Origin of the sequence: Stenotrophomonas sp. SMYL89 (assembly GCF_036319985.1) — a bacterium.
In the GTDB taxonomy this organism is placed as follows: Bacteria; Pseudomonadota; Gammaproteobacteria; order Xanthomonadales; family Xanthomonadaceae; genus Stenotrophomonas; species Stenotrophomonas maltophilia_Q.
Genome location: NZ_JAWIRW010000020.1, coordinates 1 through 57,671, shown reverse-complemented (window position 1 = coordinate 57,671; position 57,671 = coordinate 1). Strand labels below are relative to the sequence as shown.

Annotated in this window: 45 protein-coding genes (1 of these 45 running past the window's edge); 9 read left to right on the top strand and 36 right to left on the bottom strand. The window is 66.9% G+C overall.

Features of this window, described 5'->3' with window-relative positions; genetic code table 11:
• Positions 1-121: the 3' end of an O-acetyl-ADP-ribose deacetylase gene (locus V3B41_RS18140; RefSeq protein ID WP_329861758.1), read on the top strand. It extends 479 nt beyond the left edge of the window; the window shows 121 of its 600 coding nt (coding positions 480-600); its start codon lies beyond the left edge, outside the window; the stop codon is at positions 119-121.
• 92 nt (positions 122-213) lie between these two features.
• Here V3B41_RS18140 and V3B41_RS18135 read toward each other — a convergent pair whose 3' ends face one another.
• From V3B41_RS18135 to gap, 8 genes are all read right to left on the bottom strand, one after another.
• On the bottom strand, positions 214-1,359 hold the full coding sequence (locus V3B41_RS18135; protein ID WP_286074086.1) for an ABC transporter substrate-binding protein: 1,146 nt from the start codon (positions 1,357-1,359) through the stop codon (positions 214-216).
• A 129-nt stretch (positions 1,360-1,488) separates the two neighbouring features.
• Positions 1,489-2,493 (bottom strand): class I fructose-bisphosphate aldolase, encoded by a 1,005-nt coding sequence (locus V3B41_RS18130; RefSeq protein ID WP_049427418.1) that lies wholly within the window; start codon positions 2,491-2,493, stop codon positions 1,489-1,491.
• A 200-nt stretch (positions 2,494-2,693) separates the two neighbouring features.
• Entirely contained in the window at positions 2,694-4,160 is a 1,467-nt protein-coding gene (gene pyk / locus V3B41_RS18125; RefSeq protein WP_049427416.1) for a pyruvate kinase, read from the bottom strand.
• A 210-nt stretch (positions 4,161-4,370) separates the two neighbouring features.
• Positions 4,371-5,024: an HAD hydrolase-like protein gene (locus tag V3B41_RS18120; protein ID WP_049427413.1), complete on the bottom strand. Its 654-nt coding sequence runs from the start codon at positions 5,022-5,024 to the stop codon at positions 4,371-4,373.
• Positions 5,021-6,196 carry a phosphoglycerate kinase gene (locus tag V3B41_RS18115; protein ID WP_329861757.1) on the bottom strand — a complete coding sequence of 392 codons (1,176 nt, stop codon included), beginning with the start codon at positions 6,194-6,196 and terminating at the stop codon, positions 5,021-5,023. Before V3B41_RS18115 ends, V3B41_RS18120 begins: the two co-directional genes overlap by 4 nt.
• Positions 6,197-6,789: 593 nt before the next feature.
• The gene (locus V3B41_RS18110) at positions 6,790-8,166 is read right to left on the bottom strand and encodes a DUF3999 domain-containing protein (RefSeq protein ID WP_197620186.1); all 1,377 of its coding nucleotides are present in this window, start codon (positions 8,164-8,166) and stop codon (positions 6,790-6,792) included.
• Positions 8,163-10,826 (bottom strand): DUF2339 domain-containing protein, encoded by a 2,664-nt coding sequence (locus V3B41_RS18105; protein ID WP_329861756.1) that lies wholly within the window; start codon positions 10,824-10,826, stop codon positions 8,163-8,165. The genes V3B41_RS18110 and V3B41_RS18105 overlap by 4 nt, the downstream gene beginning before the upstream one ends.
• A 125-nt stretch (positions 10,827-10,951) precedes the next feature.
• The gene (gene gap / locus V3B41_RS18100; protein WP_019660012.1) at positions 10,952-11,956 is read right to left on the bottom strand and encodes a type I glyceraldehyde-3-phosphate dehydrogenase; all 1,005 of its coding nucleotides are present in this window, start codon (positions 11,954-11,956) and stop codon (positions 10,952-10,954) included.
• 192 nt (positions 11,957-12,148) lie between these two features.
• On the opposite strand from gap, the gene V3B41_RS18095 reads away from it, so the two are divergent.
• Entirely contained in the window at positions 12,149-12,778 is a 630-nt protein-coding gene (locus V3B41_RS18095) for an OmpW family outer membrane protein (RefSeq protein WP_049432699.1), read from the top strand.
• Positions 12,779-13,010: 232 nt separating this feature from the next.
• Here the strand turns inward: V3B41_RS18095 and V3B41_RS18090 are convergent, their stop codons facing one another.
• Positions 13,011-14,138 (bottom strand): GGDEF domain-containing protein, encoded by a 1,128-nt coding sequence (locus tag V3B41_RS18090; protein ID WP_197632863.1) that lies wholly within the window; start codon positions 14,136-14,138, stop codon positions 13,011-13,013.
• A 114-nt stretch (positions 14,139-14,252) separates the two neighbouring features.
• On the opposite strand from V3B41_RS18090, the gene V3B41_RS18085 reads away from it, so the two are divergent.
• A complete protein-coding gene (locus V3B41_RS18085; protein ID WP_197632865.1) occupies positions 14,253-15,071 on the top strand; it encodes a S1/P1 nuclease in 819 nt (272 codons plus the stop codon).
• 11 nt (positions 15,072-15,082) lie between these two features.
• Entirely contained in the window at positions 15,083-15,883 is an 801-nt protein-coding gene (locus V3B41_RS18080) for an MBL fold metallo-hydrolase (RefSeq protein ID WP_207048932.1), read from the top strand.
• A 31-nt stretch (positions 15,884-15,914) separates the two neighbouring features.
• Here the strand turns inward: V3B41_RS18080 and V3B41_RS18075 are convergent, their stop codons facing one another.
• The 4 genes from V3B41_RS18075 to V3B41_RS18060 form a co-directional block, all read right to left on the bottom strand.
• Positions 15,915-16,793, bottom strand: a complete 879-nt coding sequence (locus V3B41_RS18075; RefSeq protein WP_329861755.1) for a hypothetical protein — start codon at positions 16,791-16,793, stop codon at positions 15,915-15,917.
• Between the two features lie 80 nt (positions 16,794-16,873).
• Positions 16,874-17,437 carry a hypothetical protein gene (locus tag V3B41_RS18070; RefSeq protein WP_049432681.1) on the bottom strand — a complete coding sequence of 188 codons (564 nt, stop codon included), beginning with the start codon at positions 17,435-17,437 and terminating at the stop codon, positions 16,874-16,876.
• Positions 17,434-18,675, bottom strand: a complete 1,242-nt coding sequence (locus V3B41_RS18065) for a TonB family protein (RefSeq protein ID WP_197632868.1) — start codon at positions 18,673-18,675, stop codon at positions 17,434-17,436. Before V3B41_RS18065 ends, V3B41_RS18070 begins: the two co-directional genes overlap by 4 nt.
• Positions 18,668-19,033: a BlaI/MecI/CopY family transcriptional regulator gene (locus tag V3B41_RS18060; RefSeq protein ID WP_010484077.1), complete on the bottom strand. Its 366-nt coding sequence runs from the start codon at positions 19,031-19,033 to the stop codon at positions 18,668-18,670. Before V3B41_RS18060 ends, V3B41_RS18065 begins: the two co-directional genes overlap by 8 nt.
• Before the next feature lie 118 nt (positions 19,034-19,151).
• Between V3B41_RS18060 and V3B41_RS18055 the strand changes: the two genes are divergently transcribed.
• Genes V3B41_RS18055 through V3B41_RS18045 form a run of 3 tightly spaced genes read left to right on the top strand, consistent with a single transcriptional unit; the run spans position 19,152 to position 22,344 of the window.
• Positions 19,152-19,709, top strand: coding sequence for a flavin reductase family protein (locus tag V3B41_RS18055; RefSeq protein WP_049432676.1), 558 nt, complete (start codon positions 19,152-19,154; stop codon positions 19,707-19,709).
• Between the two features lie 34 nt (positions 19,710-19,743).
• Positions 19,744-21,696: an acetyl-CoA hydrolase/transferase C-terminal domain-containing protein gene (locus V3B41_RS18050; protein WP_329861754.1), complete on the top strand. Its 1,953-nt coding sequence runs from the start codon at positions 19,744-19,746 to the stop codon at positions 21,694-21,696.
• A 45-nt stretch (positions 21,697-21,741) separates the two neighbouring features.
• Complete coding sequence (locus V3B41_RS18045) at positions 21,742-22,344, top strand: NADAR family protein (protein ID WP_238380329.1); 603 nt, start codon at positions 21,742-21,744, stop codon at positions 22,342-22,344.
• 115 nt (positions 22,345-22,459) lie between these two features.
• Here V3B41_RS18045 and tkt read toward each other — a convergent pair whose 3' ends face one another.
• The 13 genes from tkt to V3B41_RS17980 all read right to left on the bottom strand — a co-directional run bounded on the left by tkt (position 22,460) and on the right by V3B41_RS17980 (position 38,272).
• Positions 22,460-24,457: a transketolase gene (gene tkt, locus V3B41_RS18040; protein ID WP_197632869.1), complete on the bottom strand. Its 1,998-nt coding sequence runs from the start codon at positions 24,455-24,457 to the stop codon at positions 22,460-22,462.
• A 161-nt stretch (positions 24,458-24,618) separates the two neighbouring features.
• Positions 24,619-25,938: a dicarboxylate/amino acid:cation symporter gene (locus V3B41_RS18035; RefSeq protein ID WP_049432668.1), complete on the bottom strand. Its 1,320-nt coding sequence runs from the start codon at positions 25,936-25,938 to the stop codon at positions 24,619-24,621.
• A gap of 57 nt (positions 25,939-25,995) precedes the next feature.
• On the bottom strand, positions 25,996-27,711 hold the full coding sequence (locus tag V3B41_RS18030; protein WP_329861753.1) for a BatD family protein: 1,716 nt from the start codon (positions 27,709-27,711) through the stop codon (positions 25,996-25,998).
• Entirely contained in the window at positions 27,708-29,552 is a 1,845-nt protein-coding gene (locus tag V3B41_RS18025) for a VWA domain-containing protein (protein WP_049432661.1), read from the bottom strand. The genes V3B41_RS18030 and V3B41_RS18025 overlap by 4 nt, the downstream gene beginning before the upstream one ends.
• Positions 29,549-30,553 (bottom strand): VWA domain-containing protein, encoded by a 1,005-nt coding sequence (locus V3B41_RS18020; RefSeq protein ID WP_049432658.1) that lies wholly within the window; start codon positions 30,551-30,553, stop codon positions 29,549-29,551. Before V3B41_RS18020 ends, V3B41_RS18025 begins: the two co-directional genes overlap by 4 nt.
• Complete coding sequence (locus V3B41_RS18015; RefSeq protein ID WP_049432655.1) at positions 30,550-30,999, bottom strand: DUF4381 family protein; 450 nt, start codon at positions 30,997-30,999, stop codon at positions 30,550-30,552. Before V3B41_RS18015 ends, V3B41_RS18020 begins: the two co-directional genes overlap by 4 nt.
• On the bottom strand, positions 30,996-31,925 hold the full coding sequence (locus tag V3B41_RS18010; protein ID WP_329861752.1) for a DUF58 domain-containing protein: 930 nt from the start codon (positions 31,923-31,925) through the stop codon (positions 30,996-30,998). The genes V3B41_RS18015 and V3B41_RS18010 overlap by 4 nt, the downstream gene beginning before the upstream one ends.
• Positions 31,926-31,933: 8 nt before the next feature.
• A complete protein-coding gene (locus V3B41_RS18005; RefSeq protein WP_197632876.1) occupies positions 31,934-32,959 on the bottom strand; it encodes an AAA family ATPase in 1,026 nt (341 codons plus the stop codon).
• Between the two features lie 198 nt (positions 32,960-33,157).
• Positions 33,158-35,125: a type IV pilus secretin PilQ family protein gene (locus V3B41_RS18000; protein ID WP_100443671.1), complete on the bottom strand. Its 1,968-nt coding sequence runs from the start codon at positions 35,123-35,125 to the stop codon at positions 33,158-33,160.
• Positions 35,126-35,146: 21 nt separating this feature from the next.
• Positions 35,147-35,680 (bottom strand): pilus assembly protein PilP, encoded by a 534-nt coding sequence (locus V3B41_RS17995; RefSeq protein WP_295549991.1) that lies wholly within the window; start codon positions 35,678-35,680, stop codon positions 35,147-35,149.
• Entirely contained in the window at positions 35,677-36,333 is a 657-nt protein-coding gene (gene pilO / locus V3B41_RS17990) for a type 4a pilus biogenesis protein PilO (RefSeq protein WP_005410857.1), read from the bottom strand. Before pilO ends, V3B41_RS17995 begins: the two co-directional genes overlap by 4 nt.
• Entirely contained in the window at positions 36,330-37,214 is an 885-nt protein-coding gene (locus V3B41_RS17985; protein WP_286074097.1) for a PilN domain-containing protein, read from the bottom strand. Before V3B41_RS17985 ends, pilO begins: the two co-directional genes overlap by 4 nt.
• Complete coding sequence (locus tag V3B41_RS17980; RefSeq protein ID WP_099552984.1) at positions 37,214-38,272, bottom strand: pilus assembly protein PilM; 1,059 nt, start codon at positions 38,270-38,272, stop codon at positions 37,214-37,216. Before V3B41_RS17980 ends, V3B41_RS17985 begins: the two co-directional genes overlap by 1 nt.
• 219 nt (positions 38,273-38,491) lie before the next feature.
• Between V3B41_RS17980 and V3B41_RS17975 the strand changes: the two genes are divergently transcribed.
• Both V3B41_RS17975 and V3B41_RS17970 read left to right on the top strand, forming a co-directional pair.
• Positions 38,492-40,915 (top strand): penicillin-binding protein 1A, encoded by a 2,424-nt coding sequence (locus tag V3B41_RS17975; RefSeq protein ID WP_049432636.1) that lies wholly within the window; start codon positions 38,492-38,494, stop codon positions 40,913-40,915.
• Positions 40,916-41,111: 196 nt separating this feature from the next.
• Positions 41,112-41,756 (top strand): hypothetical protein, encoded by a 645-nt coding sequence (locus V3B41_RS17970; protein ID WP_049432633.1) that lies wholly within the window; start codon positions 41,112-41,114, stop codon positions 41,754-41,756.
• Between the two features lie 123 nt (positions 41,757-41,879).
• On the opposite strand, the gene V3B41_RS17965 is transcribed toward V3B41_RS17970, so the two are convergent.
• The 10 genes from V3B41_RS17965 to V3B41_RS17920 all read right to left on the bottom strand — a co-directional run bounded on the left by V3B41_RS17965 (position 41,880) and on the right by V3B41_RS17920 (position 57,437).
• The gene (locus V3B41_RS17965) at positions 41,880-42,629 is read right to left on the bottom strand and encodes a hypothetical protein (RefSeq protein WP_049432630.1); all 750 of its coding nucleotides are present in this window, start codon (positions 42,627-42,629) and stop codon (positions 41,880-41,882) included.
• A gap of 69 nt (positions 42,630-42,698) precedes the next feature.
• Positions 42,699-47,621 carry an ESPR-type extended signal peptide-containing protein gene (locus V3B41_RS17960; RefSeq protein WP_295549982.1) on the bottom strand — a complete coding sequence of 1,641 codons (4,923 nt, stop codon included), beginning with the start codon at positions 47,619-47,621 and terminating at the stop codon, positions 42,699-42,701.
• Between the two features lie 67 nt (positions 47,622-47,688).
• A complete protein-coding gene (locus tag V3B41_RS17955; protein ID WP_295549979.1) occupies positions 47,689-48,387 on the bottom strand; it encodes a pilus assembly protein in 699 nt (232 codons plus the stop codon).
• A gap of 17 nt (positions 48,388-48,404) precedes the next feature.
• A complete protein-coding gene (locus V3B41_RS17950; protein WP_295549976.1) occupies positions 48,405-49,538 on the bottom strand; it encodes a CfaE/CblD family pilus tip adhesin in 1,134 nt (377 codons plus the stop codon).
• The gene (locus tag V3B41_RS17945) at positions 49,535-52,255 is read right to left on the bottom strand and encodes a TcfC E-set like domain-containing protein (protein WP_329861751.1); all 2,721 of its coding nucleotides are present in this window, start codon (positions 52,253-52,255) and stop codon (positions 49,535-49,537) included. Before V3B41_RS17945 ends, V3B41_RS17950 begins: the two co-directional genes overlap by 4 nt.
• Before the next feature lie 50 nt (positions 52,256-52,305).
• Positions 52,306-52,809, bottom strand: coding sequence for a CS1 type fimbrial major subunit (locus V3B41_RS17940; RefSeq protein ID WP_049432619.1), 504 nt, complete (start codon positions 52,807-52,809; stop codon positions 52,306-52,308).
• A 431-nt stretch (positions 52,810-53,240) separates the two neighbouring features.
• Positions 53,241-54,305 (bottom strand): hypothetical protein, encoded by a 1,065-nt coding sequence (locus tag V3B41_RS17935; RefSeq protein ID WP_329861750.1) that lies wholly within the window; start codon positions 54,303-54,305, stop codon positions 53,241-53,243.
• 288 nt (positions 54,306-54,593) lie between these two features.
• On the bottom strand, positions 54,594-55,871 hold the full coding sequence (locus V3B41_RS17930) for a citrate synthase (RefSeq protein ID WP_049404024.1): 1,278 nt from the start codon (positions 55,869-55,871) through the stop codon (positions 54,594-54,596).
• Positions 55,872-56,167: 296 nt separating this feature from the next.
• Complete coding sequence (locus tag V3B41_RS17925) at positions 56,168-56,410, bottom strand: type B 50S ribosomal protein L31 (protein WP_010484049.1); 243 nt, start codon at positions 56,408-56,410, stop codon at positions 56,168-56,170.
• Between the two features lie 88 nt (positions 56,411-56,498).
• A complete protein-coding gene (locus V3B41_RS17920; protein ID WP_295549962.1) occupies positions 56,499-57,437 on the bottom strand; it encodes a nucleoside hydrolase in 939 nt (312 codons plus the stop codon).
• Positions 57,438-57,671 lie beyond the last annotated feature (234 nt).

The following is a 57,671-nucleotide window of genomic DNA, read 5'->3' as shown; positions in this document are numbered from 1 at the left end:
CACGGCCACCGCCAAGGCCTACCAGCAGGCGCTGGCCGCCGCCGGCCAGAGCACGGAAAGCGAGCCACGCGGCGCGATGCTGCCGCCGCTCGGCGATGCGGGCCTTGCCGCCGCGCATTGAAACGCGGCACAGCATGGAAAAGAAAAGGCCGGGCATTGCCCGGCCTTTTCCATTGCACCGTTGATGTCATCCACGCATGGCGTGGATCACGCTCAACGGCTGGCAGCTTCCACCGCAGCAGCGTCATCGGCCACGGCGGCTGCAGCGTCGGCAGCAGCGCGGGCCGCGGAGGCGGCGGCACCGTCAGCGCTGGCCCCATCCACCTGCACGCGCACTTCCACCATGCCTGCGCCATTGTTCAGGCTGGACACGTCGACGGTGTAATGGCCGGCCGGCAGAGTCTCCTCCAGGCGCGAGTTGGTACCGTTGCCACCGTCGTCGTCGGTCAGCTCGACATCGCCACCGACCACGCGCAGCACGGTATCGACCTGGCTGGAGATCGCATCCAGGCGCACGTCGGCGGGACGATCCAGGGTCAGCAGGAAGCGGCGACGGCCTTCGTTGTCCAGCATGGTGTACACGCTGCCCGACTTCGGCAGGGCAGTGCCATCGCGCTCGACCAGATTGCCCGGCAGTTCGATGCGGGTGGCAGACAGGGTGAACATGCCATTGACACCGCTGCCGAGGCCGCGCGCGGTCAAGGTGTACTTGCCCGGCTTCAGCGACAGGGTCAGCCGCGAGTTGGTGCTGTCGTTGCCATCGTCGTTTTCGGCTTCAACGCCCTGGCCCGACAGTTTCAGCACCGGATCGAAGACGTCCGACACCAGGCGGATTTCGTACAGGCCGGCCTTGTCCACCTGCAGGGTGTAGTCCTGCGAGTCACTGGCCAGCATGTCCACGATTTCGCCACTGCCCGCCAACGGCTTGCCGTCGTAGGGTTTCAGCTTCTCGGCGCGCAGGCGATACGGACCAAAGGCGGTCGGGCCATCGGCATTGACCGCCACCTGGTAGGTGCCGCCGCCATTGGCACGGAACGCCAGCGAGACGTCGCCTTCGCGTTCGTAACCGGTGTTGCTGGTGGAAACAAGGCTGCCGTTGTTGAACACGGCGATCGAGCCGCTGAGGGCACCGGTGAGCTTCAGGCCGACCAGATCCTTGTCTTCCAGCTTGATCTGGTAGAGCTGGTGATGGCTGCCGTCGTTGAAGTTGATGCCGCTGCGCGAGGTGATCTCGCCGGACACCGGCTTGTCGAAATCGAGCGACGCGGCCTTGCCTGCGTCACCACTGCTGCCGATGCGGTTGCAACCGCCGGCGACCAGGACCGCGGCAACGGTCAGTGTGAGTACTGCCAAACGCATGTTGTTTCTCCTTGGCCTTCCATGTAGTTCCCGCGTGCCGGCCGGGCGCGCGGGGCCGGAAACGATACCCGCAAAAGCAAACGCCGGCGTGATGCCGGCGTTGCCCTGTTCATCCAGCGATGGGACGGATCAACCGTTCCACTTACCCAGCGCGGCCAGGCCGTTGTCCTTGGCGCGCTCGTACACGGTCTTCTGGGCAGCGGCGTAGTTGCCCTTCATGTCCTTGGCCCACAGCTTCAGCGCGGCCTGCTGCATGGCGCGGCCGTAGGAGAAGCTCAGCGGCCACGGCAGGTTGCCCAGCTGGTTCATCGCGTTCAGGTGCTCGGTCGACTGTTCGTCGCTCTGGCCACCGGACAGGAACACCACGCCCGGCAGGATCGCCGGCACGGTGCTCTTCAGGCACATCACCGTCGACTCAGCCACTTCCTCGACGTCGGCCTGCTCATCGCAGTTCTTGCCGGAGATGACCATCGACGCCTTCAGGATGGTGCCTTCCAGCAGCACGTTCTGCTGGTACAGCGCGTCGAACAGCGAACGCAGGGTGGCTTCGGTGACTTCGTAGCAGGTCTCGATGTCGTGGTCGCCGTCCATGATCACTTCCGGCTCGACCATCGGCACCAGGCCGCATTCCTGGCACAGGGCGGCGTAACGGGCCAGCGCGTGAGCGTTGGACTCGATGCAGGTGCCCGACGGAATGCTCTCGCCGATGTTGATGACCGCACGCCACTTGGCGAAGCGCGCGCCCAGCTTGTAGTACTCCTGCAGGCGCTCGCGCAGGCCGTCCAGGCCTTCGGTGACCAGCTCGCCCGGGCAGCCGGCCAGCGGGTGCGCACCCTTGTCCACCTTGATGCCCGGAATCATGCCGTGGTCGGCCATGTACTTGGCGAACGGCACGCCGTCCTTGGTCGACTGGCGGATGGTTTCGTCGTACAGGATGGCGCCGGAAATGTGCTCGTTGAGCTTCGGCGTGGTCAGCAGCAGCTCGCGGTAGGCACGACGGTTCTCCTCGGTGTTCTCGATACCGACGCCGGCGAAACGCTTGGCGATGGTAGCGGTGGATTCGTCGATCGCGATGATGCCCTTGCCCGGGGCGACCATGGCCTGGGCGGTTTCGGCCAGCTGTTCGATGCTCATGTATTTCCTGTGGCGGGTGCGGGAAAAACGTAAGTATAGCCCCGCTGCCCGTTGCCCCGGTGTCGAGGGCAAGATGGAAACGATTCCAATGTCCGCACAGGACAACGGATGTCCTGCACCATGGGGTCAGAGCCCCTGCGGGGATCCGACCCCGGGGTCAGATCCCCGCAGGGGCTCTGACCCTGACCCGGCGGTTCTGCTTACAGGTCGCCCAGGCCGATGGCGCGGCCGTCGTCGCCCACTTCCAGCAGGCGCAGGGTGTTGGTCGCGCCCAGGGTTTCCATGTGCTCACCGCTGGTGAACACGACGCGGTCGCCGGCCTGCAGCAGTTCGGCTTCGACCAGCAGGCGGATGCTGCCACGCGCGGCTTCGCGCGGGGTCAGGCCGCGGCTGTCGAAATTGATCGGATAGACATCACGCATCAGCGCCATCTGCCGGCGTGCGCCGTCATGGCGGGTGACCGCGAATACCGGCGCCTTGGCGCGGAAACGCGACAGGTAGCGCGCAGTGCCGCCGGATTCGGTCATCGCCACGATCGCGCGCACGCCCACGTGCTGGGACAGGAACATGGTGGCCATGGCAATGGCCTGGTCGGCACGTTCCAGGTTGCGCGGCGAAGCGTTGAAGTCGGTCTCGGTCTGGAACTGGCGCTCGGCCCCCAGGCAGATGCGCGCCATCGCTTCGACGGCCTTGACCGGCCAGGCACCGGCAGCGGTCTCGGCCGACAGCATCACCGCATCGGTGCCGTCGATGACCGAGTTGGCCACGTCCAGCACTTCGGCACGGGTCGGGATCGGGCTTTCCACCATCGACTGCAGCATCTGCGTGGCGGTGATCACCACCTTGTTCTGCGCCAGCGAGGCCTTGATGATCTTCTTCTGCAGGCCCGGCAGTTCGGCATCGCCGATTTCCACGCCAAGGTCGCCACGGGCCACCATCACCACGTCGCTGGCCTCGACGATTTCTTCCAGGTTCTCGATGGCCTCGGTGCGCTCGATCTTCGACACCAGCGCAGCATCACAGCCATGCGAGCGGGCGATGTCACGCGCATCGTTCATGTCCTGCGCGTTGCGGCAGAACGACACGGCGATGAAGTCGACGCCGATCTTGGCGACGATGCCGATCAGCTCCTTGTCACGCTCGGTCAGCGCGCCCAGCGACAGGCCGCCACCCTGCTTGTTCAGGCCCTTGCGGTCGGACAGCACGCCGTCGTTGAGCACGGTGTTGATGATGCGTTCGCCCTGCACCTCCACCACCTGCAGCTGCATCAGGCCGTCGTCGAGCAGCAGCACATCACCCGGGCCGACGTCCTGCGGCAGGCCGAGGTAGCTGACACCGACCTGGGTGGCATCACCCGGGCCGGCGTTGGTGCTGGCGATCAGGTCGAAGCGGTTGCCCGCCTTCAGTTGCACCTTGCCTTCGGCGAAGCGCTCGATGCGGATCTTCGGGCCCGGCAGGTCGGCCAGGATGCCCACTTCCACGCCCACGCGGGCGGCGGCGGCACGCACTTCGGCGGCCCGCTTGGCCTGGCCGGAGGGGTCACCATGGCTGAAGTTGAGGCGCACCACGTTGACGCCGGCGCGGAACAGATCCTCCAGCACGCCCGGCGGATCGGTGGCCGGGCCGAGGGTGGCAAGGATCTTGGTGCGACGCTGACGCTCGAACATGGTGAATGGGCCTCTCCCGATAAAGAACGGAAATTAGCACATCCTTCACGCCGCATGTATACGGTTACAGCCTTGTGCTGCCTGACTCCGCGGGTCATGCAACGGACATGGTCCGGACATACGCTGGCGCAGGGCATTCTGTAGAGCCGAGCCCATGCTCGGCTGGGTACACGCCGAAGCAGCCGAGCATCGGCTCGGCTCTACAGGAGCCTAGGCCAACAGCGTGGTCAGCTGTGCCGGCTCACGGGCCAGCTGGCCCGCACCGGCTTCGGTGAGTTCCGCTTCGCCACCAAAGCCCCACAGCACGCCCACGCTTCGCAGACCGTGGTGGCGCGCGCCCTCGATGTCCATGCGGCGGTCGCCGATCATCCAGCACTGCGCGGGCTGCACCTGCAGCCGACGCAGCGCTTCGCCGACCAGCTCCGGCTTGTGGCTGCGCGAGCCATCCAGGGTCGAACCGACGATCTCCTCGAACAATCCACCAAATGGCAGATGGGCGAGGATGCGCCGCGCGTGTGGCTCGTTCTTGGCAGTGACCACCGCCAAGCGGTGGCCACGACCATGCAGCGCGCGCAGCGTGTCTTCAATCTGCGGGTACACCGTGTGCTCGCGCCAGCCTTCGGCGTCGAAGCGCTCGCGGTAATAGCCCACCGCCTGCTCCACCCGCGCCGGTTCACCGAACAGCGGCGCGAAAGTGGTGCGCAGCGACGGACCGATCCAGCCCAGCAGCGTTTCCTGCGCCGGCACCGGATGGTCCATCTTCTGCAGCGCGTAGGCGATGCAGGCGGTGATGCCCACCTGCGAATCGATCAGCGTGCCGTCCAGGTCGAAGAACAGGACATCCTTGCCGTGGTCGGCACTCATGCGCCGCGCGCGTCGAGTGCCGCCACTGCCGGCAGGGTCTTGCCTTCCAGGAACTCCAGGAATGCGCCGCCACCGGTGGAGATGTAGCTGACGTCCTTGGCGATATCGAACTTGTCGACCGCCGCCAGGGTGTCGCCACCGCCCGCGATGGAGAAGGCCGGCGAGCTGGCGATGGCGCGGGCCAGTGCCTCGGTACCCTTGCTGAAGGCCTCGAACTCGAACACACCGACCGGACCGTTCCAGACCACGGTGCCGGCCTTATCGATCAGCTGCGCGTACTGCGCGGCGGTCTGCGGGCCGATGTCCAGGATCAGGTCGTCTTCGGCAACGGCGTCGACCGCCTTCACTTCCGCAGCGGCATCAGGCAGGAACTGCTTGGCGGTGACCACGTCCACCGGCAGCGGAATGTCGGCGCCACGCGCCTTGGCATCGGCCACGATCTTCTTCGCGGTATCCAGCAGGTCCGGTTCGTACAGCGACTTGCCGACGTTGTAGCCGGCGGCGGCGATGAAGGTGTTTGCGATGCCACCACCGACGATCAGCTGATCCACCTTGCCGACCAGGTTGGCCAGCAGTTCCAGCTTGGTGCTGACCTTGCTGCCGGCCACGATGGCCAGCAGCGGCTTGGCCGGTGCATCCAGCGCCTGCGCCAGCGCGTCCAGCTCGGCCATCAGCAGCGGGCCACCGGCAGCGACCGGTGCGAAGCGGATGACGCCGTGGGTGGATGCCTGGGCACGGTGCGCGGTGCCGAAGGCATCCATCACGAACACATCGCACAGCGCGGCGTACTTCTTCGACAGGGCGTCATCGTCCTTGCCCTCGCCGACGTTCATGCGGCAGTTCTCCAGCAGCACCAGCTGGCCCGGCTGCACGTCGACGCCGTCGATCCAATCGCGCACCAGCGGAACCTCGCGGCCCAGCAGCTCGGACAGGCGCGCCGCGACCGGTGCCAGCGAATCAGCTTCGCTCCACACGCCTTCCTTCGGGCGCCCCAGGTGCGAGGTGACCATCACCGCCGCGCCCTGCTCCAGTGCGCGCTTGAGCGTCGGCAGCGAAGCGGTGATGCGCTGTTCGGAAGTGATGCGGCCATTCTCGATCGGCACGTTCAGATCCTGGCGGATCAGCACGCGCTTGCCGGAGAGGTCGAGGTCGGTCATGCGGACGATGGACATGGGCAACTCTTTGGCTCAGGGACGGGATGCCGGGATGCGGCAGACGGCCATTGTATCGGGTGCGGGTGGAGGGAGGGTCGATGCCTGCGGCAGGCAGAGGCGCAGGGCAAATGCAACAGCAACGGCAACGGCCAAGGCGCTGGCGCTTCGTGGTGCTGTGAGTGGGCCGGGGTGGTGTGGGCTGGCAGGGGACGCCGTGAATCCATACCTGGAGGCTTGGCCGCGGCATCCATGCCGCGGACACCCCTGCCAGCCCACACCGCCCCGGCCTCGACAGGTTCATGAGGTAGAGCGGATGGCAAAAGGCAAGAGCGGTTTCTGATGTCGGACGGAGAAGGAATGTAGAGCCGAGCCCATGCTCGGCTGGAGATTTCGCGGAGAGCAGCCGAGCGCGGGCTCGGCTCTACAAAGAGCGCCCAGCCAGGCAGCTTTTGCTCTTCTTCTTTCTTTCCGTGGGTGGAAGCAACCGGAAACTGTCAAAGGACGTACTTGCGGCGTCCCCCGCGAACCCACCCCGCCCGGCCAAGCGCGGCTTTTGCTTTTGCTTTGCACGACCACCCCCACCCACGAGGGGCTGCGCCGTTCGCCGGAACCTACGCCGAAGGCGCAGGCTTCTGCCGAAGCAGGCTGACCGCCAGGCCGCCAACAACCAGCACACCCAGCCCCAGCAATGCCCACAGCAACCACGACTTCCAATCATGCTGGGCCTTCAGCGCCGCATCGCCGGCCAGCGGCTCCGGGCTGCCTTCCAGGCGCGCCAGCGTCGGCTGCCACGACGGGTCGTTGCGCTGTCGCAGTTCCTCGATCAGCACCCCGATCGGCGCCTCCATCCGGCGCGCGGTCGAGCTGCCCACCGCCAACGCGTAGGGCGCCGCGCCCTGGCTGAGGAACACCAGCACTTCCGGCTGGTAGCCCAGGCGCAGGGACGGCGCAGTCGCCAATTCGGCAGGATTCGCAACCAGCTTCCAGTAGCGGTCGCGATGCACGCCGCCCAGTGCCTGCGCGGCCGACTGCTGGCGCGGGCCCTGTGCGCCCTGCTGCAGCTGGTAGGCAATCCACGGCGCACTACGGCGCTGCCACTCCGCACTTTCGTCGTCGCGGCTGAACAACGTCCACTGCACCAGGCTGTTGTCGGTACTGGCCACGTCCGCACGGGCGACCGGGAAACGGCCATCCATCTCAAAGGTGTATTCCCCCTTGCCCGTCGAGGTCGGCTCCAGCGACAGCCACTCCCACGGCAGTGTGGCCGGCGCCGGCGGCAGCTCGGCCAGTACGCTGCGCAGCGCCGGCAGGCGTGCATCGCCCTGCGCCAGCACGCGCAGGTAGCGCGCCTCGCCGTCCACCTGCAGGCGGCGCTGCAGCAGGCGCTTGCCAGCACGCTGCAGGTCGACCAGCGGGATATCACGCCCGATCGGACGCCAGTGCTGCAGGTCGTCGCTGGCATCCAGCTGCACCTGTGCCTGCAGCGGCTCTCCGCTGTCGGCCCAATCCAGTACCAGCGCCGCCACCGGCTGCTGGCCGAGCACGCTGGCGTCGATCAGCCAGCCACCCTGCCCGCTCGCCGCCGCACCGCCACTCACGCGTGCTTCGACGCGACGCACACGGCCATCGGTATCACGCTCGGTCAGCAACTGCAGATCGTTGCGCTGCGCTTCGGCCAGCGGCGGCAGCGCGAACCAGGGCAGCTCACGCTGCACCGGCGGCTGCGCCAGCGGCTGATCGGGCGCCAGCAAGGCGGAGGGCAGCGACTGGCCTGCGGCATTGAACACCTGCAGATCGCTCAGGTCCGCGGTACCGGCGCGACGGTAGATCGCCGGTTCCAGCACGACGCGATAAGCACCGGACTGTGCACTGGACAACGTCAGTGGCCACTGTTCGGCGTACTGCGTGCGGTAATCGGCGGCCTGCACCGCGACGGCGGCCAGCAGGCCGAACATCGCCGGCAGCAGCACCCTGCTCCACGTTTTCATTGCTTTTCCTCCACGGTCGGCGCCGCGCTGGGCGGTGCCGGTGCCAGATAACCCACGACGGTGCACAGCAGGCCGTAGGCGATGAACGATGCGATGCCCAGCAGGTTGCCCAGGTGCTGGCGATCGACGATGACCAGCTTGGCCAGCACCACGCCCATCAGCACGGCACCGACCATCCACAACACGCGCTGGCCGCGACGCGAACCCCATACCCAGGCGATCACTCCGAGCACGCTCCACAGCACGGTCAGGCTGGTCTGCGCCAGGCTGAAGCGCATCATCGACGCGTTCCACGACAGGCCGCCCCACTGGTGCACGCCATGCAGCACCACGCTGGTCAGCGCAACGAACGTTGCCAGTGACAGCAGCGGCATGCGGATACCCAGCAGTGCCTTCGGCGCCTGGCCGCTGTACAGCCAGCGCGCGAGCAGCAACAGGCTGAGCCACTGTCCAAGCTCGGCCGGGTTCAGCACCGGCAGCCAGAGCAACGGAGAAGCATCGCCCGGCAACAGCTGCCCCAGCAGCCAGCCGATCGACAGCAGCCCGAACAGCACGCACTGCAGCGGCGTGCGCACGCGGTCGAACGCTTCACCCAATGGCCAGCGCAGCGTATTCCAGCGCCACAGCGACAGCGACGCCATCAGCAGCCACGGCAGCGTGACCAGCAGCGTCGTCCAACCCTGCGCCAGACCGGCCTCGCCCCCCCCCCACAGCGCCAGCAGCGAAAGCAGCGACGGCCACAGCAGCCACCACAGGAACTGCGCGATGCGCGCCACGCTGTCACCGCCCTGGCGCAGGCACAGCAGCGTGCGTACACCGAGCACGGCGAATACCGCCCAGGCCAACGCACCGTAGCCGGCGAACGGCTGATGGTGCGCGTCGCTCTGCATCAGCGCCAGCGGGAAGCCCAGCGCCAGCATCGCCAGCGCAGTCACGCCCAATGCACGCGCCGGCTGGCGGCGCTGCATTTCGGCGGCCAGCCATGCGGTGACCGCAGCCAGCACCAGCAGCGCATCCACTTCCATGCGGTACGGGAAGAAACGGGTGATCTCGTGTACCAGCCCGCCCAGCCACCACAGCAGGCCCCACAGGTAGTAGACCAGTGCGACCTCATGGCGCGGCCGGCGCTGGTAGCTCCAGGCGGAGGCGAAACCTGCCAGCGCCAGCAGCAGCGCGCCGATGGCGGTCGGATTGATCAGGAAGCGCAGGTCCTCGTGCCAGTGGTCGCCGCCGGCCACGAAGGCGAACGCGGCGCCCATCTGCAGCAACGCGCCAGCCACCTGCGGCAGCCAGCGCTTCTGGCGCAGGCCCAGCCAGGCCAGGCCAGCGCCTTCCAGCGCGAACACGGCACCCGTGGCGCGTGCCGACAGCGCCAGCGGCACTGCCAGCGTGGCAAAGCCCGCCGCCAGCACCGCGTGCGACTGCGCCAGCACGGTGTACGACGCACGCCGGATCAACGCCCACGCCAGCACCGCGTAGATCGCGGCCAGGCCGAGCGCGCAGAGCGCCAGCGTCATCGGCTGCTCATGCAGCATGCCGGCCTGCAGCGAGAACGCGACCAGCGGGGTGCCGAACACCAGGCTGCCATCGACCAGGTCGCGGCGGCCGGCGGGCTGCCGGCGTGCGTACAGCAGCGGGATCAGCAGGTAGAAGGCAAAGAACAGCAGCAGGAACGGTTCGGTACTGCCGAACTTGTCCGGCGCGTACTGCAGCACGCCCCAGAACGTACCGATGCCGAAGGTGAAGGCGAAACCCAGCAGGTTCAGCGCGCGCCACGGCCGGAACCAGGCAATGGCGAAGATGCCGGCGTTGAGCACCGCGTAGTAGCTGAACAACCCCACGTGGTTGCCACTGCCGGTGGACAGCCACAGCGGCGCCATGAAGCCGGCGAGGATGCCCAGCACCGCCAGGGTTCGCGAGTTCTGCATCACCGCCAGCACGCACAGGCCTGCCACCAGCGCAATCGAGCTGACGAAGGCGAAGCCTGGCGGAATCAGGTCGAATCGCTTGAAGGCGGCGAAGATGGTCAGCAGCAGCACGCCGATGGCACCGCCCTGCAGCGCAAGCGCGAACATGCGCCTGCGTTCGCGCTGGTGCCAGCCGAAGGCCAGCAGGCCCAGCGCGCCCACGGTGACGCCGGCCAGGCGCAGTTCGATCGGCAGCACCAGCCAGCCCTGTTCGCTGACGTATTTGAGCAGCGCGGCGACACCGGCGAGCAGCACCAGCATGCCGATCTTGACCGGCACGTTGCCTTCGGTGAACCAGCGCTTGACCGCACCGATGCCACGCTCGATGAAATTCGGCAGCGCCGGCTCGGCAGGCAGTGGTGGCGCCACCGGTACCGGCGGCGGCGTGACGGGACGGGGCGCAGGTGGCCCGGCAGGCAGGGCTTCAGGCGCCGGCGGCGGTTGTGGTGTCGCCGCCGCGACTGGCCGCAGGAACGGAGGATCGGCGCTGGCCGAAGGCGTCACCACCGACCGGGCAGGCGCCGCTTGGGTGGCGGTGGCCGCAGCGGCCGGCCGGGTGGCAGGCGCGGCGGCCAGCGCGCTTTCCAGCGCGGCGACGCGGCGGCGCAGGCCGGCGATCATCACCAGCGCCACCACCAGCAGCAGCGGGATGGCCAGCAGGACCAGTACGACCAGGGCGATCAGAGCTTCCATTGCGTGCTTCCATTGCGTTCCCGCGCCCCAGCGGCAGCGGTCGACCGGGCCATGCTACGACAGGGCCGGCCCCATAAACGACGAACCCCGGCCAGGCCGGGGTCCGCGTGCGATCTTCGCCGGCCTTACTTGGCGGCGACAACCTTGGCCATTTCCAGGCACTTGTTGGAATAGCCCCACTCGTTGTCGTACCACGACACGAGCTTGACGAAGGTGCCGTCCAGGGCGATGCCGGCGTCGGCGTCGAACACCGAGGTGTGGGTTTCACCGACGAAATCGGTGGCCACCACCTTGTCTTCGGTGTAGCCCAGGATGCCCTTCAGCGCGCCTTCGCTCTGTGCCTTCACTTCGGCGCAGATCTCGGCGTAGGTGGCTTCCTTTTCCAGCTCGACGGTCAGGTCGACCACCGACACGTCCGAGGTCGGGACGCGGAAGCTCATGCCGGTCAGCTTCTTGTTCAGTTCCGGAATGACCACGCCGACGGCCTTGGCCGCACCGGTGGACGACGGAATGATGTTTTCCAGGATGCCACGGCCGCCGCGCCAGTCCTTGTTGGACGGGCCATCGACGGTCTTCTGGGTGGCGGTGGCCGCATGCACGGTGGTCATCAGGCCACGCTTGATGCCCCACTTGTCGTTGATGACCTTGGCCAGCGGGGCCAGGCAGTTGGTGGTGCACGACGCGTTGGAAATGATGGCCTGGCCGGCGTAGGTCTTGTCGTTCACGCCGAACACGAACATCGGCGTGTCGTCCTTCGACGGGGCCGACATGATGACCTTCTTCGCGCCCGCATCGATGTGCTTCTGCGCGGTTTCCTTGGTCAGGAACAGGCCGGTGGCTTCCAGCACCACGTCGGCACCGACTTCATCCCACTTCAGGTTGGCCGGGTCGCGTTCCTGGGTCAGGCGGATCTTCTTGCCGTTCACCAGCAGGTCGTTGCCCTGCACGGCCACGTCGGCCTTGAAGCGGCCGTGCACGGAGTCGTACTTGAGCATGTACGCCAGGTAATCCGGCTCCAGCAGATCGTTGATGGCCACGATTTCGATGTCGTCGCCGAAGTTCAGCACCGCCGAGCGCAGGACGTTACGCCCGATGCGACCGAAACCGTTGATACCAACCTTGATTGCCATGTTCTCAAGCTCCTGCGGCCGCGACGGGTGCGGCGGGATGGATAGGGCCCACAAGTCTAGCAAACCGGGGCTGGCCACCGTGGGCCAGCGCCCGCGCCAGAGGGCTGGCGGACAGGATTTGATCCGGATCAAAGCGTTAGCGCGGCGTGAGGCCGAGACTGTCGCCATCCACCCAGCAACGAGATCACCCCCATGCGCAAGACCTCCCCCCTGATCCTGGCCGGCCTGGCCGCCGCCCTGTCCCTCGCCGCCGCCCCGGCCATGGCCCAGTCCAAGGGTGACTGGACCGTCTCGGCCGGCATCCACCAGGTGGCGCCGAAGTCGAACAACGGCTGGCTGGCCGGCCACACCCTGAAGGTCGACGTCGACAACGACGTCAAGCCGACCATCACCGGCGAATACTTCATCGCCGACAACCTGGGCATCGAAGTGCTGGCCGCACTGCCGTTCAAGCACGACATCAACATCAACGGCCTGGGCCGCGTGGGCAGCACCAAGCAGCTGCCGCCGGTGGTGACCCTGCAGTACCACTTCAACAGCAAGGGCAAGGTCTCGCCGTTCGTTGGCGCGGGCGTGAACTACACGACCTTCTTCAGTGAAGACACCACCGGCGCACTGGCCGGCAGCAAGCTGAAGCTGCAGGATTCGTGGGGCCTGGCCGCGCATGCCGGCATCGACTTCGCGATCGGCGAGAAGGGTGCCCTGCGCGTGGACATGCGCTGGATCGACATCGACAGCAAGGTGAAGTTGAACGGCGAGAAGATCGGCACGGTCAACATCGATCCGCTGGTCTACGGTGCGTCGTACGTCTTCAAGTTCTAAGCGGTGTGTTGAGCGCGGGGGCTTCGGCCCCCGCTCCCTGCCACACGCAAAACCCTCGCAGCATGTTGCCCCGGTCTTTGCCGGGGCTTTTTTTCGGGAAGCATGCGTAGGCGCGCCCTTCTGTAGAGCCGAGCCATGCCCGGCTATCTCGCGGAGCGCGCAGATACCCGAATAAGAGCAGCCGCGCATGGCTCGGCTCTACAGAAGCATGAACGGGCCGCCTTTCAGTCGATTATTGATCCGGCGCCACTTCCACCCGGTTGCGGCCGCTTTCCTTGGCGCGATACAGCGCTGCATCGGCGCGTGCCAATGCCTGCTCCAGCGTATCGCCACCATCGTCATGCCAGCGCGCCACGCCGATGCTCACGCTCACCACCGGGGCTGCATCCGAATCGGCATGTGCGATCGCCAGTGCCTGCACCTGTTGCCGAAGCTGCTCGAACGGCGCTGATTCCGGTTGGCCCGGCGCCCAGTGGCCCAGCGCCACGAACTCTTCGCCGCCGTAGCGCGCCACCACCGAGTCGCTACCGCGCAGCTGCGCGGCCAGGGTGGTTGCCACCGCATGCAGGACGGTGTCGCCGGCGGGATGGCCGTGGTGGTCGTTGTAGCGCTTGAAGTAGTCGATATCGATCATGGCGATGCGCAGCGCGCCGCGCGCATGCGGTGTACGCAGATAGCGCTGGAAGATCTGGTTGGCCTGGCGATCGAAGGCGCGCCGGTTCAGCAGGCCGGTCAGGCCGTCATGGTTGGCCAGTGCATCCAGGCGTTGTTCGGCCCGCCACGTTGCACGCGTCTGCCGTTCGGAAATGTAGCTGCCGAAAATGCCGGCGAGGTTGCTGGCCAGCACGAACATCACGCTCTGCAGCATCTGCGCCCAGTGCCGGCCCACCTGCAGCTCGGCCAGCACGAACGCCAGCGCGATCAGGGTTCCGGTCAGCGTCGCCACCCCGAAACGCAGCCCGCACAGGAAGTAGTTCAGCAACAGGAACAGGCTGATGCCTTCGTAGGGGTAGTTCACGCCGGCACGGTGCGCGGTCCAGATCATGGTCACCAGCGCCAGCCCGCTGACCAGCACGACGCTGCCGCCCAGCCACTGGAGGTGGCGCCGCAGCATCGGCACGAAGGTCAGCGCGACGCCCAGCAGCAGTGCCGGCAGCAGAACGCCCAGCCGCCAGCGCAGCACCGGCGCGTGCACCTCCGGCGGCAACCAGTAGGTATCGAGCACGGCAAAGCCCAGCGAGAACGCGCCTGCCACGGCGCAGGCCCAGCGCATGCGCCAGACCACCTGGGCATCGAACGCGGCGGCGAACCCGTCGTCATCGGGATGCCCGGCCATGATGCGCCTGTCCGTGATCGCCATCAGCCCCTCCCCCGCGTGTGCCCGGGTCACCCTAGCGGCTGGTGCATCAAGACCGTGTGGCGAACGCCACGCGTGATCAAGCCCGGGTCTGCCGAGGCCCGCTAGAATGTACGCATGAAAGCCCTGCACTCCCTGTTCCTCGCCGCCGCCCTGGCGCCGGCCCTGCTGTCCGCTTCGGCCCCGGCCCATGCCTGGGGCGCACAAGGCCACCGCCTTGTCGCCGAAGTCGCCGACGCCCGCCTCAACCCCACCGCCCGCGCCGAAGTGGACCGCCTGCTGGCCACCGAGCCAGACGCCACCCTGGCCAGCATCGCCCCCTGGGCCGATCAGCTGCGCGCCAAGGACCCCGGCCTGGGCCGTCGCTCGGCCGGTTGGCACTACGTCAACATCGCCGAAGACAACTGCCATTACGAAGCACCGAAGCACTGCAAGAGCGGCAACTGCATTGTCGAGGCACTGAAAGCACAGAGCACCATCCTCGGCGACCGCAGCCTGACCGACGGCGAGCGCCTGCAGGCGCTGAAGTTCGTCGTGCACCTGGTGGGTGACATCCACCAGCCGATGCACGCCGGCTATGCCCATGACAAGGGCGGCAACGATTTCCAGCTGCAGTTCGGCAACCGCGGTACCAACCTGCACTCGCTGTGGGACAGCGGCATGCTCAACACCCGCAAGCTGGACGATGCCGGCTACCTTCCGCTGCTGCAGAGCCAGCGCGCGCCGAAGCTGGCGCGCCAGTCCAACCCGCAACGCGACCCGCAGACCTGGGCCGAGGCCAGCTGCCGCATTTCCATGCAAGCTGGCGTTTATCCGGCCACGCGTAAAATCGGTGATGAATACACCGAGCGCTACCGGCCGCTGGCCGAAGCGCAGCTGCGACTGGCCGGCGAGAACCTGGCCCAGTTGCTGAACCGCGTGCTCGGCGCGCGCTGAGGAGCGTTCCAATGTCAGTCCAGGTGCAGTCGTTCTTCCACCGTGACAGCAATACCTTCAGCTACCTGGCCAGCGACCCGGCCAGCGGCGAGGCGGCGCTGATCGACCCGGTCCTGGACTACGACCCGGACACCGACGCCAGCAGCGAGTCGCCGCTGCGCGACGTGCTGCAGGCCATCGAACAGCAGGGCCTGCAGCTGCGCTGGCTGCTGGAAACCCACGCCCACGCCGACCATGTGTCGGCGGGGCGTCGGCTCAAGCAGCGCTTCCCGCAGGCCACGCTCGCCATCGGCGAAGGCATCCGTGCGGTGCAGGCGACGTTTGCACCACGCTATGGCCTGCAGCTTCCTGCTGCGGATGACATCTTCGACCACCTGTTCAGCGATGGCGAAACCTTCGCCCTTGGTGGACTGGACGGACGGGTGATCGCCGTGCCCGGGCATACCAGCGACAGCGTCGCCTACCTGATCGGCGATGCACTGTTCACCGGCGACTCGCTGTTCATGCCAGACGGCGGCACCGCCCGCTGCGACTTCCCGGGCGGCGATGCCGCGCAGCTGTACCGTTCGATCCAGCGCCTGCTGGCCCTGCCCGACGCCACCCGCGTATTCGTCTGCCACGACTACGGCCCGGGCGGCCGTGATTTCGCCAACGAAACCACCATCGGCGAACAGCGCGCGCACAACATCCACGTGCATGACGGCGTGGCCGAGGCGGAGTTCGTCAGCGTGCGTCAGGCCCGCGATGCCACGCTGGCCGAGCCGGCGCTGATGCAGCCGGCGGTGAAGGCCAACATCCAGGGCGGGGCCTGATGCTTACGCGTGCCCCCTTCATCGACGCGCCTCACTCGTAGATCACCTCGTGATAGACAGTTTCCTGCAGCAGGTCATCCTGCGCCGTGCCCACATACATCTGCCGTGACAGCACGTGCTGCGCATCGAAGCGGATACGCACGTTGTAACTCTCCGATGCGTCGCCGCCCAGCAGGTCCAGCACACCGCCGCCAGCATCTGCCTTCAGGGTTCCGCGATGCAGATCGAAGAGATCTCGGTACACCGAGTACGCCACGGGAACCGGCTGGCCGTCCACGCGCAGTTCCAGATGCGTGACCTCGCGGCATGGCGAGGTGGTCCCGCCGCACGCAACACCGCTTGCGGCCGGTGCATCGGCCGTGCGCATGGCAAGCGTGGCTTCCACCCGCCTGGTGGCAGACGCATCTGACAGGCGTACCTTCGACTTCTGCGTCAATACACGCGAGGAAGGGTCGTCCAGTTCCTGCAAGGCCTGCCGCAGGCGCTGCAGCTGTTCCGCGCATTGCGCCGGTGCCCCTGGGGAATCGGTACAGGCCGCCTGCAGCTGCAGCGCATCCACCTGTGCAGCGGTGATTTCGCCGCGATCGACCTTCATTGCCACCGCGCCGACCAGAAGCGAAAGATCACTGCGCTCTCCCCCATCGAGGATCGCATGCCGCGCAACCGGCAGCAAGGCCGGCGGCTGGGCGGCGAGCAGTTCGGCGATGCAGGGCGATCGCGGGCGGACCTGCAGCGCTCCCCGCAGATACGCCACGCGTGCGGGGTCGTCCAGCGCTGCCAGGTAGCCGCCGGCCGAGCAGGCCGGCGGACCATTTCGATACGCATCCAGGTCGTGCTTGTCCTGCCCATGCGGCGTGCAACCGGCCAGTACACAGGAAAGCCCGGCCAGCATGATTGTCCAGATACTCATCCCCAGCTTCCGTTGCCGTGTCGCCCGCACTGTACGCCTGTGCGGGCGACGGCGCCTGCCTGGTCGCGCATGGCCCGGCACTACCGGCCCTGTGTACGCACCACATGCTGGCCCTTCACGACCTCGAAGGTGAAGGCGTACTGCAGGGTAACGGCCACCGGCTCGACCCGCTCGGCACCGCGGCAGTCGCCGCGATCCGCAGGTACCTTGCCCGCTGCGAAGTGGCAGACCGCGGCGGACGAATACTTCCACATCGCAACCGCCTCCTGCGCGGCCTGCAGCAAGGGCGCATTCTCCGGCGCCCCACCCGCACTGCATTCGCTGCGGTCGGTCAACGGCATGCTGCGCTCAACGCTGCCCTGCGCATCCACCACCACCTGCAGGCAGACCGTGGTCGGCGGCAACGACGTGCGAGGATCGCGATCACCCACCACGGGATCAGGTGCCGTGTGCAGCTGCGGCATCCGGTAGCCTTCGCTGGCGGCCAGCGTGTAAGGCTGGATCTGGCCAGCCCCTCCCCCTGCATCGGGCCGCAGCCGCTGGTGACCGACATTCTCGCTGCGGGTATCAACCGTGGTCAGGCGATCCTGGGTTGCACACCCCACCAGCAGCGCCGCCATCATCAACAGCGGCGCGGACTTCACTTCGTATCCTCGGTGTCATCCATGGCGTAGGTGATCGGAATGCGTACGGCACCGGCCACCGGCTTGCCGTTCTTCCGCGCCGGTCGGTAGGTCCAGCTGCGCGCGGCGGCGATGGAGACGGCATCGAACACCCCCGGATTGGTCGCGCTGAGCACCTGTACATCGGTCGGATGGCCCTGTGCGTCCACCTCGATGCGCAGGTTGACCACGCCCACCTGGCGCTGCTCGAAGGCGGACTTCGGATAGGACGGTGGCGGCATCTTGTCGACCTGGATCGGACTGTCCAGCCCCGCCTTTGCCGCATCCTCTTCCGCATGTTCGAACGGCTCGACACCGATCCGGGTACCTACCGCCGCACCGCCCTGGCTGGCCCACGCCACCGCCGCCATTCCCACGCACAACCCGACCACCAGCACCTGCCCCGACACCCACGGCAATGCCTTCCGCTTGGACTGCTTCAACATGGCGATACGCTCCTTCAACACGGGTTGGCTGCGCCAATGGCAGACCGCGGGCGCAACCGGATGGACCAGCTGCGCCTTCAGCAGCGTGCTGGCATAGAGGCCGCGCAGCGCAGGCTGCGGGGCAATGGTGCGGGCATCACAGGCCAGCTCCTGGTCGAGCAGGAAACGGCGTGCAGCCCATGGCAGAAGCGGGTGGAACCAGAACACTGCGCGCACCAGCAGCAGCGCGCCGTTGGCCCAGTGGTCGCCATTGCGGCGATGGCTGCGCTCGTGCTGCAGGATCAGGTTCTGCTCCTGTGCGGTGAACTGCTGATCGAATTGCGGACCGACCACGATGCGCGGCCGCCACAGGCCGACCAGCGCCGGCAGCCCGGGATCGCCACTGGCCTGCCAGCTGCCATCGGCACGCGCACGCAGCTGGCCCATGCTGCGTTCGAAACGGCGCTGCGCACGCAGGTCGCGCAGCAGGCAGATGCCCGTGCCCAGCGCCCATGCCAGCAGCGACAGCAGGGCCCCAGGCACCGACCAACCTGCCCCACCGTCAGTGGCCCCCGGCACCACTTTCAACGGCAGCGTCGGTACATGCTGCAGCAGCGCGACCTGCGGCAACGGCAGCAGCAAGGTCACCAGCAGCAACGGCAGCAGCCACCAGCTGCGATAGGCCAGCCCGGCGCCGCCCAGGCCCACCAGCAGTGGTCGCAGCGCCGCCAGCAGCAGCACGCCCACCGCCAGCCACAGGCTGGCCCGCCACAGTCCGTCGAGCAGCTCAGTCATGGTCCAGCTCCTGGATCAGCTTCTTCAGTTCGGCAATGTCCTGCGCGCTCAGCTGCCCACGTTCGCTGAAGTGCGCCACCAGTGGCGCCACGCGGCCCTCGAAGACGCGTCCGATGAAGTCCTGGCTTTGCGCCTCCACCCAGGCCTGGCGCTGCAGCAGGGGCCGGTACAGATAGCGCCGGCCATCGCGCTCGGCGGCGATCGCGCCCTTGGTCAGCAGGCGGTTGAGCAGGGTCTTGATGGTCGGCTCGGCCCAGTCGCGATGGGCCAGCGCGGCCACCACGTCATCGGCACTACGTGGTGCCTGTTGCCACAGCACCTCCATCACAACGGCTTCGGCTTCGCTGATCGGGGTCATGGTTTACATCCGTAATCGACGATCTGATTACGCGCGTAATCGACTTGGCTGTCAAGTCCCTCGACTCCGGGTTCATCCCGGCTGCGCCAGCATCGGTTCCTCCCACCCCTGGCATCGGATGAAAGCGCTGCCCAAGAAGGACTTCCCGGTCGAGCAGGCACGTCGCTTCCTCGAACCCGGCCCGATCGTGCTGGTCAGTACCGCGTGGCAGGGCCAGCGCAACCTGATGACGATGGGCTGGCACATGGTGATGGGCTTCTCGCCTTCACTGGTCGCAACCTACCTGTGGAATGAAAACCACAGCCACGGCCTGGCCGTCGGCAGTGGCGAGTGCGTGATCAACGTACCCGGCGTGGAGCTGCTCGATACCGTGGTGGACATCGGCAACTGCAGTGGTCGCGAGGTCGACAAGTTCGCCCGGTTCGGGCTCGACGCGCTGCCCGCACGCGAGGTCGGCGCGCCGCTGGTCGGGCAATGCCACTCGAACTTCGAATGCCGCTTGTACGACGACAGCCAGGTGGCATCGAACAACCTGTTCATCTGGGAAATCGTGCGCGCACACGTAGCGCCACGGCCGAAGCTGCCGCGCACGGTGCACTACCGCGGCGATGGGCAGTTCATGGTGGCCGGCGCCGAAGTCTCGCGTCGACGGCGGTTCAAGCCCGACATGCTGTAATGCCAGCACTCCCCCACACGCAGGACCGCCCCGCATGACCGAACACCTCACCGACCTGGACGCCGCTGTCGACTGGTTGTTTGCGCGCGTGGACGGGCCGTTGCGGATCGGGGCACCGCTGGCGCTGGGCAAGCCGCACCGGCTGCTCAATGCCCTGTACGCGCGCGTCGAGCACGACCCGTCGCGGCCGCTGCAGCTGTATACCGCGCTGTCGCTGAACCCGCCGAAGGCGCGCGGCAACGGCATGGAAGCGCGCTTCATGGCACCGTTCACGCAGCGCCACTTCGGCGACGATTTCCCGCGCCTGGCCTATGCCGATGCGATCGCACGCGACGCGCTACCGGCACATGTGCAGGTGGAAGAGTTCTACATGCAGTCCGGCGCCCTGCTCGGTTCGCGCCAGGCGCAGTCCAGCTATACCAGCCTGAACTACACCCACGCCGCCGACGCGGTCGCCCAGCGCGCGCCGCAGGTGATCGTGCAGAAGGTGGCGATGCGGCCGGATGATCGCCGGCTGTCGCTGTCATGCAACAACGACATCACCCAGGACACCCTGGATGCCATGGCCGCACGTGGCCTGCCGCGGCCCCTGCTGATCGCCGAGATCGACCCGCAGCTGCCCTACCTGGGCGGCTCGGCCACCGTGGATGTGTCGTTCTTCGATCTGGTGATCACCCCGCCACCGCCGTATCCGGCACTGTTCGGCCTGCCGCGGCAGCCGGTCGGCGATGCCGACTACGCCATCGGCCTGTATGCCAGCACCCTGGTCCGCGACGGCGGCACCCTGCAGATCGGCATCGGCACGCTGGCCGACGCGCTCAGCCATGCGCTGGTGCTGCGCCACACCGACAACGCGCGCTACCGCCGCGTGCTGCACGCGCTGGACCCGCAGCTGGCCAGCCACCCGCTGGTGAAGGAGATTGGCGGGCTGGATCCGTTCGAGGTCGGCCTGTACGGCTGCAGCGAAATGCTCAATGAGGGCTTCCGCCGGCTGGTGCAGACCGGGGTGATCAAGCGCAAGGTGCATGACGACCTGGCGCTGATGCAGCGCATCGAGAACGGCAGCACGCTGTCCATCGACCACGCCACCCTGGCCGCCGAGGGCGAGTACCTGCACGGCGCGTTCTACCTGGGCTCGCCGGAGTTCTACGAATGGCTGCGCACGCTGCCGGATGACGAATGCCGTGCGATCGGCATGCGCAGGATCAGCGAGATCAACCAGCTGTACGGCGGCAACGAGACGCTGGAACGCCTGCAGCGCCGCCATGCGCGCTTCTTCAATTCCTGCATGATGGCCACCGCGCTGGGCGCAGCGGTGTCGGATGCGCTGGACGATGGCCGTGTGGTGTCCGGCGTGGGCGGCCAGTACAACTTCGTGGCGATGGCCCATGCCCTGCCCGAAGCGCGCAGCGTGCTGATGTTCCGCGCCGCGCGTGACGACAAGGGCCGGCGCGAATCCAACGTGCGCTGGAACTACGGGCACACTACCATCCCACGCCACCTGCGCGACATCTACCTCAACGAATACGGCATCGCCGATCTGCGCGGCTTGACCGACGAGGATTGCGTGCAGGCGATGACCGCAATCACCGAGGCGCCGTTCCAGGGCGACCTGCTGCAACAGGCGCAGGCTGCACGCAAGCTGTTGAAGAGCACCCAGCCGGATCCCGAGCGCCTGCAGCGAAACACGCCGCAGGCATTGGCCGCCGCACTGGCACCGTTCCGTGCCGATGGCAGCCTGCCGGACTATCCGCTGGGCAGCGATTTCAACGAGATTGAACAGGTGCTGGTGAAGGCGCTGGGATGGCTGAAGGCCAACACGCAGACCCGTGGCGACAAGCTGCGCACGGTCTGGGCGGCGCTGCGGCAACCGGCCGGCGACGGCGACGCGGTGTACCTGCAGCGCATGGGCCTGCAGGCGCCGAAGGATTTCGCCGAGCGCCTGGACGCGCGCCTGCTGCGCCTGGCGCTGGCGCGTACTGCGTAATCACGCGTACGGTAGCGCCGGGCCATCCCCGGCGAAAAAGCATCAGTGCCAACCAAGGTTGGCACCTACCAGGGCACGGCGGCACGCTATGCTGTGGCGATGAACGATGATTCCCGTTTCCTGCATGATCTGCAGCAGCGCGAGGCTTCAGGCGAAGACCTGCGTTACCTCTGCTTCTGGGGCCACCAGCCGCCGCGCAGCGGAGTTTCTGCGTCCTGTTTCAGCCAGTGGTATGACGCCGGCTTCGAGATCGATGGCGTGCACTACCGCACCGCCGAGCACTACATGATGGCCGGAAAGGCGCGTCTGTTCGGCGCCACCAAGCTGCTTGAGAAGATCGTCGCCAGCACCACGCCGGACAAGGCCAAGGCTTTCGGCCGCCAGATCGAAGGCTTCGATGAAGCGCGCTGGACGCAGGCCCGCTACGACCTGGTGGTGGAAGGCAACAGGGCCAAGTTCGCGCAGAACCCGGAACTTGGGGCGTTCCTGCGTGCGACCGCAGGCTGGGTGCTGGTCGAAGCCAGCCCGGTGGATTTCATCTGGGGCATCGGCCTGGCCAAGGATCACGCCGACGCGCACAACCCGGCGCAGTGGCGCGGATTGAACCTGCTGGGGTTTGCGCTGATGGACGTGCGGGACGCAATGTAACGCTCATCCACGCATGGCGTGGATCTACTGGCACGGCGGCCGATTCGTTTCGCCCCACAGAAAAAGAGAAAGGCCGGCTTGCGCCGGCCTTTCCTTCATCACGCTGCGATGCTGCTTACAGCGCCTTGGCAGCTTCCACCACATGGGCGGTGGTGATGCCGAAGTGCTTGTACAGCTGGTCGGCCGGGGCCGAGGCACCGAAGGTGTCGATGCCGATCACCGCGCCGTCCAGGCCGACGAACTGGCGCCAGAAACCGGTGACGCCGGCTTCCACGGCCACGCGCTTGCGCACGGCGTTCGGCAGCACCGATTCACGGTAGGCCGCATCCTGGCGCAGGAACACGTCGGTGGACGGCATCGAGACCACGCGGGTCTTGAGGCCGGCCGCGTCCAGCTGGGCCTTGGCTTCTGTGGCCAGCGAGACTTCCGAACCGGTGGCGATCAGGATCACGTCCGGGGTACCGGCAGCGTCGGCCAGCACGTAACCACCGCGCTCGATCTGGGCGATCTGCTCGGCGTTGCGCGGCTGGTGCGGCAGGTTCTGGCGGCTGAACACCAGGCAGCTCGGGCCGTCCTGGCGGGTGATCGCGGCCTTCCAGCTCACGGCCGACTCGACCGCATCGCACGGGCGCCACACATCGTTGTTCGGGATGTAGCGCAGCGAGGCCAGGTGCTCCACCGGCTGGTGGGTCGGGCCGTCTTCGCCCAGGCCGATCGAATCGTGGGTGTAGACGTGGATGGCGTGGGCCGGGATCAGCGCGCTCATGCGCACACCGTTGCGGGCGTAATCGCTGAACACCAGGAAGGTGGCGTCGAACGGAATGAAGCCACCGTGCAGGGCCAGGCCATTGGCGATAGCCGTCATGCCGAACTCGCGCACGCCGTAGTACACGTAGTTGGCGTTGGCGTCGTCGCTGGCGACCGACGTGCTGCCCTTCCACAGGGTCAGGTTCGAGTGCGCCAGGTCAGCCGAGCCACCGACGATTTCCGGCAGCAGCGGTGCGTAGGCTTCGATGGCCAGCTGCGAGGCCTTGCGCGAGGCGATCGTCGGGCCTTCAGCGGCGACCTGGGCGATGTAGGCATCGGCCTTGGCAACGAAGTCGGCCGGCAGTTCGCCGTGCGAGCGACGGGTCAGTTCGGCCGCTTCGCCCGGGTACTGGCTGGCGTACTTGTCGAACAGCTGTTCCCACTCGGCCTGGCGCAGGGTGCCGGCGCCATTGGCGCGCCAGCCGTCGTAGATCGCCTGCGGGATCTCGAACGGACCGTATTCCCAGCCCAGCTGCTTGCGGGTGGCTTCCAGTTCGTCCTTGCCCAGCGGGGCACCGTGGCTGGATTCCTTGCCCGCCTTGTTCGGCGAACCAAAACCAATGGTGGTGCGGCAGCAGATCAGGGTCGGCTTGTCGTTCTGCGACAGCGCGGCCTCGATGCCGGCCTTGATGCTTTCCGGGTCATGGCCGTCGACGTCGCGGACCACGTTCCAGCCATAGGCCTCGAAACGCTCCGGGGTGTTGTCGGTGAACCAGCCCTCGACGTTGCCGTCGATGGAGATGTGGTTGTTGTCCCAGAAGCAGACCAGCTTGTGCAGGCCCCAGGTACCGGCCAGCGACGCCGCTTCATGCGACACGCCTTCCATCAGGCAGCCATCGCCCATGAACACCCAGGTGCGGTGGTCGACCACTTCCAGCTCCGGGCGGTTGAAGCGCTGTGCCAGCAGCTTCTCGGCCAGGGCGAAGCCCACGGCATTGGCGAAACCCTGGCCCAGCGGGCCGGTGGTGGTTTCCACGCCCGGGGTCTCGTGGCGTTCCGGGTGACCGGCGGTGTGGCTGCCCAGCTGGCGGAACAGCTTCAGCTGTTCGATCGGCAGGTCGTAACCGCTCAGGTGCAGCAGTGCGTACTGCAGCATCGAACCGTGGCCGTTGGACAGCACGAAACGGTCGCGGTTGAACCAGTGCGGATTGCTCGGGTTATGGCGGAGGTAGTCGTTCCAGAGGACTTCGGCGATATCGGCCATGCCCATGGGCATGCCGGGGTGGCCGGACTTTGCGGTTTCAACCGCATCGGCGGCAAGGAAGCGGATGGCGTTGGCCAACTGGCGACGGGTAGGCTGCGTCATGGTTCTGTCGGAATCGGGAGGCGGCCGCGGACGTGCGGGCGGCCTATTGTCCCATAGTCGCCGGGCCGGGTCAGGTCGGACCGGAAAACGAAAGGGGTCGGATCCCATTCCATGCGGAATGGGATCCGACCCCGATCAGGTCGCCGGCTGTGGCGTTGGACCTAGTCCTGCTGCGGGCCCAGCGCCGGGCCGTCGTGGGACTCGCCCTTGGCCACCAAGGTGGTCAGGGCCAGGTCGCCGGTCACGTTCAGCGCGGTACGGCACATGTCCAGGAAGTGGTTCACGCCCAGGATCAGGCCGATGCCCAGCGGGTTAACGCCGACCATCGCACAGATCATCGCCACCACCGGCAGCGAGCCCGACGGCACGCCGGCGGTACCGATGCCACCAAGGATGCAGACCGCCATCACCATGATCTGCTGGCCGATGCTCAGGTCCACGCCGAAGAACTGGGCCAGGAAGATCACCGTCACGCCCTCGAACAGCGCGGTGCCGTTCTGGTTGGCGGTGGCGCCCACGGTCAGCACGAAGCGCGACACGCGCTGCGGCAGGCCCATCTGGTCGGCCACGCGCAGCGCGGTCGGCAGGGTGGCGTTGCTGGAGGCGGTGGAGAACGCCATCACCGTCGCTTCCTGGGTATCGCGGAAGAACGACAGCGGCGAACGGCCGGACAGCCACACCGCAGTGCCGTAGGTCACGACCATGTGCAGGCCCAGCGCCAGCACCACCACGCCCACGTAGGCACCGAGGCGGATGATCAGTTCGAAGCCGAACAGTGCGGCCAGGTTGAACATGAAGCAGGCCACCGCATACGGGGCCAGGCGGATGACCAGGTTGATCAGGGTCATCGAGATTTCAAACACGCCTTCGATGGCGCGGCGCAACGGGGCGACCTTCTCGTTGTCGGTCAGCACCATGCCGATGCCGAACATCAGCGCGAAGAACATCAGCGACAGGATCGCACCGTTGTCCGACGCCGCCTGCAGCACGTTGCTCGGCACGATCGACAGCAGCATGTCCATGCCCTTCGGCGTGCCATGGATGCCGGCAACGATTTCCTTGCTGCGCTCGGCGTTCTCCGAAAGCATCATGGCGGCGACCTGCGGATCGACGCCGGCGCCCGGCTTGAGCAGGTTGACCAGCACCAGGCCGATGCCCACGGCGATGCCGGACAGCAGCACGGTGTAGGCCAGGGTCTTCCAGCCGATGCGGCCGAGGGCGCGGATGTCGCCCATCTCCGACACGCCCATGATCAGCGCCGAGAAGATCAGCGGCACGATCAGCATGAAGATCAGGTTGAGGAACAGGCCCGACGCCGGGGTGGTGACGTAGTCCATTACCCACTTGGCACCGGCCTGCAGACCATCGACGCTGCCGCCCAGGGCGTGCACGATCAGTCCCAGGACCAGGCCGATCGCAAAGCCGATGCCCATCTTCCAATGCAGGGGCAACTTCTTCTTGTCGGCAGCAGCTGCTGTCATACGCGGGTTTCCTCGAAAAATGAATGCACTCTAACAAAGCGCGCAAGCGACGCCGGTTCAGGTTCGCCGCGGTGGATACAGCGGCGCCAGGCCAGTGTCGGCGGGGCCGGCAGCCGTCGACCAGTGCGGTCCGTCACGGAAGACCTCGCGCAGACGCGAACGCAGCGATGCCAGATCGCCCTGCCCGCCCCAGCGTGCCTGCTGCAGGTCCTGCAGCACCTGGCGCTGCGCCGGGTCATCCAACCGCGCAACGACCTGCTCGATGCGTTCGACGCCGGCCATCGCGCACAGCTGTGCCTCGACCTGCTCGAACCCTTCGCCATCCAGCGTGCGGCGCAGTTCGGCCAAGCCAGCACGTCCGCTCGCCACAATCGGCACAGAGGGCTTGCCGGCTACCGGCGCCGCCGCACGCGGTCGGCGGCCTCGCTGCCAGCCCCACAACAGGGTCAACAGCCACAGCAACGCCAGGCCGACGGCCGCGCCCATCCACGGCCACGGACGTTCGGCCAGGCCACCGGCACGCGGATCGGTCGCGGCGATGCGGCTGTCCTGGCCATCGCTGCCGGGCAGCGCGGCATCGGTATCGATTGGCGGCGGCGGTGCCGGCGAGGTGCTGCCAGCGCCATTGCCCGCCGCGACCGTCAGTGTCAGATCCGGCAGCTTCGCCTCCTGCGCCTTGCCTGCGCGCACATCCCACCACGGCAGGCGTGTACCGGGCACCACCAGCGAGCCGGGCTGGCGCGGCACGATCGAATAGCGGCGGGTGATCTTCAGCCGCGGCGTACTGCCATTGAAGGTCTCTTCGTACTGCGCCGGTTCGGCGAATACCTGCGCGGCGCTGCCGACATCCGGCACCGGCAGGTCGGTGAACTGCGCGCGGGTCGCCCCTTCGGCAATCGCTTCGACCACCACATTGGCCGCTTCGCCCGTACGGGCACTGGTCGGTGCACTGGTGTAGCGCAGCTGCAGGCTCTGCAGCGGCAGCCACGGTTGTGGCGCCTGCGCCGGTTGCGCCTGCACCTGCAACGTGCGGTCGGCGCCGGTGGCGTTCATGCGCCCGTCGCCACCGCCGAAGAAGTCGTCGAAGAAGCCACCGGCGCTGCGGCCGTTGAAGCGCGCACCTGCGAGGCGCAGGGTGCCGCTGCGCTCCGGGATCAGCAGGAAGCGACGCTCGACCATGTTGTAACGGCGGCCGTTGACCTGGCGCACATCGGTGCGGTCATCGCCCACGCGCTGCAGCGACGCACCGGCCGGTGTATCCAGCACCAGCTCGCCCGACGCCAGCTGTGATGCGAAATACAGGCGCACCACCACGCCCACGCTCTGCTGCACATAGGGCGTCTCATCATCGACAACGGTCTCGATGAAGGCCATCGCATTGCTGTCGGGGCCGGCGACGGCAGCGGCGTCCACCTGCAGGGTCAGCGGCGCGGTACGTGCACTGCCCACCTGCAGGCCCGGAATCACAAGCGCTCCGCTGCGCCGTGGCGTCAGTGCCACGCCATAAAGATTGCGCTGCTGCATGCTGCCATTGCTCCACTCCACCTGGCGGCTGCTGGTCTGCCCGCTCAGATCGAAGTCGTTGCGCAGCAGGGTGAAGTCCGGCGCGCCCTGGTCGCTCTCAACGTTGAGGGTGACCGTGTCGCCCATCGCGATGCGGTCACGGTCAAGCCAGGCCCGCGGTTGCGCCCAGGCCAGCAGCGGCAGCCACAACAGCAGCGCCGCCAGAACGTTCCGTGGCCAGCGCCCATGCATGTTGATCGCCCGCGTCATCGCCCTTCCCTCTTCCTGCGTTCGTTTTCCAGCTGGAACTTGGCCCGCAGCAACGCGCCCGGATCGTCCGGAACACGCCGCATCCACGCTTCCACCGCTTGCTGCTCCTCGCGCTGGCGCGCGGTGCGGCCGTCACCGGCCGGTACCGGCTTGCCGTCCTTGTCCGCCTCGCCTTCGCGCGCCTGCTGCATCGCCTGCTGCATGCGCTGGCGCTGCTGCTCGTCGGCCTGCGCCTGGGCCTTGGCATCCTCAACCTGCGGCGGCACCTGCTGGCCATCGCGGCTGCGCTCGCCGGACTGCGGCTTCGATTGCGTGCTGTCGTCACCCGGCCTGGGCTGGCCCTGCTGGCCCTGCTGTGACTGTGGCTGACCCTGTCCCGGATCCTTCTGGCCCTGCTGCGGCTGCTGGCCTTGCGGGTTCTGCTGGCCCTGGGACGGGTTCTGCTGCTTCTGCTGCCCGTTCTGCTGCGGCTTCTGCTGGTCCTGCCCCTGCCCCCCCGACTGCTTGCGCTTGCGCGCGGCATCGACCACCGCGCGGTTGGCCACCGCATCGGGCATGCCGGGATGCAACGCCAGCGCACGGTCGTAGGCGGCGATGGCTTCATCGTAGCTGCCCTGGCGCGCCAGCGTATTGGCCAGGTTGTACCAACCGGCATCGTTGTCGATGCCTTCGAACTGCTTGCGCGCGGTGGCGAAGTCGCCCTTGCGATAGGCCTGCACGCCGTCGGCCAGACGCTGGTGCTGCAGCTGGTCGGCCCGCTTCCACAGGGTGCCCTGCGGCGGCTGCGAAGCAGGCGCCGCAGGCGTCTGCGCGTGCACGTCACTCATCCATGGCAACAGACCCACCGCCAGCACCGCCGCCAGCACCGCTCGGCGTCGGAACGCCAGCAGCGCCAGCAGCATCAGCGGCGGCAACAGCCAGAAGCCCTCGTCACGCCATTGCTTGCCTTCGCCCGGCCGTTGCGTGGCGCTGCCTTCGCGTGCATCAAGCACGCCCAGCGCACGCAGGTCGCTGTCATCTGCAGCGATGCGCGCATAGCGGCCGCCACCTGCCGTGGCAACGGCACGCAGGCTGCCTTCATCCAGCGCGGCCTGGCGAATCTGCCCACTGCCATCACGGTAGGCCGCGCCGGCGGGCGTGCCCAGGCCCAGTACCGACACCTGCAGTCCAAGACCGCGCGCCTGCGCGGCTGCCAACGCAGCTTCGCCATCGGCTTGATCGGTGACCAGCAGGATCTGTCCCTGCGGTGCAGCGATCTGCCGCATCAGCCGCGTGGCCCAGTCGATGCCACGGTCGGCACGCTGACCATCACGCGGCATCACATCCGGCGACAAGGCATCCAGATACAACGCAACATTGCTGCCGTCATCGGTCAGCGGCGCCACGGTGTAGGCATCTTCGGCGTATACCACCAGGCCGACCTGCCCGCCCTTGCGTGCGCGCAGGAGCTCGCCGACCTTGGCCCGTGCCTGCAGCAGCCGCGACGGCGGCAGATCGGTGGCAGTGATGCGGCTGGACAGATCCAGCACGACCAGCAGCGGTGCGCTGGGCTGGAACATCGGCTGTGCCTGCTGCCGCCAGCTCGGTCCGGCCATGGCCAGTGATGCCAGCGTCCAGCCCAGCAGCACCGCCAATGGCAGCCGCATGCGACGGCGCGTACCCGCCGCCAGCAGATGCGGCAACAGGTGTGCATCCACCGCCTGCCGCCACGCATCGCTGCGCCGCTGCCGGTACAGCGATACGGCGAGAATCACCGGCAGCGCCAGCAATGCCCACAGCCATTCCGGGCGCAGGAAGTGCAGCGCGTTCCAGTCCGGAAGATGGGAGACGAACGCGATCATCGACGACGCTCCGGCCACGCCCAGGCCAACGCGCCCAGCAGCAACGCCAGGCCCAACGGCCATGCGTAGCGTTCCTCGCGCGGGCGCAGGCTCGGTCCCTTCGCCGCGATTGGCTCCAGACGGTCCAGTTCGGCGTAGATGCCGGCCAGCTGCGAGGTATCGCGTGCACGGAAGAACTGGCCACCGGTCAGGCTGGCAATTTTCTTCAACGTCGCCTCGTCCACCGGATCCTGGTCAGCGGAAATCGGAATGCCGAGGAAGCGCATGCTGCCATCGCCACCAAACGCAACGGTGTGGATGCGTACACCTTCGGCCTGCGCGACTTCGGCCGCACGCAGCGGTTCGAGCACGCCGGCATTGCTGACGCCGTCGGTCAACAGGATCAGTACACGCTGCCCTTCGGGCTGGCTGCGCAGGCGCTTCACCGCCAGGCCGATGGCATCACCGATGGCCGTCTCGCGGCCAGCCAGGCCGACCACGCTGTCGCGCAGCTGGTCGCGCACGCTGGCCAGGTCGGCAGTGAGCGGCGTGAGCGTATAAGCGCGGTCGCCGAAGATCAGCAGGCCGATGCGATCACCGGCGCGACGATCCAGGAAGTCGGCCAGCACGGCCTTGGCCGCGGTGAGGCGATCCACCGCCTGCCCCCCCAGTACCATGTCGCCCTCGCCCATGCTGCCGGATACGTCCATCGCCAGCATCATCTGCCGCCCCTGCTGCGGTGGCGTGATGGCCTCACCCAGCTGCTGCGGGCGCGCGAACGCGATGCACAGCGCGCACCAGCCCAGCCACAGCAGCAGCGTACGCAGCCACGACACATCGACGCGGCCACCACCGGACAGCGCTTCCAGTTCACTCGCCGCGTACGGTACGCGCAGTGCCGCACCCGGGTCGGCGCGGCGCTTCCACCCCTGCATAAGCAGTGGCAGCGGCAACGCCAGCAGGGCCAGCGGCCACGCCAGCTGCAGGTCCGGCCATGGCCAGTAACTCGCCAGCAGGTTCATCGGCGGCGCTCCAGCAGCATTGCCAGGTAGCGCTCGCGGGCCCAGCTGCGCACGGCCGCCACTTCGCTGGCGTCCACGCGGGGGCGATAGGCACCTTCGGCCAACAGGCTGCGACGCGCGTCGGGCAACGTGCCCTTCGGATCCACGCGCTGCCACCAGGCATCGTCGCGCAGGGATTCACTGCCCGGCTGCGCCTGCCGCGCGGCACGGCGCAGCAGGCCGGCGATCACCGCCAGTTCCGCGGTGGCATCAGTGGTGGTGGCCAGCTCCTGGTCGAACGCCTGCAACCAGCGTTGGCGACGGCGGCGGCGTTTCCACCACAGCAGGGCCAGCGCCAGGATCACCAGCAACACCGCGCCGCCGATCATCAGATAGCCGGGGGCCGGCGGCCACCACGACGGTGCCGGCGGCAGCTGTACATCGCGCAGCGGAAGGTTGGCGCTCATGCCGGTACCTCGGTCGCCGACGGCGCCAACCAGGCATCGCTGGGCGCATCGGTGGACAACACCTGCACGTCAACGCGGCGTGCGCCGAGCTGGCGGCGCAGCGCCTGCAGCGGTTCGACGAAGTGCGCCTGCCAGTGCGACTGCACTTCGCTGCGCCGCAGATCAAGGCCAATGCGCTGCTGCGCGGTCTGGAACTGCAGGGCCGCCGAAGGTGGTTGCAGCTCGAGGGGATCGACCAGCAGCACCAGGCTGAGGTCATGGTGCTGGGCCAGCGCGCTCCAGCGCACGACGGGAATCTTCGCGGCCTGCTGCGGATCGGCCAGCACCAGCATGCGCGCCCCGGGACGCAGCACGCGGGCGGCATGGTCCAGCGCGCGCTCCAGGCCGAGATCGTCGGCGGGCGGCTGCGCGTACCAGCGGGTGAGTGCGTCGAGCACGCGCAGTACGCCCCGCGGCCCACCCGCAGGTGCAATCGGCGCTTCGCGGTCGCTGCCGCGCAGGGCACCCACGCGATCACCGCGACGCTGTGCCGACCACGCAGCGACGGCGCCCGCGCGGGCCGCCTGCACCGACTTGAATCGCACGCGGGTGCCGAAATACAGCGCCGGTGAAGTATCGGCCACGATCAGGCTGACCCGCTCGCGTTCGGCCTGGAAAAGCTTGGTATGGGCACGCCCGGTCCGCGCGGTCACGCGCCAGTCGATATGCCGGGCATCATCACCGGCCACGTACTCGCGTGACTCGGCGTACTCCATGCCACGCCCACGCAGCGGCGACGGCGCCTGCCCGGCATTGCCGGCACGACCAAGGCGCGGCGGCGGCGGCCGCTGTGCCAGCCGGCGCAGGGCCACCAGTTCGGACAGGTGCGGGCGCAATCCGTCGCCATCACTGACGGTGGATGCGGCTTCCAGGGATCGATCGGTCATGCGCAGGCTCAGGGTGCCGGCACCCGGGCCAGCAGCTCCTGCACCAGGCGCTCGCCATCCCAGCCTTCGGCGGTGGCTTCGTAGCTGGGCAGCACGCGATGGCGCAGCACGTCGGCGGCGACCGCACGCACATCGTCGGGAGTGACGAAGTCGCGGCCGGCCAACCAGGCGCGTGCACGTGCGCAGCGTTCCAACGCAATGGAACCACGCGGGCTTGCGCCCCAGGCGATGCGGCGCCCAAGGCCGGCGTCATAGCGCGACGGATCACGCGAGGCCAGCACAAGTTCGACCAGATAGCGTTCCAGTGCCGGTGCCATATGCAGGTCCAGCACTTCGCGGCGGGCGTCGAACACATCCTGCATCGGCAGCTTCTCCGGTGCGGGTGCCACCTCGCCCAGCGCGCCACGGGCACGCTCGCGGGCGAGCCGCAGGATCTCTGATTCGGCCGCCTGGTCCGGGTAGCCGATGCGTACGTGCATCAGGAAACGGTCCAGCTGCGCTTCCGGCAGCGGGAAGGTACCTTCCTGCTCGATCGGGTTCTGCGTGGCCATCACCAGGAACAGCGGCGGCAATGCGTAGGTGTGACGGCCAACGGTGACCTGGCGCTCGCCCATCGCTTCCAGCAGCGCCGACTGCACCTTGGCCGGCGCACGGTTGATTTCATCGGCCAGCAGGATCGGATGGAAGATCGGGCCGGGTACGAATTCGAAGCGCCCTTCCTGCGGGCGCCAGATCTCGGTGCCGGTCAGGTCGGCCGGCAGCAGGTCGGGGGTGAACTGCACGCGGGCGAAATCCGCCTCCAGGCGCGAGGCCAGCGCGCGGATGGCCGTGGTCTTGGCCAGGCCCGGCGCGCCCTCCACCAGCAGGTGGCCGTCGGCCAGCAATGCGATCAACAGGCGTTCGACCAGGGCCGCCTGGCCGACGATTTCGGCCGACAGCGCGTCGCGCAGCTGGTTGAAGGCGCCATGCAGGCGGGAGGTGGCCGGCGCGGGCGGCGGCGAGACGGTTTCGGGCATCGGCGGTGGCAGGTTCATGGGGGCCTTTGACCGGCGCGGGACGGCACGGGTTCCCGACATCATCGCAGGGTGCCTTGCGATTGGCATCAAGAACGGCTGAACGGGCACCTCATCCACGCATGGCGTGGATCTACCGGATCGTCCGCGCATTACGTCCGGCATGAACGAAGAAGGGCCGCGCATGGCGGCCCTTCTTCGTGTCGCGGGTGCGTTGGCTCAGTTCTGCCTGGCCACGCGCAGCACCTTCGGGGTGACGAACACCAGCAGCTCGGCCTTGTCCTTGCTGCGGCCACGCTTCTTGAACAGGTTGCCCAGGAACGGCACATCGCCCAGGAACGGAACCTTGCTGATGCTGTTGCGGTCGGTGAACTCGTACACACCACCGATGACCACGGTCTGCCCGTCCTCGACCAGCACTGCGGTGTTCACTTCGCGGCGGTTGATCGACGGCACGGTGCCATAGCCTTCCAGCTGGATCAGCCGATCCACTTCGTCCTTCTTCACCTGCATGTTGAGGAACACGCGGTTGTCGTTGGTGATGGTCGGGGTGACCTTCAGTTCCAGCACCACTTCCTTGAACTGCACGTTCGGCGTAGCGACACCGCCGGCACCGGCACTGATGGTCACATAGCCGATTTCCTTACCCTGCTTGATCAGGGCCTCGCGCTGGTTGGTGGTGACCACGCGCGGGTTGGAGATCACTTCACCACGCGACTCCTCCTGCATGGCCGACAGCTCCACGTCCAGCAGGTAGCCGGCATTGAGGATCGATAGCGCCAGCGAGCCCGCGGGGTTGGTGGACGCCGCCGGCATGGCCCAGTTCAGGCCACGGGTGATCGTCGAACCGACCGGAATCGGCGCCGGGCCGGTGCTGCCGCCCGCCACCCAGTCACGGTACGCCTTCGCGTTGGTCGCATTGGCTTCGACCTGCGACTTGCGGGTTTCCGCATTGGCTTCGAGGTTGCCGCTGAAGTAGGCGTTGTCGCGGCTGCCGCTGATGCCGAACCGCGCACCCAGCTCACGCGCGAAAGTATCGGTAGCGATGACGATGCGGCTCTCGATCAGCACCTGGTCGACCGGACGGTCGATCACGCTGATCAGTTCACGCATGCGCGCGATCTTCTTCGGGATGTCGCTGATCATCAGCGTGTTGGTGCGCTCGTCGGCGACGATGCGGCCACGGCCGGACAGGAAGCCGCTTTCCTCCTGCGACGACCCACCGCCCCCGCCACCTGCACCACCACCGCCACCACCGCCGATGCCCTTGGCTTCGGTCAGGGCTTTGAAGATCTGGGTGGCGCTGTGGTAGTTGATCTGGACGTAATCGGTCACCAGGTCTTCGCGGTTCTCGATGGCGATGCGCGCGTCTTCCTTCTCCTGCTCGAACTTGGCCAGTTCGGCCTGCGGGCCGACCCAGATCACGCTGCCGTCGCGTCGCTTGTCCAGGCCCTTGGCGCGCAGCACGATGTCCAGCGCCTGGTCCCACGGCACGTTGACCAGGCGCAGCGTCACATTGCCCTGCACCGAGTCGGAGGCCACCACGTTGAGGTTGGACTCTTCGGCGATCAACTGCAGCACGGTGCGCACCGGCACGTCCTGGAAGTTGAAGGTCACCGGCTTGCCGGTGAAGCCGCGCTGGCCGACGGCCTTTGCCGCCTGGGTGACGCTGCCGGCGGTCACTGCACCGACGGCGGCCGGAGCCTGCCGCGCGCTGATCTCGACCACGTATTCGTTGCCGCTCTGGTAGGCCAGCGACTCCACCGCACCGCCGGTGCTCAGCACCAGCTGGGTGCCGGCGCCGGACGGCTTGGCGTCGATGCGCTGCACCGGGGTGGCGAAGTCGACGACGTTCAACGGCTTCTGCAGATTGGCCGGCAGGCGGGCGTTGCCGACGTCGACCACCACGCTGTTGCCCTGCGTGCGCAGGTCCGGGATCGCGCCCTGGCCGTCAAACTGCACGATCAGGCGGCCCGCGCCATCATCGCCGCGCTTGAAATCGATCTTGGCCACCGACAGGCCGGCGGGTGCCGCGGCCGGTGCGACGGTGGTGCCCACCGGCTTCTCCGCCGGTGCGGCGGCCAGCGCCGGAGCGCAGGCCAGCATCAGCGCGACTCCCAACGCGCTGACACGGTTCAAGGTAGAGCGCCGGATGGGACGCAGCCCCTTGGCTTGGTGAAAGGTCATCGTGCTATCCCCAGTAAACGATCATTGATCTTCAAGCGAGAGCGTTGCCGGCCGTTCCAGCCAGCCACCCGCGCCATCCGGCACCAGTTCGATCAGCTCCACGCGGTCTTCGAAGACCGCAGTGACCCGCCCGTCGCTCTGCCCCAGGTAGCCGCCCGGGCGCACCCGGTAGGTCACCTTGTCCGGCCCCATCACCAGCGCGACGGTGCCGCCGCCGGTGCCGATGGTACCGACCATGTCCAGTGCGTCCAGCGGGAAGCCCTCCAGGGGCTCCTTGCGCCGGTTCGGATCCGGGCGCAATCCGCCATTCCCCTGCGGATTGGTCCAGGCGTCGGTGAACGGATCACGCAGGCCCTGCGCGGAGTACTCGAAGGTCTCGAACTGCTGCATCACAGGCAACGGTTCCAGCGGCTGCGCCGGCCGGGCACGTTCGCCTTCCACCCACTTCTCGAGATTCGGCGCGTCGCCCGGCGTGCTGGTCACGCCACGGCCGCAGGCGGCCAGCAGCAGCACGGCAGCGACCATCCCGCAACGTGCAAGGAAGGAACGGATCACTTGCTGCCCTCCTTGCCGGCTTCAGCCTTCTGCTGTTCCTGCACCTCGGTCTCGTCGAGATACCGGTAGGTCTTGACCGTGCCGGACAACTCCAGCGCACCGGCACGCGAACCACCGCCAGCCTTGTCCGCCGGCTTCAGGTTGATGTCGTGCATGGTCAGGATCACCACGCGCGGCAGCGAGGCCACGCCACTGACGAACGCGCCGAACTGGTGATAGCTGCCCACCATCTTCAGCTTGATCGGCTTCTCGGCGTAGAACTCCTTGACCTGCTCCTGTTCCGGTTCGAACAGCTGGCTGGTCAGGCCGCTGGACAGCGCGGTCTGCGAAATGTCGATGATCAGGTCCGGCATTTCGGTCTTGCTGGGCAGCTGCCGCAGCATCTGCTGCAGGACCTGCTCCATCTGCGCCAGCTGCTGCTTCAGCGGCCCCAGGTTCACCGCGCGTTCCTGCTGCTTGGAGAACTCGGTACGCAGATCGCTTTCCTTCGACTCCAGGCTGGCCAGTTCATCACGCTTGCCGCTGATCAGCAGCATCCACGCAACGAACATGATGACCAGGGCCAGCAACGAACAGAAGACGATCTTGGCCTTCTGCGGCCAGTTGCCGATGTCGTTGAAATCCAGGTTCTTCAGATCGATTTTCTGGCTCATGCGCGATCCCCCTGCAGCGGGGCGTAAGAGGCCTGCGGCGGCTGCGCCAGGCGGCTGCCCTCAGGCCTGGCGGCCGGTGCCGGTGCGGCGGGCTGGTTCGGCTTGGCCGGTGCAGGCGCCGGCGCAGTGGCCGGTGCGGTGGCCGGCGCCGCTGCCGGGGCCGCCGCCGGTTGGGCCGGGGCCGGCGCTGCTGCAGCGGCCGGGGCCGCCGCATCGGGGCCGGCGGCAAGCGGCGCCACGGCGGGCGTCGCAGCCGGCGCGGCCGCCACGCTGCCATCAGCGTTCAAACCGGGGGTGCCGGTCTCTTCACTCTGCGCAGGCAGCTTCACCGTGACCTTGAACATGTACGGCAGTGCCTTGATGTCCGATACCGGGCCGGCAGCACTCTTGTCTGCGGCACTGGCCTGGATGATCGACAGCTCCGGGTTGGTCATCCAGCCGGAAGTTTCCAGGTTGCGCATGTAAGCCGACACGCGTGCATTGGACTGGGTGCGCCCCTCGAGGGTGAGCATGTCCCCCTCCTGCTGCAGGGCGGTCAGCACCACGCCGTCAGGAATCGTGCGCACCAATGCGTCGAACAGGTGGACCATCTGCGAGCGCTTGGCCTGCAGTTCCTCGATCACCTTCTTGCGGGCCAGCAGGCGGTCCTTCTGCGCATCGAGGCGGTCGATCTCCTTGTTCTGTTCCTTGACCTTCTCGATCTCGGCTTCCAGATAGGCGTTGCGGTCCATCTGGCCGCTCACCTGGCGGTCGTAGTAGAACCAGATCAGCAGCGACAGCAGCAGGCCACCGATGGCGGCCATGCCCAGCATTGCGTAGAACTCGCGCTGGCGTTGCTTGCGCCGCTCGGCGCGCCAGGGCAATAGATTGATGCGTGCCATCAGTCGAAGCTCCTCAGCGCCAGACCGGTGGCGATCATCAGCGCGGGGGCATCCTGGGCCAGCGCATGCGCGTTCACCTTCGGGCCCAGGGTCATCTGTGCCAGCGGATTGGCGACCACGGTCGGCACGCCCAGCTGTTCTTCGACCATCTCCGGCAGGCCACCCAGCACGGCGCAGCCGCCGGCCAGCACGATGTGGTCGACGCGGTTGAACTCGCTGCCGGCATAGAAGAACTGCAGCAGGCGGCTGATCTGCTGGACCGTGGCCTCCTTGAACGGCTCCAGCACTTCCATCTCGTAGCTTTCCGGCAGCCCGCCCTGGCGCTTGGCCAGGCCGGCTTCCTCGTAGCTCAGGCCGTAGCGGCGCATGATCTCGTCGGTCAGCTGCTTGCCACCGAACACCTGTTCGCGGCTGTACAGGCTGCGGCCACCGCGCAGCACATTGAGCGTGGTCATGGTGGCGCCGATGTCGACCAGCGCGACCACGCCGTCGCTGGACACCGGCAGCTCGCTGGCGACCAGGGCGTAGGCGTTCTCGACCGCGAAGGCCTCCACGTCCATCACCTTGGCCTGCAGGCCCCCCAGTTCCAGCGCGGACTGGCGCAGTTCCACGTTCTCCGAACGCGACGCGGCCAGCAGCACCTGGACCATCTCCGGGTTGTTCGGGATCGCCCCGATCACCTCGAAGTCCAGGTTCACTTCCTCGATCGGGTACGGAATGTAGTTGACCGCTTCCAGCTCGATCTGGGCTTCCATGTCGTTCTCGTCGAGCTCGGCCGGCATCGGGATCACCTTGGTGATCACCGCCGACCCGGCAACGGCGGCGGCGGCCAGCTTGGCCTTGCTGCCTGAACGATTCATCGCACGGCGGATGGCCTCACCCACGGCCTCCACTTCGACGATGTTCTTCTCCACCACCGCATTCGGCGGAAGAGGTTCCACAGCGTAGTGTTCCACACGGAAACGATTGCCGCTGCGGGACAGCTGCAAAAGCTTTACCGCAGTCGAACTGATGTCGACGCCTACAAGCGGCGACTGACTTTTTGGGATGAGCCCCACGGTTTCTCCCCTGCCGACGGGCACTTGGACGCAAGACCTGCGTCCGAGCATTAATAACGTATTCTTAGCAAATGGCAACGGCCCTGCTGTGAAGTTCCTCACGGATTCACGATGCAGCCCCTGACTGTTCCCCTTGCGCTCCCCGGTGCCGACCCCAGCCGCCACCTTGCGTAATCTATACTCTGCGACCACGAAATTCGCAATCGGAATCTGAACCCGATGACTCGACTCCGCCGCTGGCTGCGCTGGATCTTCCTGATTGTCCTGGTCCTGGCGCTGATCGGCGCGGCCGCCGTGGGCGGTCTGTACTACGCTGTGTCCTCCAAGCTTCCCGACGTGCAGACCCTGCGCGACGTGGAAATGCAGGAGCCGATGTACGTCTATGCTGCCGACGGCAAGCTGATGGCGGTGTTCGGCGAGACCCGGCGCACCCCGATCACCATGAAGGACGTGCCCGAGAAGCTGAAGCAGGCGTTCCTGGCCACCGAGGATGCCCGCTTCTACGAGCATGGCGGCGTGGACTACATGGGCATCGGCCGTGCGGTGTGGCTGCTGGCGACCACCAGCGACAAGCGCGTGCCGGGTGGCTCCACCATCACCCAGCAGGTGGCCCGCCAGTTCTTCCTCAGCTCCGAGTACAGCTACACCCGCAAGCTGGCCGAGATCCTGCTGGCGCGGAAGATCGAGTCCGAGCTGAGCAAGGATGAGATCTTCGAGCTGTACCTGAACAAGAGCTTCTTCGGCAACCGCGCCTACGGCGTGGCCGCCGCGGCCGAGTTCTACTACGGCAAGAAGCTGAACGAGCTGGACCTGGATGAAATGGCCTCGCTGGCCGGCATTCCCAAGTTCCCCTCGTCGGGCAACCCGATCTCCAACCCGGAACGTGCCCGCCAGCGCCGCGACAACTACGTGCTGCAGCGCATGGCCGACCTGAAGTTCGTCAGCCAGGCCGAGGCCGACGCGGCCAAGGCCGTGCCGATGCACGCCACCGCGCATGAGCCGCCGGTGCAGGTGGATGCGCCCTACGTGGCCGAGCTGGTGCGCCAGGAAATGATCGCCCGCTTCGGCGGTGACGTCGTCAACAAGGGTTACCACGTCACCACCACCATCGACTCCACCCTGCAGACCGCCGCCAACCAGTCGGTGCGCGACGGCCTGCTGCTGTACGACCACCGTCATGGCTGGCACGGCGTGGAGAAGCAGGTCCAGGTCGGTGCCGGTGAAGACGCCGCCGCCCTGGCCGAGCACCTGCGCGGCATGTTCGGCCAGGCCGGCCTGCTGCCGGCGATCGTCGCCAGCACCGGTGCCGATGGCAGCGCCACCGTGGTGCTGGCCAACCGCAGCGAGATCGTGCTGCCGGCCGGTGCCGCCAAGTGGACCAACAAGACCCCGGGCAAGCTGGTGCAGCGCGGTGACATCGTGCGCGTGCGTGCCGGTGCCAAGGAGGGCGAGTGGCTGCTGGACCAGATTCCGCGCGGCCAGTCCGCGCTGGTCTCGCTGGATGCCCACAACGGCGCACTGAAGGCGCTGGTCGGTGGCTTCAGCTTCTCCGGCAACAAGTTCAACCGCGCCACCCAGGCCCGTCGCCAGCCGGGTTCGAGCTTCAAGCCGTTTGTCTACGCGGCCGCCTTCGACAAGGGCTACAACCCGGCCTCGATCGTGCTCGACGCCCCGGTCGTGTTCCGCGACCGCCGCGGCAAGACCTGGGCCCCGCAGAACGATGGCGGCGGCTTCCGCGGCCCGATGCGCCTGCGTGAAGCGCTGGTGCAGTCGCGCAACCTGGTCTCGGTGCGCCTGCTCGACGGCATGGGCGTGGACTACGCACGCAAGTACATCAGCGAGTTTGGTTTTGCCGAATCCGAGCTGCCGCCGAACCTGTCGATGTCGCTGGGTACTGCTTCGCTCACCCCGCTGTCGGTGGCCCGTGGCTACGCCGTGTTCGCCAACGGCGGCTCGCGCGTGGACACCTGGCTGATCGACCAGGTGAACGACCGCGACGGCAACCTGGTGTTCAAGGAAAACCCCGCTCTGGCCTGCCGCGACTGTGCCGGCAGCAGCGACCAGCCGGTCAACCAGGTGGTGGACGGCTTCAACTTCGGCGCCCCGGCCCCGAAGGTGGACCCGGCCGCTGCGGCCAAGGCCGAAGCCAAGACCGAGACCCCGGCGGCCCCGGTCAACCCGGATGCCCGCACCGCCCCGCGCGCGATCGACGCCCGCACCGCCTACCAGCTGGTGTCGATGATGCGCGACGTGGTCCAGCGCGGTACCGGCGTGCAGGCCAAGGTACTTGGCCGCGAGGACGTGGGTGGCAAGACCGGTTCCACCAACGACCACCGCGACGCCTGGTTCTCCGGCTTCGGCGGCCCGTACGTGACCACCGTGTGGGTGGGCCGCGACGACTTCCGCTCGCTGGGTTACCGCGAATACGGTGGCAAGGCCGCCCTGCCGATCTGGATCGACTACATGCGCACCGCGCTGAAGGACACCCCGATCGCGCAGAACGATCCGCCCAGCGGCATGGTCCAGGCCACCCTCAACGGCGCAACCGAGTGGGTGAAGGTGGAAGACATGGATCGCCTGACCGACTACGACCTGAACCTCAATACGCCGCAGGCCGACGCCGCCGCGTTCGATATCTTCTAAGAGGCAGGTAGGGATGGGGGCCAACCTTGGTTGGCACCGCCTCTGTAGAGCCGAGCCCATGCTCGGCTCCGGTGGCCCGCGATAGAGCAGCCGAGCATGGGCTCGGCTCTACAGGATCAACGGCACCCGCACATACCCACGCAGATGTCACATCCGTGCGCTAGTCTGTAGCCAGGTCGCAACAGGGAGTCATCGCATGCATCGCGCCCGCCAGCATGCTGCCAGCCAGACCCGCGAGCGGCGCCACCGCCTCGCCCACGAAGCCGCCCGCCTGATGGCCGAAGGCGGCATCCGCGACTACCACCAGGCCAAGTTGAAGGCCGCCAGCCGGCTCGGCATCCACGACGATGCCTCCCTGCCCCGCAATACCGAGATCGAAGACGCCCTGCGCGAGTACCAGCGGCTGTTCTCCGGGCCCCAGCATGGCAACGAACTGCAGCGTCGTCGCGAAGCCGCAATGCGTGCGCTGGAGTTCCTGCACGGCTTCTCCCCGCGCCTGGCCGGCCCGGTGCTGGATGGCACCGCGGATGCCAACAGCCCCGTGCAGCTGCACCTGCACAGCGACGACCCGGAGGCGGTGCATCGCTTCCTGGACGAGCACGGCATTCCCGCAGAATCGCGGGTGCGCCGCCTGCGCATGGACCGCGAACGCAGCCTGGATGTGCCGGTATGGGTGTTCAGTGCCGAGGAACTGACCTTCGACCTGGCCGTGCTGCCGTACGACGCCCTGCGTCAGGCACCGTTGTCGCCGGTGGATGAGAAGCCGATGCGGCGCGCGTCTGTTGCGCAGTTGCGGCAGGTGCTGGCGGAAGCGGAGATCACCGCGTACATCGGCGGATGACGACGGTAGCGCCGGCCCATGGCCGGCGAGCGCAGCGGCACCTGCCCTGGGTGGGTGCGGACCGTTGGTCCGCACTCTGCTTCAGGTTTCACAGATGCCTGGCCGAAGAGCAGCCGAGCATGGCTACAGTGGCAATCCGGTGCCACGCGACGGCTCGGGGTCACTCATCCACTCGGCCAGCCAGGGGGCGGCGGCACGCTTCGGATACTCCTCCATCATCCGCGCATGCATGGTCTGCAGGTCATTCAACAACCAGGCCTGATGGTAGATGTCGCTGAACGAATCAGACCAGCCGCTCTTCACCCGCTGGCGATCGCTGCTTTCCAGGCTCGGCACCAGATCGTGGGGCCCATCCAGAATGGTCTGCAGCGCGCGGTTGATGCCGGCGTTTTCCTCGGCCGCCTCACGCAGCGAGGCAATGCGGTCCACCACACGCGTGCAGCGATAGGGCGCACAGCCGCCCGTGGCCTCGATGTAATCGGCAATATCCGCCAGCAGGTTGGCCTTCAACCGCCACGCCACTTCGCTTTCCATCGCCTGCCGTACCCGCATGGTTCGCCGCGTGCTGGCACGGATGTCCTCCGCGGTGACGTACGGTTGCCCCGGCGTGTTGCTGCCATGACGCACCAGCACGATGCGATGGATCGCCTCCTTGCCGATGCCCTCCACCCGCAGCGCGGCCGCCTGCGGGTGTATGCGCGGCGGAGGCACATTGGTGAACCGCCAGTAGTACCAGAGCAGCATGACCACACCGGACAGGCACAGCAGGCTGGCCAGCATCCAGCCATCCAGGTGCCGGGTGTAGTAGTAGTACCGCGCACGCCACAGATAGAAGCTGCGGTAGCTCATGAATCGACGTACCCAACCGTACATTGCCATCTCCTCGGCCAGTGCCCCGGCGCGGCGGGGCTCGTTACGCGCACCACGCCGGGGCGTCATGGCTTACCAGCCGATGCCCACACCCACGCCCACGGTACGTTCGCCACTGTTGGTGAACGCGCCATTGAGGCTGAAGGTGGCTGAGCCCTTTTCGTTGAGCACGCGCTGGTAGCCCACCGCCATGGCCGATTCGCCATCGCTGTAGCCCACGCCCGCACCCAGGCGGTTGTAGGTGTTCAGGCCGGCTGTGTTCATGGCCATCGCACTCTGCGCACTGCTCATCGCCGCCATGCGGTTGAAGCGCTTGTCCATCTTGTCCAGGCGACGATCCACCTCGCGCGAGATGCCATCGCTGTACTCGTTGGCACGGGCCAGCATCCTTTCCAGATCGGCGGTGTCGACCTGCGGGGTCGGCTCCTTCGGGGTTTCCGGCGTGGCGTTGGGGGCCTTGCCGGTGTCGGCCACGGTCGGCGTTTCGGCTGGCGGCGTGGGGGCCTCGGGGGCACCGGCGGCGTTGGCGGCAACGCGTGCCTGCGGCTGGCCGTCGATGCGCTGTTCCAGCCCGTCCATGCGGCCGTTGAGCTGCTGCTGCACGTCGTGCAGCTGGCCGCCGTTGACGGCGTCGCGGCTGCCGGCAGCGACCAGGCCGTTGGCCACGTTGGAAATGACCATGCCCTGTGCACCGGCCAGGGTGAGCTGGTTCAGGCCGTCGCTGCGGGTGGTGGTGTCCTGGAAGACGGAGCGGAGCTGGGTTTCCACCTTGTCCACGCGCGAGCCCTGGCTGGTGACAGCGCCATCAAGCGACTGCAGTGCATCGTTGAGCGTGGACTGCTGCTGGCCCTGGACAGTGAAGTGTGGGCCGATGATGTTGCCGTTGCTGTCGATGTGAGCACCGCCGCCGAGGGTGGCGAGGGTGGCGTTGAGCTGGGCGACGGTGGTGGCGTCCTGGGCGTTGCGGCCGTTGGCTACGTTTACGATGCGGCGCCGCACCCCGTCCGTTCCCACCGACACCGTGTTGTCCTCATTCGCAATAGACCCGTATCCCAAGGCGACGCTACTACCTGCAGTCGCTTCAACAATGGCCAAGGCTCCTAGCGCTACACCGCCACTTGTCTCAACGCGAGAGCTGGCACCAAGAGCGAATCCCTCTTCAGCTCCAGCCGAAACGAATGAAGCCCGCCCCAACGCAACGGAATTAATACCGAGTGCCTTCGAGAAGCTACCAACCGCAGTGCCCCCCTCTCCTGTTGGCGAGGATTCCGCGGAATCGCCGATAGCCACACCCAGCCAGCCCGCCGATGCATCAATGCTCAGGTCGTCGTAGCCGACCTTCATGAAGCGGTTTCCCTGCTCAAGGCCATCCATGCGCTGGTTGGTGGCGTACAGCTGCCGGCCATTCACAACATCCTTGCTCCCTGCGGACAGCTCGCCATCCGCCACACCAGTCAGTGTCGCGCCGCCATAGTCAATTACGCTCCCCATCTCAGCCGCAGACAAGCGTGCAAGATCGTTGCCCGTTACCTGAGAGTCGCGCAGCACATCCAGATCGCTGCGATTGCGGGCGATCTCCTGCTTGGCGTCGTGCAACTGGCTACCCGTCACCGCATCGCGACTGCCCGCTGCGATTCGACCATCAGCCAGGTTGGTCAGCACCGCGCCCTGTGCGCCGGACAGCGTGAGTTGGTTCAAACCATCAGCGCGGATCCCGGTGTCCTGGAATGCCGAGCGCAGCTTGCCTTCCAGCGAGCCGACCCGTGCATCGGTCACAACCACCGCGCCATCCAGCGCGGTCAGCGCATCGCCGACGGTGTTGTGGTTGCCACCTTGGATCGCATACGTGGGCGCGATGATGTTGCCGCTGGCGTCGAGGCTGGCCCCGCCGCCAAGGGTGGCAAGCGACTCCTGCAACTGCACCACGCTCACGGCATCATTGTTCCCCGCGCCACGCGCCACATTGACGATACGCCGCTCGTAGCCAGCTCGGCCAATGGAGACGGTATTCGCTTCATCAGCATACGAGGAGTATCCGAGCGCGATGCTGTTCGTCGCATCCTCGTGGACAACAGATCTAGCGCCAAGTGCGACGCCACCACTCGCCTGGACATGCGAACTTGCACCCAGCGCAAAGCCCTCTGTGGCGCCTTCAACCACCCAAGAAGCGCGCCCCAACGCCACCGAGTTAATACCAAGCGCCTTCGAGAAGCTCCCCACAGCGGTGCCACCTTCACCAGTCGGTGACGACTCTGCGGAATCACCGATGGCGACACCCAACCACCCAGCCGACGCATCCTCGCTGAACTCGTCGTAGCCAACCTGCAGGAAGCGACTGCCCTGCTCCATCTGCTCAATCCGGGCATTGGTGGCAAACAACTGCCCACCATTCACCGCATCCGTACTGGCAGCCGAGCTGATATCCCCCGGACCAACGCCTTTCACCACAGCACCTTCAAGGTCAACCAGGGTCCGGTCAGCATTGAACTTCACCACGCCTTCCAGATCCGGTTCGAAGCCATCGAACTCGGCGCGCAGGCGGTCCAGATCCACGCGATGGCCAGCCAGACGATCAGCATGATCCACCAACTGCAGATCCTGGGCCTCGTTCCGCGCCTCTGCCGAGCCTACGCGCTCGTTGGTGGCAAACAGCTGCTGACCGGTCACCGCATCGGTGCTCGATGCGCCCAGGATGCCGTTGGCGACACTCTGGATGCGGCGGCGCGCACCATTCTTGTTGGACACGTCCAGTATGGTGCCGGTGTTCTCGGCGCCCAGGCGGACCTGGCCACTGGCCGACACCTGCCCGATCAGACCGGCCACGGTACCCACTTGGCTGATGGCGCTGTCGGCCGCCGTCTTCGCGGCAGTTGCAGTGGACTGTGCGGTGGTCACCGCCGTGTTGGTGGCATGCAGCTGCTGGCCGGTCACGGCATCGGTGCTGGACGCACTGAGCGTGGCGTTGGCCACATTGCTGATACGGCGTGCGGCGCCATTCTTGTTGGCTACATCCAGCACGGTGCCGGTGTTCTGCGCACCCAGACGCACATTGCCGGTGGCGGAGACCTGCCCGACCAGACCTGCCACCGTGGTCACCTGACCAAGGGCATTGTCGGCGGCCGCCTTGGCCGCGGTAGCGGTGCTACTCACGCTGGTCAGTGTGGTGTTTGTCGCGTGCAGCTGCTTGCCGGTAACGGCATCGCTGCTGGTTGCACTGAGCGTGCCATCGTTGACATTCACAATGCGGCGCTTGACCGTGTCGTTGCCGACCGAGATCTGATTCACACCGGTAGTTTGCGAGTTGCTTCCGAGCGCAACGCTGCCGGCGAAGCTGGACACTGCGTCGTCACCCAGTGCAACAGCGTTTGATGCAGACGCCACCGCATCCATGCCCATGGCAACGGATCGGTTGCTCAGCGCCCTCGCGCGATAGCCGATGGCCGTGGCTGCATTCGCACTCCAACTGCCTGAGCCGATCGAAGTTGCACCGACACCATTGTTGTTCTCGCCATCTGCACCTACGCCCGCCCGTGCCTTCGGCCCCAGAGCGACACTGTCACGGCTGTACGCCGCGGCGGTGCTACCCAAGGCAACACTCGCCGAATCGCCTCTGCCACCGGCCAGGGCCGAGCGCCCCAGCGCCAGCGCTTGCGCATCCACGCGTGCAGACACTGTGTCTGCCACGCCCTTCGCTGCAGTTGCTGTGGCCTGCGCCGTGGTCACTGCAGTGTTGGTGGCATGCAGCTGCTTGCCGGTGACCGCTTCGGTGCTGGCGGTGCTGAGGGTGGCGTCGGCTACCCCGGTCAGCTTGCGGTTGGCGTTGGACTTGTTGCGGATGTCCAACTGGGTGCCGGTGTTGTCACCGCCCACGCGTACGGCACTGCTGGCCGAGGTCTGGGTGACCAGTCGCGTGTTGACCAGTGCCTGGTCGGCAGCGGTCTTTGCGGCATTGGCCGTATTGGTCGCGGTGGTGACGTTCTGGTTGGTCGCGTAGAGCTGCTGGCCAGTTACCGCATCGGTACTGGTGGTGGACAAACGCGCGTCTGCCACATTGACGACCCGGCGCTTCGTGCTGCTGCTGCCCACCGATACCGAGTTGGATTCGGTTGCCTCTGAGTTGATACCCAGCGCAACCGAGCCGGTTGCGAGTGCCTTGGCATGGTGCCCCAATGCGACGCCATTGTATTCCGCGCGAGCATTGCCGCCGAGGGCAACGGCGCCGGAGTATCCGGCTGTGCCCGCGAAGGCATTGCCGCCGATCGCGACACGTGAGGTGCCAGCCTGACTTTCCACGGTACGAGCACCACTACCGAATGCCATCGAATTGAGGCCGTACGCGCGCGCATCATTTCCTACAACCGTAGTACCGATACCGTTGCCAATAGCCGTGGCGCCGATGATGGTGCTGTATCCAGCAAGTGCCTTGGCGCCGTATCCAAATACAGAAGTGAAGTCACCACGAACATTGATACCGTGCCCGAAGGACGTGGAGTAGTGGCCGCTCACGTCGATGGCAACGCCGGTGTGCAGAACGTCTTTTGAGCTATAGTTCACTTTGCTCCCTACGAAGTTTTCAATGGATCCGTAGGAAGGTGTACACCGGTAGTAGGTCCCGCCCAGGTCCCCGTCACAGGATTCGTTGAACATGGCATAGCCACCGAGGGTGGATCCATTGGCCATCGGCATCTGGCCCATTACACCTACCCTGGATTCATACCCCGCATGTGCCGCCGAGCGCATCGCCTCCTGCATGGCAAGCTGGGTGGCGGGTGCCCCCAGGTCATTGCCTACGATTTCCAGTGGCGCCTCGCCATCTTCATTTTCGCTGCCACGCTCCGATGCAACAGACAGCAGGGGTGTGCCAAGCAGCATCAGCAGCACGCTGGCCAGTGCGCGCGGGCCAGCAGCACGCTTGCCACGCGCCGCGGCCAACTCACTGGCCACGACCCAGCACTGCCGCGCAGTGCACCAGATACGACGATAGATCCTGTTCATGGTGTCTCCTTAACAACCAAGGGAAAAGAAGCCCGTCGCAGCGCGCTGCCGCGACGGGGCGAGCGCTTCAGAGCGCGAGGGCCTGCACGTGTTCGCGATAGCCATCGCGGGTCAACCGATAGCGCAGCTGCAGGCGATGGCCGGGCTTCGGGGTAAAGGGCAATTGCAGGGACGCACCGGGGTAGAGGCTGCGTGAGACGTCATGGGCGGTGCAGGCGCCGGCCGCATCGCAGTCGGCCACGCTGGTCAGGCCCACGCGCAGGGTTCCGGTATTGACCAGGCTGTTGCCCTGCACGCGCACGTCCACATGCCCGTTGGCCGGCACCACGTTCACCAGCGCCCCCCAGATCAGGCTCATGCCCACGGCAGCGCGGGTGGCCGGATCGTCCGGCTCGGCGTCATCAGGACCGCGCACACCTTCGAAGTACACGCGGTAGGCGGTCTCCTTCTCCACCGGCTGCAGCGGAATGATCCGGATCAGGCGATTGCCGCCACCGGCCAGGGCGAACTTGCCCGGGGTGATGGCAATGGCCGCGTCGGCTGGCTCGATCTCGATTTCCTGCTCGTCGCTACTGGCCGGATCGTCGATGCGGCGAACAGTGGCCTGCACGTATTGCGCCGTGGTGGATTGCGAGTACACGCGGATCTGCGCGCCCTTCCGGACCTCGACCGACGTACGCATCGGATGCACGGTGAGGTTGGCGTGGGCGGGCGCGGCTGCAAGCAGCAGCGCGCAGGTAAACAGGCAGGACAAGGCGGGATGCATAGTGGGCTCCATCGACTTCACGGGCGGGAGGTAGGCAGGCGCAGTTCGACCTTCAGATCGCCCTGGTAGGCACCAGAGCGTTTCTCGTCGATGGGTACGCGCGGGGTATCGAGGGTGAGCGGCGTGGGTACGCAGAACACCGGCTGCGACATCCCGGGCAACATCACCAGGCGCAGCCGCGCCGTATCGATGTTGCGCAGTTGTTCTTCCACGCCGTTGCGCAATGGAATGCGTGCGCCGTTGTGATCGAGGGTGACGGTGTAGTCCATGCGTTGGCTGTCACCACCGGCGCCGTCGGTGTGCCAGACCGAATAGCCGGTGGGACCGGGAGGGCGCGTGCCGCTGTCGCGCACGGTGACCCCCAGGTACTCGCTCTGCGAACCGAGGCCGTCGTACAGGCACATGTCCAGGTGTGCGCGGCCACCGACCGTTCGGGCAATGGGGTCGTAGCTGAGATTGAGGCCTACGGTGGGCGCGGCTTCCTGGAACTCGGGCAGGTAGATGGAGACCGCGTCGTAGTCGGTGATCGTGAGTTCGAAACGGTAGGTGTAGGTGGCGAGATGGCGGGTGTCGGGAGTGTTTGCACGCAGTTCGAGCGTTGCCGACCAGATACCTGCGACAAGTTTCCCTGTTTCCGGCATCTCAAGTGCAAGCTGAGCGCCGACTCCCGCGGCGATTGCGCCGGGGCAGCCAGTCACGTGGGTCGACCACGGCGCCATGATCCCCAGTTGCCAGAAGTCCCCCATGCATGCACGATTATTAAGTGCTCTCTCCAGGCCTCCGCGAACGTTGAGTTCGACTCTCATCCCGGACCGCTGCTCAACAAACTGCAGCGGTATCTCACGCAACCCAACTACGCCATCCTCGATCCCCTCCACCGGGCACCGCCCCCTCTCCGCACTGCTATCCGAAACACACGTCAGATGCAGCTCGCCGTAGCGCTTGCCCAGATCCACATGGTCGTACGCCAACAGCGTGCGCGGTGGCATCAACACGATGTCCCCCGGCATCGCAGACCGATCCCAACTCATCACGATGTCGCGATGCTCATCGGTCGGATGCGTTTCCGGCGGCCGCTGTGCCATCGCCTGCGGCACCATCACGACCAGCGCGCAGAACAGCACCAGCCACCACCACAGCCGCCGGCTCATCGCGCACCTCCCGCGGCAGCCTGCTGGCTGCTGGCTATCAGCGCCTTTTCCTGCAGCAGACGCGTCACCCGCGCCTGCTGGCGGATGTCCGCTGGCAGCTGCGCCACGTTCAGCGGTTCGCACTGCACGGCACCCACCAGCAGCACCACCTGGCGGCGCTCGCGCACCTGCAGCGGGCATTGCAGCAGGCGGTCGTCCTGCAGCAGGTACAGCACCGCTTCGCGGCGCGGGAAGTCGGCCACGAAGCCGCCATTGCTGCCGGTGCCCGGCACCGGTGCATTGAGGATGCGGGCACCGCGCAGCGGCGTGCCGGCCAGGTCGTGCGCGTTGCCGATGAAGGTGTAGGTCACTTCAATCGGCACCGGCATGCGCAGCAGCTTGCCGGGCGGCAGGAACAGCGGGCGCGCGCCGCCTACGCCGGTCACGCGGATGGAGGCGATGCTGTCCAGCGCGCTGGCATCCTGCACTTCGGCACGATGCGACTGATACGCCGACACCGGCAGCAGCCGGCGATCGCCCAGCTTCAGGCGCTGGCGGCGCAGGCCGCCCACCTGCAGTTCGGCGGCCACGCCGGTCAGTTCCAGGTCGTCGGTGCCATCCACCTGCACGGCCAGGCCTGCATCGGCGCCCAGGCCACCGCCCCAGTACAGGCCGCGCGAACCAAGCGCCACGCCGGAACTGTGGGTGGCGCTGTAGGCCAGCTCATCGCGCCCGCGCTGCTGGTAGTGCGACACGGTGGCGCCGGTGTGGCCGATGCGGTTCTGCAGCTGCCCGCTGAGCGTGGCGCTGTAGCGGTCGCTGTTGTTGCCGCGCAGTTCGGCGGACAGTTCGCGGAACTGGTCGTCGTGATCCTGGCGCAGGCTCTGCGCCACGCTGTAGGTCACATCCGGGCGCTGGTGCTGCGGCTGGCGCAGGTCCAGCCCGTAGCGGCGCTGCGTGGTGCCGCGCTCGCCCTGCTGCAGGCGGGTGAGGGTAAGGGTGAGAAACACGCCACGGTCGCGGCTGCTGCGCAGGCTCCCGTCGTTGTGCTGCTGCCACACGCCCACGCGCGTGGAGGCGCTGAAGTCGCCCCAGCGTTCACTGCGGTTGTAGCTGGCCTGCCAGGTACGGCTGAGCTGCGGCTCGCGGCTGGGACGCGGCGCCCACGGCGGCAGCAGCGGGTCCAGGCCGTACAGCGGATCGTCGATATCGCCGGGGATGCCCACGCCCTGCCGCCAGGTCTGGCGCCGGGTATAGGCCAGGTAGGCATGGCCACCGGCCACCGGCAGCGCCACCGAGGCGCTGAGCGAATCGGCGCAGCCGAGCTGGTCGCGGGCATCGTCGCGGAACTCGCAGGCCTTGCCGCGCATGCGCTGCTGGTACAGGTTCCAGGAGGCGTGGCGGCGGTAGGACAGCTGGTGCTGCTGCCCACGGCTGCCATCACTGCCCTGCATGCCGCTGAAGCTGGCGCGGATCTCCTGCGTGACAAACACCCGGCGCAGGTCCACGCGCAGTTCGCCATAGCTGAAGCCCGCCAGGTCGGCCACGCCAGCGGTGACGGTGGCGCTGCGGCCCAGCGGCACGCGTACACCGGCCATGGCGGCCATCTCGCCATCGAACTGGTCGCTGCGGCGCTCGCTGCGGCGGCCGCCCTGCATGAACCACTGCACGCTGCTGTCGGCCCAGTCGCCGCCCTTGTCGAAGGGCGCTTCTTCGCTGCGTACCAGCACACCGTCTTCGTAGATGCGCAGGGTGACGGTGTAGTTGCCGAACGGGAAGCGCCGCGTATCGATCTGGTTGATGCCGGCCTGCAGGTAATAGGTCTGCAGCAGGCGCTGACCATCGAAGGCATCGACGCGGGCGTCGCGCGCCAGCAGCACGGTCAGTGGCGTGGCCTGCACGGCCGCTTCGCTGTCCACGTAGGCCTGGGTGGTGCCGATGCGCAGGCCCTGGAAGCGGTCCAGCGGCAGCATGCTGAAACTGAAGGTGCCGCCCTGCGGGCTGGACAGGTTGCGGCGGTCCATGCGCCCGGCCTGCAGGTAGTGCTCCGGGCCGATGTCGTGCCGGTAGTAGGCGTTGTCCAGCTGGAAGTCGTGTCGCGTGCGCTGGTTGCGGTAGCGCTGGTGGCTGAAGGTCCAGTTGGCCGAGACATGGCCACGCTCGAACACACCAAGTACGCCCGCACCCTGCGCGGCCAACGCCTGGTAATCACGGCCGCCACTGAGGTTGACCGTCTGCTGGTGCAGGAAGGCGTTTTCGGCGTTGGCGCTGACCTGGTGGTGGCGCTGCGCGGCCGGCTCGCCGGGAATCCATTGGCGGGCGACGAACAGGCGCACGGCGCCCTCGCCCTCGTCATACAGTGCGCGCACGGCGGTGGGGTCCTCCGGGGGATCGAGATAGCCGCAGCCGGCGGCGGCACCGCCGTAGCGGCAGGCCAGGTGGCTGTTGCGCGGCAGCGGCTGCGACAGCGCCGGCAGCAGCGCCGCCTGTGCCTCGGCCGGCAGCTGCAGCGCCTGCAGCGCCTCCGCAGGCGCTTCCAGCTGCACGTGGTCGAGGGTGACGCGCACGGGCATCAACCCGGTCGAACGCCCGAACAGGCGCACGTCCAGCTGCTCGGTCTGGCCTTCAACCAGATCCTCGAAGCCGGCGGGAACGCCGCGTGCCGCGACCAGCGGTGCGGACAACGACAGGGCGAGCGCGAGCGCCAGCCGGGTGACGGCGGGGGCAGAAGCTTTCATGGGGGCGACCAGAAGCGGCCGGCCCGACACCCGGGCCGGCGCGGGGGGACTTACGGGCTGGTGGTCTTCTGCTTCATGGCGATGCTGACCATGCCCTGGAAGCTGTCAGCCACGTCGATGGCACCCGGGGTCTTCTGCGCGATCTGCAGCGGCATGGCGACCGAAGCGCCCGGCAGTGCGCCGTCGAACAGGTCGGCGGCCAGGTAATCGGTGGCGGCCAGGCCCAGCTCGCGACTGTTGAGGCTGACCGACAGCGGTACCGACGGCGTGCCCGGGGCATTACCGATCAGCACCGGCTCGTTGATCAGGCGCACTTCGATGTCCTTGTCGATGTCGTTGGAATAGATGCGCACCTGCTGCGACCACGGAATCAGGCCACGGCCCGGGGCGTGGTCCAGCTTGACGGCGTCCGGCAGCGGGCTGCCATCGGCCTGCAGCAGGGCCAGGGTCGGGTCGACGTCGGCCAGGACGGTGATGTGGGTTTCGGCGGCATTCGCGGACAGCGAAGCAGTGACCAGCGCTGCAGCCAGCGCGGCCTTCTTGAGCATGTGCATGGGTGTCTCTCTCGGACAGGGGGAATAGTCGAAAGCCTCCCTTCCGGCATGACCGGAAGGGAGGCGCCGCCTGCAGAGGTGGTTGCCGGCGACGGAGAGAATGTTAGAAACCCTGCGAGCCGCAGACTATTCAAGCATTCCTAAAAAGTTGAACGTTAAGAAGGATCCTAGAGGCCGTTCAATGTTTGAGGGTTATGCAATTTTCCTCATCTGCTGAATGCAAGAAACTTCATTGCAGGATGAAAAGACTTCTGGTGATGTGCTTCGGATCTGCTCAAAAAGCGTCAGGCCGCGTCGCGGCGGCCTGACGGGTTCCACTCAACGATGCACTCTCAGAAGAAGATTGCGTACAGGATCAGCAGCGGAATCGGCACGCCCAACAGCCAGAGCAGAATCATTTTCATGGCAGGTCTCCTTGCATGGAATGCGGGTTACAGGTCGCGGCGGCGGCCGCCCCAGGTGGCGCTGAGGCTGGCGAAGAACGCGCCGATCAGCAAGGTGATGAACAGCCACAGCGCGGCATGCGCTGCGGCCTTGCGGGCATCGTCGGCCGCCTGCTTGGCGGTGGTCTTTGCCTGCTGCAGCGCGGCACGCATGCGCGTCTGTACATCGGTCACACGGGCCTGCGCTTCGGCCTGGCTCATGCCGGTTTCGCGCGCGATGAGCTGCGACAGATACTGGGTATCGGCCGGGTCGAGGCCATCGCCCTGCAAGCTGTTGACGATGATGCGGTTCACTTCGGCGCGCAGATCACGACGGTCGCTGGCCGGTGCACGGCCCGGCATCGGGCGCGGCGGCGCCATGCCGGCCTCGCGCGGGCCCGCATTCGGTGCCGGCGGTGGAGCCGCGTTCGGATCCATCGGCGCGCCCGGCGGTGGCGGCGCCGCGGGATCGGCAGCACCGGCGTTGGTGGCACTGCGGAACAGGGAATCCACCCAATAGTTGAGGTCGCCTTCCGGTGCGGCTGCGGCGGCGCTACCGGCACCTGCGGCGGCAACACCAGCCGTGGATGCAGCGGCGCCTGCAGTGGCGCCGGCCACCTTCGCGCCCGTGCCGAGCACGCCGCCGATGGCCGAGGTCAGCAGGCCCGCAGTCAGCAGCGTGGCCACCGACCACGACACGAAGCCGTGCGCGGTATCGCGGAAGTAGGTTTCATCGCCATGGATCTGCGTCCACTTGGTGCGCAGGCGGCCAGCCAGGTAGCCGCCCAGGCCGGACGCGGCCAGTGCGGTGAAGGTGAGCCAGGCGATGCTGGACCAGCCGAAGGTTTCCTTGCTGACGCCTTCGAACGACCACGGCGACACCGAGGAGAGGCCAAGGCCGACACCGAGGATGAGCAGGATGAGGGAGAGTGCGGCGGCGGCGACGGCACCGGCGAAAATCGCGCTCCAGGACACGGCGCTTTCGCTGGCGGGTGGCACGATGGGAGCGGTGACGACAGTGGCGACGTCGGGGCCGAGCGCGCCGCGCTCGGGTGGATCGAATCGGGTACTCATTGCGTGGATGCTCCGTCTCGGACGCTGCGGGTGCAGCTGGCGCCCTGAGGCTGCGCGAGCGGTCGTGAAGCTGGCGAGACCCTTGAATCACGCGGTCTTTGCGCGGTGAAGCGTGTGCCAACCAAGGTTGGCACCTACCGAAGGCGGATGCGGTGGTAGATCCACGCCATGCGTGGATGATTTTCTGCGAACACCACAGAACGTGCCAACCAAGGTTGGCACCTACCACAAGCGCAAAAAAAACGCCCCGCGGATGCGGGGCGTTCTCGGCACAACCTACGCAGGCGATCAGCCCTGGTAGTCGCGCACGTCGCTGCCGGTGTAGACCTGGCGCGGACGGCCGATCTTCATTTCCGGGTCGACCTGCTGTTCCAGCCAATGCGACACCCAGCCGGAGGTACGGCCCAGCGCGAACATGACGGTGAACATCTCGGTCGGGATCTGCAGCGCCTTGTAGATGATGCCGCTGTAGAAATCGACGTTCGGGTACAGCTTGCGGGCGACGAAGTACTCGTCCTGCAGCGCGGCCTGTTCCAGCTTCACGGCCACATCCAGCAGCGGATCCTGCACGCCCAGCTGCTTGAGCACCTTGCTGGTCATCTCGCCGATGACCTTGGCGCGCGGGTCGAAGTTCTTGTAGACGCGGTGGCCGAAGCCCATCAGGCGGAAGCCGGAGGTCTTGTCCTTGGCCTTGACCACGGCGGACTCGACGTTGTCGGCAGTGCCGATCTCTTCCAGCATCTTCAGCACGGCTTCGTTGGCACCGCCGTGGGCCGGACCCCACAGCGCGGTGACGCCCGCGGCGACCGACGCGTACGGGTTGGCACCGGTCGAGCCGACCAGGCGCACGGTCGAGGTCGAGGCGTTCTGCTCGTGGTCGGCGTGCAGGATGAACAGCAGGTCCAGCGCCTTCACCACGTCCGGGTTCAGATCGTACTGACCGTCAGCCGACTCGAAGGTCTGCTTCAGGAAGCGGCTGACGTAATCCAGCGAGGTGTCCGGCTTGTTGGCCGGCAGGCCCTTGCCGTGGCGGTAGATCAGCGCCGACAGGGTCGGCACCTTGGCGATCAGGCGCACGGCGGCCTGGCGGCGCTGTTCGGCGTCGGACAGGTCCAGCGAGTCGTGGTAGATGGCCGACAGCTGGGCGATCGCAGCGGCCAGGATCGCCATCGGATGGGCGTCCTTGGCGAAGCTGCCGATCAGGGTGTTGATCGAATCGTCGACGTTGGCTTCGGCAGCCAGCTCATCGGTGAAGGCCTTCAGCTGCTCGGCGCTCGGGCGCTCGCCGTTGATCAGCAGGTAGGCCACTTCGACGTAGCTCGACTTTTCCGACAGCTGTTCGATCGGGTAGCCGCGGTACAGCAGCACGCCCTTGTCGCCGTCGATGTAGGTGATGGCGGACTTGCAGCTGGCCGTCGCGGTGAAGCCGGAATCGTAGGTGAAATACCCCGTTTCCTTGGTCAGCTTCGCGATGTCGACGCAGTCGTTGCCAAGGGTGGGTTTGATGACGGGCAGAACGACCGACTTATCGCCGGCGTTGAGCGTGACCTGATCAAGATCGGACACTGTGTGCGCTCCTTCATGGGAAGGCGCCTGCCCAAGCGCATTGGTCAGGCACGTGAATGACGTCCTCGGCCTGTGCCGGGGATCAGGTCATTATCGCACAGCAGCATTTGCCCGGCGCTAGACAGAAGTCGTATACGACAGGCGGCCAGACGCCGGCCGCTGAGCGGCCGGGATCGGCAAAAGCGTTGTCACACGAACGCAGTGTTCCGTCCATCCAAACGCCCGTTGGGTTGGCGTTTGGGAAAAACAAACGGCCGCGCAGAGCGCGGCCGTCGGTTCGAAGCTGGATCGACAGATCAGCGCGCGTAGCGCTTCTGGAACTTGTCGATACGGCCCGAGGTGTCGATGACCTTGTGCTTGCCCGTGTAGAACGGGTGCGAAGCCGAGGAAATTTCAACCTTCACCAGCGGGTAGTCGTTGCCGTCTTCCCACTTGATGGTTTCCTTCGTCGCCATGGTCGAGCGGGTCAGGATCTTGAAATCGGAGGTGACGTCATGGAAGACGACGTCGCGGTAGTTCGGATGGATATCGGCCTTCATGGGCTCACACCGTAAATGGGCTGGTGGTCAAGAGCGGCATTATAAGCACCGGTTGCCGCCCGGGGCAACCGGTGCCGGGCAATTGACTTCAGTCCGCGCCCAGGGCCTGGCGCACCAAGGCCTCGAAACGCTGCTGGTCGTAGGCCATCAGCAGATCGCAGTTGTCCGGCTGGCCGGTCTGGCGGTTCCAGTCGACGATGGTGGCACCGCGGCTGAACGTGCCGTTCAGTTCCACGTTCAGCGGACGCGATTCCACCTGCAGCTGCCCTTCCGGGTTCAGCGCCCAGGCCATGGCCACCGCATCGGCGGTGTACCAGCGGCCGCCCTTGGCGTCTTCCGACAGCGCGCGGGTCTTGCGCGAGATCAGCTCGTAGAAGCGGGCGCGATCGGAATCGGCCTGCAGCCACTGCTCGGCATCTTCCAGCGGCAGGCCGTGGGCGACGGTGGCTTCCCAATCCGACACCAGCAGGTGCTTGAACGAGGTGAACACCACGTGCGCCGCTTCCGGGTCGAAGGCGATGTTGAATTCGGCCGCCGGGGTGATGTTGCCGTGGCAGGTGACCGCGCCGCCCATCACCACGATGCGCTTGATGCGCTGTGGCAGGGTCGGGTCCAGCTTCAGCGCCAGTGCCAGGTTGGTCAGCGGGCCGAGCATCACCAGCATCAGTTCGCCGGCGTGCTCGTGCGACAGGCGCAGGATGGCCAGCGCGGCGTGCTCGGCTTCGGCCTGGCGGCTGGGCGGCGGCAGGTCCACGTCGCCGTAGCCATCACGGCCATGCACGTGGGCAGCGTCGACGGAGGGATGCAGCAGCGGATCCGGGCTGCCGGCAAACACCGGCACGTCGGTGCGGCCGACGATGTCGCAGAGCTTGAGGGCGTTGCGGACGGTGTATTCGAGGCCGACATTGCCGGCGGCGATGGTCAGGGCGACCACCTCGTGCCGTTCATCGGCGAAGGCCATCAGCAGGGCCAGGGCGTCGTCCACACCGGGGTCGGTGTCGATCAACAGCGGGATCTTGTGGGTCATCGTTGCCGTCTTCAGATCGGCAACGAAGTGTGGACCGGGATGATGACCGTTGCAAGTATGTGGGTTCGGGTTCGGCAGGGCGGCGCCCTGCACCCGCAGAGGCAACAGCAGAGGCAACATCAGCAGCAACGGCAAAAGCTGATTTCCAGGGGTTGGCGGGGTGGGTCCGGCTGCGGGGGACGCTGCAAGTACGTCCATGTAAGCTCGGTCGCCGCATCCATGCGGCTCACGCCC

Coding starts and splice junctions, on each gene's coding strand:
- V3B41_RS17950 (WP_295549976.1), bottom strand. CDS start 49,538: ATGAGCCGGCGGCTGTGGTGGTGGCTGGTGCTGTTCTGCGCGCTGGTC.
- V3B41_RS17960 (WP_295549982.1), bottom strand. CDS start 47,621: ATGAACAGGATCTATCGTCGTATCTGGTGCACTGCGCGGCAGTGCTGG.
- V3B41_RS17940 (WP_049432619.1), bottom strand. CDS start 52,809: ATGCACATGCTCAAGAAGGCCGCGCTGGCTGCAGCGCTGGTCACTGCT.
- V3B41_RS17935 (WP_329861750.1), bottom strand. CDS start 54,305: ATGAGTACCCGATTCGATCCACCCGAGCGCGGCGCGCTCGGCCCCGAC.
- V3B41_RS18130 (WP_049427418.1), bottom strand. CDS start 2,493: ATGAGCATCGAACAGCTGGCCGAAACCGCCCAGGCCATGGTCGCCCCG.
- V3B41_RS18020 (WP_049432658.1), bottom strand. CDS start 30,553: ATGAACCTGCTGGCGAGTTACTGGCCATGGCCGGACCTGCAGCTGGCG.
- V3B41_RS17920 (WP_295549962.1), bottom strand. CDS start 57,437: ATGACCCACAAGATCCCGCTGTTGATCGACACCGACCCCGGTGTGGAC.
- V3B41_RS18065 (WP_197632868.1), bottom strand. CDS start 18,675: ATGACTGAGCTGCTCGACGGACTGTGGCGGGCCAGCCTGTGGCTGGCG.
- V3B41_RS18080 (WP_207048932.1), top strand. CDS start 15,083: ATGTCAGTCCAGGTGCAGTCGTTCTTCCACCGTGACAGCAATACCTTC.
- V3B41_RS18005 (WP_197632876.1), bottom strand. CDS start 32,959: ATGAACCTGCCACCGCCGATGCCCGAAACCGTCTCGCCGCCGCCCGCG.
- pyk (WP_049427416.1), bottom strand. CDS start 4,160: ATGTTCGAGCGTCAGCGTCGCACCAAGATCCTTGCCACCCTCGGCCCG.
- V3B41_RS18095 (WP_049432699.1), top strand. CDS start 12,149: ATGCGCAAGACCTCCCCCCTGATCCTGGCCGGCCTGGCCGCCGCCCTG.
- V3B41_RS18120 (WP_049427413.1), bottom strand. CDS start 5,024: ATGAGTGCCGACCACGGCAAGGATGTCCTGTTCTTCGACCTGGACGGC.
- V3B41_RS18025 (WP_049432661.1), bottom strand. CDS start 29,552: ATGATCGCGTTCGTCTCCCATCTTCCGGACTGGAACGCGCTGCACTTC.
- V3B41_RS17945 (WP_329861751.1), bottom strand. CDS start 52,255: ATGAAAGCTTCTGCCCCCGCCGTCACCCGGCTGGCGCTCGCGCTCGCC.
- V3B41_RS18035 (WP_049432668.1), bottom strand. CDS start 25,938: ATGACAGCAGCTGCTGCCGACAAGAAGAAGTTGCCCCTGCATTGGAAG.
- V3B41_RS18135 (WP_286074086.1), bottom strand. CDS start 1,359: ATGCGTTTGGCAGTACTCACACTGACCGTTGCCGCGGTCCTGGTCGCC.
- V3B41_RS18075 (WP_329861755.1), bottom strand. CDS start 16,793: ATGAGTATCTGGACAATCATGCTGGCCGGGCTTTCCTGTGTACTGGCC.
- V3B41_RS18050 (WP_329861754.1), top strand. CDS start 19,744: ATGACCGAACACCTCACCGACCTGGACGCCGCTGTCGACTGGTTGTTT.
- V3B41_RS18010 (WP_329861752.1), bottom strand. CDS start 31,925: ATGACCGATCGATCCCTGGAAGCCGCATCCACCGTCAGTGATGGCGAC.
- V3B41_RS18030 (WP_329861753.1), bottom strand. CDS start 27,711: ATGACGCGGGCGATCAACATGCATGGGCGCTGGCCACGGAACGTTCTG.
- V3B41_RS18000 (WP_100443671.1), bottom strand. CDS start 35,125: ATGACCTTTCACCAAGCCAAGGGGCTGCGTCCCATCCGGCGCTCTACC.
- gap (WP_019660012.1), bottom strand. CDS start 11,956: ATGGCAATCAAGGTTGGTATCAACGGTTTCGGTCGCATCGGGCGTAAC.
- V3B41_RS18105 (WP_329861756.1), bottom strand. CDS start 10,826: ATGGAAGCTCTGATCGCCCTGGTCGTACTGGTCCTGCTGGCCATCCCG.
- V3B41_RS18115 (WP_329861757.1), bottom strand. CDS start 6,196: ATGTCCATCGTCCGCATGACCGACCTCGACCTCTCCGGCAAGCGCGTG.
- V3B41_RS17985 (WP_286074097.1), bottom strand. CDS start 37,214: ATGGCACGCATCAATCTATTGCCCTGGCGCGCCGAGCGGCGCAAGCAA.
- V3B41_RS18085 (WP_197632865.1), top strand. CDS start 14,253: ATGAAAGCCCTGCACTCCCTGTTCCTCGCCGCCGCCCTGGCGCCGGCC.
- V3B41_RS18090 (WP_197632863.1), bottom strand. CDS start 14,138: ATGGCGATCACGGACAGGCGCATCATGGCCGGGCATCCCGATGACGAC.
- V3B41_RS17925 (WP_010484049.1), bottom strand. CDS start 56,410: ATGAAGGCCGATATCCATCCGAACTACCGCGACGTCGTCTTCCATGAC.
- V3B41_RS18110 (WP_197620186.1), bottom strand. CDS start 8,166: ATGAAAACGTGGAGCAGGGTGCTGCTGCCGGCGATGTTCGGCCTGCTG.
- V3B41_RS18015 (WP_049432655.1), bottom strand. CDS start 30,999: ATGAGCGCCAACCTTCCGCTGCGCGATGTACAGCTGCCGCCGGCACCG.
- V3B41_RS17965 (WP_049432630.1), bottom strand. CDS start 42,629: ATGTACGGTTGGGTACGTCGATTCATGAGCTACCGCAGCTTCTATCTG.
- V3B41_RS17970 (WP_049432633.1), top strand. CDS start 41,112: ATGCATCGCGCCCGCCAGCATGCTGCCAGCCAGACCCGCGAGCGGCGC.
- pilO (WP_005410857.1), bottom strand. CDS start 36,333: ATGAGCCAGAAAATCGATCTGAAGAACCTGGATTTCAACGACATCGGC.
- tkt (WP_197632869.1), bottom strand. CDS start 24,457: ATGACGCAGCCTACCCGTCGCCAGTTGGCCAACGCCATCCGCTTCCTT.
- V3B41_RS17955 (WP_295549979.1), bottom strand. CDS start 48,387: ATGCATCCCGCCTTGTCCTGCCTGTTTACCTGCGCGCTGCTGCTTGCA.
- V3B41_RS18055 (WP_049432676.1), top strand. CDS start 19,152: ATGAAAGCGCTGCCCAAGAAGGACTTCCCGGTCGAGCAGGCACGTCGC.
- V3B41_RS17975 (WP_049432636.1), top strand. CDS start 38,492: ATGACTCGACTCCGCCGCTGGCTGCGCTGGATCTTCCTGATTGTCCTG.
- V3B41_RS18060 (WP_010484077.1), bottom strand. CDS start 19,033: ATGACCCCGATCAGCGAAGCCGAAGCCGTTGTGATGGAGGTGCTGTGG.